Annotated in this window: 54 protein-coding genes and 1 pseudogene (1 of these 55 cut by a window edge); 33 read left to right on the forward strand and 22 right to left on the reverse strand. The window is 64.7% G+C overall.

Annotation, left to right across the window (positions count from 1 at the left end):
• Positions 1-129 precede the first annotated feature (129 nt).
• Positions 130-678, reverse strand: a complete 549-nt coding sequence (locus AC0L2J_RS04595; protein WP_007597240.1) for a sigma-70 family RNA polymerase sigma factor — start codon at positions 676-678, stop codon at positions 130-132.
• Positions 678-908, reverse strand: coding sequence for a NepR family anti-sigma factor (locus AC0L2J_RS04600; RefSeq protein ID WP_007615241.1), 231 nt, complete (start codon positions 906-908; stop codon positions 678-680). Before AC0L2J_RS04600 ends, AC0L2J_RS04595 begins: the two co-directional genes overlap by 1 nt.
• 221 nt (positions 909-1129) lie before the next feature.
• On the opposite strand from AC0L2J_RS04600, the gene AC0L2J_RS04605 reads away from it, so the two are divergent.
• Positions 1130-1936, forward strand: coding sequence for a response regulator (locus AC0L2J_RS04605; RefSeq protein ID WP_007597237.1), 807 nt, complete (start codon positions 1130-1132; stop codon positions 1934-1936).
• Positions 1937-2094: 158 nt separating this feature from the next.
• Entirely contained in the window at positions 2095-2694 is a 600-nt protein-coding gene (locus AC0L2J_RS04610; RefSeq protein ID WP_473387469.1) for a nuclear transport factor 2 family protein, read from the forward strand.
• A 272-nt stretch (positions 2695-2966) separates the two neighbouring features.
• On the opposite strand, the gene AC0L2J_RS04615 is transcribed toward AC0L2J_RS04610, so the two are convergent.
• A complete protein-coding gene (locus AC0L2J_RS04615; protein ID WP_473387471.1) occupies positions 2967-3113 on the reverse strand; it encodes a pentapeptide repeat-containing protein in 147 nt (48 codons plus the stop codon).
• A 69-nt stretch (positions 3114-3182) separates the two neighbouring features.
• Here AC0L2J_RS04615 and AC0L2J_RS04620 point away from each other — a divergent pair, with 69 nt between their 5' ends.
• The 3 genes from AC0L2J_RS04620 to AC0L2J_RS04630 all read left to right on the forward strand — a co-directional run bounded on the left by AC0L2J_RS04620 (position 3183) and on the right by AC0L2J_RS04630 (position 5910).
• Positions 3183-3386 (forward strand): hypothetical protein, encoded by a 204-nt coding sequence (locus AC0L2J_RS04620; RefSeq protein ID WP_473387473.1) that lies wholly within the window; start codon positions 3183-3185, stop codon positions 3384-3386.
• A gap of 123 nt (positions 3387-3509) precedes the next feature.
• Entirely contained in the window at positions 3510-5387 is a 1878-nt protein-coding gene (gene htpG / locus AC0L2J_RS04625) for a molecular chaperone HtpG (protein ID WP_473387474.1), read from the forward strand.
• 241 nt (positions 5388-5628) lie between these two features.
• Entirely contained in the window at positions 5629-5910 is a 282-nt protein-coding gene (locus AC0L2J_RS04630; RefSeq protein ID WP_473387476.1) for a DUF3551 domain-containing protein, read from the forward strand.
• A 68-nt stretch (positions 5911-5978) separates the two neighbouring features.
• On the opposite strand, the gene AC0L2J_RS04635 is transcribed toward AC0L2J_RS04630, so the two are convergent.
• Positions 5979-6668, reverse strand: coding sequence for a Bug family tripartite tricarboxylate transporter substrate binding protein (locus tag AC0L2J_RS04635; RefSeq protein ID WP_473387477.1), 690 nt, complete (start codon positions 6666-6668; stop codon positions 5979-5981).
• Between the two features lie 119 nt (positions 6669-6787).
• Here AC0L2J_RS04635 and AC0L2J_RS04640 point away from each other — a divergent pair, with 119 nt between their 5' ends.
• The 5 genes from AC0L2J_RS04640 to AC0L2J_RS04660 all read left to right on the forward strand — a co-directional run bounded on the left by AC0L2J_RS04640 (position 6788) and on the right by AC0L2J_RS04660 (position 11415).
• Positions 6788-8602, forward strand: a complete 1815-nt coding sequence (locus AC0L2J_RS04640; RefSeq protein ID WP_473387479.1) for a long-chain-acyl-CoA synthetase — start codon at positions 6788-6790, stop codon at positions 8600-8602.
• Positions 8603-8743: 141 nt separating this feature from the next.
• Positions 8744-8989 carry an acyl carrier protein gene (locus tag AC0L2J_RS04645; protein ID WP_007597226.1) on the forward strand — a complete coding sequence of 82 codons (246 nt, stop codon included), beginning with the start codon at positions 8744-8746 and terminating at the stop codon, positions 8987-8989.
• A complete protein-coding gene (locus AC0L2J_RS04650; protein WP_063994062.1) occupies positions 8976-10358 on the forward strand; it encodes a class I adenylate-forming enzyme family protein in 1383 nt (460 codons plus the stop codon). The genes AC0L2J_RS04645 and AC0L2J_RS04650 overlap by 14 nt, the downstream gene beginning before the upstream one ends.
• Entirely contained in the window at positions 10351-11073 is a 723-nt protein-coding gene (locus tag AC0L2J_RS04655; protein WP_007615213.1) for an SDR family NAD(P)-dependent oxidoreductase, read from the forward strand. Before AC0L2J_RS04650 ends, AC0L2J_RS04655 begins: the two co-directional genes overlap by 8 nt.
• Positions 11074-11199: 126 nt before the next feature.
• Positions 11200-11415 (forward strand): hypothetical protein, encoded by a 216-nt coding sequence (locus tag AC0L2J_RS04660; protein WP_007615211.1) that lies wholly within the window; start codon positions 11200-11202, stop codon positions 11413-11415.
• Positions 11416-11419: 4 nt separating this feature from the next.
• Here the strand turns inward: AC0L2J_RS04660 and AC0L2J_RS04665 are convergent, their stop codons facing one another.
• Complete coding sequence (locus AC0L2J_RS04665; protein WP_473387481.1) at positions 11420-11797, reverse strand: ribbon-helix-helix domain-containing protein; 378 nt, start codon at positions 11795-11797, stop codon at positions 11420-11422.
• A gap of 221 nt (positions 11798-12018) precedes the next feature.
• On the opposite strand from AC0L2J_RS04665, the gene AC0L2J_RS04670 reads away from it, so the two are divergent.
• Positions 12019-13158 carry a DUF3095 domain-containing protein gene (locus AC0L2J_RS04670; RefSeq protein ID WP_473387483.1) on the forward strand — a complete coding sequence of 380 codons (1140 nt, stop codon included), beginning with the start codon at positions 12019-12021 and terminating at the stop codon, positions 13156-13158.
• 4 nt (positions 13159-13162) lie between these two features.
• Here AC0L2J_RS04670 and AC0L2J_RS04675 read toward each other — a convergent pair whose 3' ends face one another.
• From AC0L2J_RS04675 to AC0L2J_RS04685, 3 genes are all read right to left on the reverse strand, one after another.
• Positions 13163-13597, reverse strand: a complete 435-nt coding sequence (locus AC0L2J_RS04675; protein WP_088931444.1) for a DUF2147 domain-containing protein — start codon at positions 13595-13597, stop codon at positions 13163-13165.
• A gap of 107 nt (positions 13598-13704) precedes the next feature.
• A complete protein-coding gene (locus tag AC0L2J_RS04680; protein ID WP_473387485.1) occupies positions 13705-15090 on the reverse strand; it encodes an MATE family efflux transporter in 1386 nt (461 codons plus the stop codon).
• Between the two features lie 82 nt (positions 15091-15172).
• Entirely contained in the window at positions 15173-15700 is a 528-nt protein-coding gene (locus tag AC0L2J_RS04685) for a GNAT family N-acetyltransferase (RefSeq protein ID WP_007615202.1), read from the reverse strand.
• A 238-nt stretch (positions 15701-15938) separates the two neighbouring features.
• On the opposite strand from AC0L2J_RS04685, the gene AC0L2J_RS04690 reads away from it, so the two are divergent.
• The 11 genes from AC0L2J_RS04690 to AC0L2J_RS04740 all read left to right on the forward strand — a co-directional run bounded on the left by AC0L2J_RS04690 (position 15939) and on the right by AC0L2J_RS04740 (position 23935).
• A complete protein-coding gene (locus AC0L2J_RS04690) occupies positions 15939-16535 on the forward strand; it encodes a superoxide dismutase (RefSeq protein WP_007615200.1) in 597 nt (198 codons plus the stop codon).
• Between the two features lie 184 nt (positions 16536-16719).
• Entirely contained in the window at positions 16720-17331 is a 612-nt protein-coding gene (locus tag AC0L2J_RS04695) for a permease (RefSeq protein ID WP_473387486.1), read from the forward strand.
• Entirely contained in the window at positions 17328-17828 is a 501-nt protein-coding gene (locus tag AC0L2J_RS04700) for a hypothetical protein (RefSeq protein ID WP_007615196.1), read from the forward strand. The genes AC0L2J_RS04695 and AC0L2J_RS04700 overlap by 4 nt, the downstream gene beginning before the upstream one ends.
• Positions 17829-17871: 43 nt before the next feature.
• A complete protein-coding gene (locus tag AC0L2J_RS04705) occupies positions 17872-18120 on the forward strand; it encodes a hypothetical protein (protein ID WP_007615194.1) in 249 nt (82 codons plus the stop codon).
• 2 nt (positions 18121-18122) lie between these two features.
• Positions 18123-18878, forward strand: a complete 756-nt coding sequence (locus tag AC0L2J_RS04710; protein ID WP_473387488.1) for a metal ABC transporter ATP-binding protein — start codon at positions 18123-18125, stop codon at positions 18876-18878.
• A gap of 6 nt (positions 18879-18884) precedes the next feature.
• On the forward strand, positions 18885-19754 hold the full coding sequence (locus tag AC0L2J_RS04715) for a metal ABC transporter permease (RefSeq protein WP_007615191.1): 870 nt from the start codon (positions 18885-18887) through the stop codon (positions 19752-19754).
• Positions 19755-19759: 5 nt separating this feature from the next.
• Positions 19760-20623: a metal ABC transporter solute-binding protein, Zn/Mn family gene (locus AC0L2J_RS04720; protein WP_473247306.1), complete on the forward strand. Its 864-nt coding sequence runs from the start codon at positions 19760-19762 to the stop codon at positions 20621-20623.
• A 59-nt stretch (positions 20624-20682) separates the two neighbouring features.
• Positions 20683-21732 (forward strand): CobW family GTP-binding protein, encoded by a 1050-nt coding sequence (locus AC0L2J_RS04725; protein ID WP_473387490.1) that lies wholly within the window; start codon positions 20683-20685, stop codon positions 21730-21732.
• Complete coding sequence (locus AC0L2J_RS04730; protein ID WP_473387559.1) at positions 21732-22751, forward strand: WD40 repeat domain-containing protein; 1020 nt, start codon at positions 21732-21734, stop codon at positions 22749-22751. The genes AC0L2J_RS04725 and AC0L2J_RS04730 overlap by 1 nt, the downstream gene beginning before the upstream one ends.
• A gap of 30 nt (positions 22752-22781) precedes the next feature.
• Positions 22782-23498: an MgtC/SapB family protein gene (locus tag AC0L2J_RS04735; RefSeq protein WP_007615187.1), complete on the forward strand. Its 717-nt coding sequence runs from the start codon at positions 22782-22784 to the stop codon at positions 23496-23498.
• Between the two features lie 101 nt (positions 23499-23599).
• Positions 23600-23935 (forward strand): hypothetical protein, encoded by a 336-nt coding sequence (locus tag AC0L2J_RS04740; protein WP_473387561.1) that lies wholly within the window; start codon positions 23600-23602, stop codon positions 23933-23935.
• A gap of 112 nt (positions 23936-24047) precedes the next feature.
• On the opposite strand, the gene AC0L2J_RS04745 is transcribed toward AC0L2J_RS04740, so the two are convergent.
• The 5 genes from AC0L2J_RS04745 to AC0L2J_RS04765 form a co-directional block, all read right to left on the reverse strand.
• The gene (locus tag AC0L2J_RS04745; RefSeq protein WP_007615186.1) at positions 24048-25490 is read right to left on the reverse strand and encodes a homospermidine synthase; all 1443 of its coding nucleotides are present in this window, start codon (positions 25488-25490) and stop codon (positions 24048-24050) included.
• A 44-nt stretch (positions 25491-25534) separates the two neighbouring features.
• Complete coding sequence (locus AC0L2J_RS04750) at positions 25535-25924, reverse strand: RidA family protein (RefSeq protein ID WP_473387491.1); 390 nt, start codon at positions 25922-25924, stop codon at positions 25535-25537.
• Between the two features lie 134 nt (positions 25925-26058).
• Positions 26059-26646 (reverse strand): GNAT family N-acetyltransferase, encoded by a 588-nt coding sequence (locus AC0L2J_RS04755; protein WP_007615175.1) that lies wholly within the window; start codon positions 26644-26646, stop codon positions 26059-26061.
• Between the two features lie 130 nt (positions 26647-26776).
• Positions 26777-27919, reverse strand: coding sequence for a type III PLP-dependent enzyme (locus tag AC0L2J_RS04760; RefSeq protein WP_007615165.1), 1143 nt, complete (start codon positions 27917-27919; stop codon positions 26777-26779).
• Positions 27920-28585: 666 nt separating this feature from the next.
• Positions 28586-28840, reverse strand: a complete 255-nt coding sequence (locus AC0L2J_RS04765) for a hypothetical protein (protein ID WP_473247304.1) — start codon at positions 28838-28840, stop codon at positions 28586-28588.
• Positions 28841-28975: 135 nt separating this feature from the next.
• On the opposite strand from AC0L2J_RS04765, the gene AC0L2J_RS04770 reads away from it, so the two are divergent.
• The 3 genes from AC0L2J_RS04770 to AC0L2J_RS04780 are packed head-to-tail and all read left to right on the forward strand — an operon-like array spanning position 28976 to position 32780.
• Complete coding sequence (locus AC0L2J_RS04770) at positions 28976-31057, forward strand: M3 family metallopeptidase (RefSeq protein ID WP_473387493.1); 2082 nt, start codon at positions 28976-28978, stop codon at positions 31055-31057.
• Entirely contained in the window at positions 31057-31695 is a 639-nt protein-coding gene (locus AC0L2J_RS04775) for a DUF1007 family protein (RefSeq protein WP_473387494.1), read from the forward strand. The genes AC0L2J_RS04770 and AC0L2J_RS04775 overlap by 1 nt, the downstream gene beginning before the upstream one ends.
• Positions 31692-32780, forward strand: a complete 1089-nt coding sequence (locus AC0L2J_RS04780) for a nickel/cobalt transporter (protein ID WP_473387496.1) — start codon at positions 31692-31694, stop codon at positions 32778-32780. The genes AC0L2J_RS04775 and AC0L2J_RS04780 overlap by 4 nt, the downstream gene beginning before the upstream one ends.
• A 105-nt stretch (positions 32781-32885) precedes the next feature.
• Here the strand turns inward: AC0L2J_RS04780 and AC0L2J_RS04785 are convergent, their stop codons facing one another.
• On the reverse strand, positions 32886-33284 hold the full coding sequence (locus AC0L2J_RS04785) for an MAPEG family protein (protein WP_007615161.1): 399 nt from the start codon (positions 33282-33284) through the stop codon (positions 32886-32888).
• A gap of 80 nt (positions 33285-33364) precedes the next feature.
• Here AC0L2J_RS04785 and hemH point away from each other — a divergent pair, with 80 nt between their 5' ends.
• The 4 genes from hemH (at position 33365) to AC0L2J_RS04805 (ending at position 37195) form a co-directional block, all read left to right on the forward strand.
• Positions 33365-34402 carry a ferrochelatase gene (gene hemH, locus AC0L2J_RS04790; protein WP_035974481.1) on the forward strand — a complete coding sequence of 346 codons (1038 nt, stop codon included), beginning with the start codon at positions 33365-33367 and terminating at the stop codon, positions 34400-34402.
• A gap of 25 nt (positions 34403-34427) precedes the next feature.
• Complete coding sequence (locus AC0L2J_RS04795) at positions 34428-35402, forward strand: ABC transporter substrate-binding protein (RefSeq protein WP_473387498.1); 975 nt, start codon at positions 34428-34430, stop codon at positions 35400-35402.
• 274 nt (positions 35403-35676) lie between these two features.
• The gene (locus AC0L2J_RS04800; RefSeq protein WP_007615156.1) at positions 35677-36678 is read left to right on the forward strand and encodes an SPFH domain-containing protein; all 1002 of its coding nucleotides are present in this window, start codon (positions 35677-35679) and stop codon (positions 36676-36678) included.
• Between the two features lie 70 nt (positions 36679-36748).
• On the forward strand, positions 36749-37195 hold the full coding sequence (locus AC0L2J_RS04805; protein WP_473387500.1) for an NfeD family protein: 447 nt from the start codon (positions 36749-36751) through the stop codon (positions 37193-37195).
• 166 nt (positions 37196-37361) lie between these two features.
• On the opposite strand, the gene AC0L2J_RS04810 is transcribed toward AC0L2J_RS04805, so the two are convergent.
• On the reverse strand, positions 37362-37628 hold the full coding sequence (locus AC0L2J_RS04810) for a winged helix-turn-helix transcriptional regulator (RefSeq protein WP_473387501.1): 267 nt from the start codon (positions 37626-37628) through the stop codon (positions 37362-37364).
• 135 nt (positions 37629-37763) lie between these two features.
• Between AC0L2J_RS04810 and AC0L2J_RS04815 the strand changes: the two genes are divergently transcribed.
• Complete coding sequence (locus AC0L2J_RS04815; protein WP_473387502.1) at positions 37764-38318, forward strand: carboxymuconolactone decarboxylase family protein; 555 nt, start codon at positions 37764-37766, stop codon at positions 38316-38318.
• A gap of 109 nt (positions 38319-38427) precedes the next feature.
• On the opposite strand, the gene AC0L2J_RS04820 is transcribed toward AC0L2J_RS04815, so the two are convergent.
• Positions 38428-39435 (reverse strand): KpsF/GutQ family sugar-phosphate isomerase, encoded by a 1008-nt coding sequence (locus AC0L2J_RS04820; protein ID WP_473387504.1) that lies wholly within the window; start codon positions 39433-39435, stop codon positions 38428-38430.
• A 191-nt stretch (positions 39436-39626) separates the two neighbouring features.
• On the opposite strand from AC0L2J_RS04820, the gene AC0L2J_RS04825 reads away from it, so the two are divergent.
• Positions 39627-41393 (forward strand): outer membrane beta-barrel protein, encoded by a 1767-nt coding sequence (locus tag AC0L2J_RS04825; protein ID WP_473387506.1) that lies wholly within the window; start codon positions 39627-39629, stop codon positions 41391-41393.
• Between the two features lie 218 nt (positions 41394-41611).
• On the opposite strand, the gene AC0L2J_RS04830 is transcribed toward AC0L2J_RS04825, so the two are convergent.
• Together AC0L2J_RS04830 and gltB are read right to left on the reverse strand one after the other, a co-directional pair.
• Positions 41612-43063 (reverse strand): glutamate synthase subunit beta, encoded by a 1452-nt coding sequence (locus AC0L2J_RS04830; RefSeq protein ID WP_473387508.1) that lies wholly within the window; start codon positions 43061-43063, stop codon positions 41612-41614.
• A 143-nt stretch (positions 43064-43206) separates the two neighbouring features.
• Positions 43207-47940, reverse strand: a complete 4734-nt coding sequence (gene gltB, locus AC0L2J_RS04835) for a glutamate synthase large subunit (protein WP_473247293.1) — start codon at positions 47938-47940, stop codon at positions 43207-43209.
• A gap of 492 nt (positions 47941-48432) precedes the next feature.
• On the opposite strand from gltB, the gene AC0L2J_RS04840 reads away from it, so the two are divergent.
• Entirely contained in the window at positions 48433-49179 is a 747-nt protein-coding gene (locus AC0L2J_RS04840; protein ID WP_473387510.1) for a hypothetical protein, read from the forward strand.
• A gap of 222 nt (positions 49180-49401) precedes the next feature.
• On the opposite strand, the pseudogene AC0L2J_RS04845 reads toward AC0L2J_RS04840, so the two are convergent.
• Together AC0L2J_RS04845 and AC0L2J_RS04850 are read right to left on the reverse strand one after the other, a co-directional pair.
• A pseudogene (locus AC0L2J_RS04845) lies at positions 49402-49920 on the reverse strand (alpha/beta hydrolase); the annotation flags it as partial.
• A gap of 61 nt (positions 49921-49981) precedes the next feature.
• Entirely contained in the window at positions 49982-50443 is a 462-nt protein-coding gene (locus tag AC0L2J_RS04850) for an Hsp20 family protein (protein WP_063996705.1), read from the reverse strand.
• 221 nt (positions 50444-50664) lie between these two features.
• Here AC0L2J_RS04850 and AC0L2J_RS04855 point away from each other — a divergent pair, with 221 nt between their 5' ends.
• The gene (locus AC0L2J_RS04855; RefSeq protein WP_007615136.1) at positions 50665-51612 is read left to right on the forward strand and encodes an alpha/beta fold hydrolase; all 948 of its coding nucleotides are present in this window, start codon (positions 50665-50667) and stop codon (positions 51610-51612) included.
• Between the two features lie 191 nt (positions 51613-51803).
• Here AC0L2J_RS04855 and AC0L2J_RS04860 read toward each other — a convergent pair whose 3' ends face one another.
• Both AC0L2J_RS04860 and AC0L2J_RS04865 read right to left on the reverse strand, forming a co-directional pair.
• On the reverse strand, positions 51804-54569 hold the full coding sequence (locus AC0L2J_RS04860; RefSeq protein ID WP_473387512.1) for a di-heme-cytochrome C peroxidase: 2766 nt from the start codon (positions 54567-54569) through the stop codon (positions 51804-51806).
• 175 nt (positions 54570-54744) lie between these two features.
• Positions 54745-55633: the end of an adenylate/guanylate cyclase domain-containing protein gene (locus AC0L2J_RS04865; RefSeq protein ID WP_063994035.1), read on the reverse strand. 908 nt of this gene lie beyond the right edge of the window; the window shows 889 of its 1797 coding nt (coding positions 909-1797); its start codon lies off the right edge, out of view — the gene reads right to left on this strand; its stop codon occupies positions 54745-54747.

A 55633-nucleotide genomic window follows, 5' to 3' on the forward strand; every position in this document is an offset into this window, starting at 1 on the left:
GGGCCCCTCTAAACCTCCCCCCCCCCGCCCCCCCCCAACCCTGTGCCGCCCTTTTTTCGCACCGCGGGCCCACCCGGCCCGCGCACGGGCCCGCCTTCATCACGGTCTCAATCCGATTGACGCCGGCCGTCAGCCGCCGCTGCCGCCGATCACGGCGCGAATGGTCTCGTCGGGCCCGAAATCCTCCGCGCCGTCGACATAGAGCAGCGCCGCGAGCTTGGAGCGCGCGCGGTTGACGCGGCTCTTGATCGTGCCGACTGCGCAGCCGCAGATCGAAGCCGCATCCTCATAGGAGAAGCCGGAGGCGCCGACGAGGATCAGCGCTTCACGCTGGTCCTGCGGAAGCTTGTCGAGCGCCGTGCGGAATTCCTCGAACTCGAGATGGGCGTTCTGCGAGGGCTGCGTCTTCAGCGTCTTGGCATAGTTGCCTTCGGCATCCTCGACTTCCCGCCGCCGCTTGCGATAATCGGAGCGGAACAGGTTGCGCAGGATCGTGAACAGCCATGCAGGCAGATTGGAGCCGGGCTGGAACGAGTCGATGTTGGCGAGCGCGCGCAACAGCGTCTCCTGGACCAAATCGTCGGCGCGATCGGCATTGCCGCTGAGCGAGATGGCGAACGCGCGCAGACTGGGCACGGCCGCCAGGATGTCGTTACGCAGGGAGTCCGTGAGAGGCATTAATCCCTCCCATTGTTGTCGTTAGAGCCGCCACCATTTTCCACTTGGGGTACCGCTCCCGGCGCATCAAGTTTCTTGATCAGTTCCGCGAACCGGTCCGGAACCCCCTGCCGCACCACGTCGTCGTACATGGCGCGCAGCTGGTGCCCGATCCGGGACTGGATCTCCGGAGTGAGCCCTCCCTTGCCGGGGGTCGTGCTTTTGCTGGCTTGAGACTTGAGATCTTTCATGACCTGTTCCACGTTTCCCCGAGTTAAGTAACTGTAAAATCGAGAAGTTCTCTCAACCGGGAGCCGTTCCCTGGATAGGCTCAATGCGAGCTGCGAGAAAAAGTTCCGCCCCGATGCGGAACTTTTCTCAGGCTGAGGCGTAATCAGCCCAGCAGGGGAACCCGGGCCCCCCGCCTAACGCCTGCACGTCAAGGTCGGCCCGAAAATGATATGGAGTGGGGATGTCCCGTTCACAGCTTGTTGCTGAACACTTGCCGTTATTGCGCCGGTACGCACGCGCCCTGACGGGCAGCCAGTCCTCCGGTGACGCCTATGTCGCAGCCATGTTGGAAGCCATGCTGGGAGATCCGTCGGTGCTCGACGAGAGCCACGGGCCGCGCGCCGGCCTGTTCCGGCTGTTCACCCAGATCTGGAATTCCGTTTCCGTCAACGACGATTCGGAGGTGACGAACCTGCCGATGCCGCCGGAGCGACGGCTGTCCAACATCACGCCGTTGCCGCGGCAAGCCTTCCTGCTGCTCTCGCTCGAGGGCTTTTCGGAGGAAGAGGTCGGCTACATTCTCGGCACCGACGTCGGCGAGACGCGCCGGCTTGCAGATGCCGCAGGGCGCGAGATGGCCGCCGAGATCGCCACCGACGTGCTGATCATCGAGGATGAGACCTTCATCGCCATGGATCTCGAGAGCTTGGTGAAGAACCTCGGCCACAATGTCGTCGGTGTCGCCCGCACCCACGCCGATGCGGTCGCCTTGGCCAAGAACAAGCGACCCGGCCTGATCCTCGCCGACATCCAGCTCGCCGACGGTTCGTCGGGCCTCGACGCCGTCAACGAGCTGCTCCGCACCTTCGAGGTGCCGGTGGTGTTCATCACCGCGTACCCGGAACGCTTCCTTACCGGCGAACGACCGGAGCCCGCCTTCCTGATCTCGAAACCGTTCCAGCCGGCGATGGTGTCGGCGGTGGCGAGCCAGGCGCTGTTCTTCCAGCGCAACTCCCGCAACCGCGCCCCGAAAGTACCGGCGGCGTAAGGAAGCGCCTGCGCCCGGCATTTGACGAAATCCGATCCGGCGTACCGCAAGGTGCGCCGGATTTTCGTTAATCCGGTTGCCACGCTTGACGGCCATCGAATTCGCCGCTCATACCTCGTGCGGCGGCCGTTGCGGCCGCAGCGCCAGGAGACGCGTTCATGGACCAGCAACTCCTCGACCGCCTCGCCATCCGCGACCTCGTCGAGAACTGGGCGGTGTGGCGCGATGCCGGCGACTGGCAGCGCTTTGCCACCGTCTGGCACGAAGAGGGCTGGATGTCCGCCACCTGGTTTCAGGGACCGGCGCGGGATTTCATGCGGGTCAGCCAGGAGGGGTTCGCCAAGGGCGTGCGTATCCTGCATTTCCTCGGCGGCTGCAGCATCGACCTCGAGGGGGCGCGCGCCATCGCCCAGACCAAGATGACCATCTCGCAGCGCGCGCCGGTGCACGACGTGCCCTGCGACGTCGTCTGCACCGGGCGCTTCTACGATTTCCTGGAGAAGCGGCAGGGAAAATGGGGCATCGTCCGCCGCCAGCCGATCTACGAGAAGGATCGGATCGACCCGGTCGACCCCGCCGCGACACTTCAGCTCGACCAGAAAGCCCTCGCCGCGCTGCCCGAAGGCTACCGCCACCTCGCCTACATGCAGGAGCTGATCGGCTACAAGGTCAAGCGCGACATGCCCGGCCTCACCGGGCCCGAGGTCGAAAAGCTCTATGGGGAGGGGCGGGAGTGGCTGGCGGGGAAAGCGAACTGAACTCCAGACAAAAGTAAGGCGCGACTGGCATCACCACAGTCGCGCCCTACGTCGCCGGCTTATGGGGCAGGGGGGAATAGCCGGCTGTTGAGACGACTCCCGTCCGCGAAAGTCGTTCCAGGCGGCTGCGAAATTTTTCGTGGGGCCATCCTTTTTCGCACACGGTTAAGTGATCTTAGCGACTGAGAACTCTGGGTCCTCTGCTCGCGTTGTTCCCGCGATCGCCATGGGGCGAGGGACCGACAGCCATGTCACAGTTTCAAAAGGTATTTTTAGGCGCCGTCGCGATCGCCGCGACGCTTGGCGCCGTCCAGGTCGGCGCCGTCCAGGTCGGCGCCGTCCAGGTCGGCGCCGTGCAGCTGGCCTCCGGCCATGATCTGGCCGACCGCTGGCAGGCGGTCGCGGACAAGCCGGGCCATAACGTCAATCGCTCCAGCAAAACCGACCGGCTGGCCGACATCAAGCAGGCTGAGGTTCCGACCCGTACCGTGTCGATGCGGCTGAACGATCTGGCCGACACGTCGGTGCTGCTGCGGGTCCCCGCGGTGATTGAGACCGGTAACGCCAAGCCGCCGGTGCTGCTCCCGGACCGGAAGCAGAGCCGCAAAAAGCCGACGATCGCCTGCGAGCCGATGGTCAGCTCCCTGACCGAGGTCGCAAAACTGCTCCAGCCCGGCCGCTGCGTGACCTGATCGGCATTTGCCACGGACAAACTCGCCCTCCGCCGGGAGGGCGATTGCTTGCGTCCACTTGATCCCCTGCCTCCTCGCGTTATATCCCGGGTTTCTTCCCCTTTCGATTGACCGGGTAAACGCATGACGACGTCAGACACGGCTGTGCATACGCAGCCCTTCCAGGCCGAGGTTTCCGAGCTTCTGCACCTGATGGTGCACTCCGTCTATTCCGAGACCGATATCTTCCTGCGCGAGCTCGTCTCCAACGCATCGGACGCCTGCGACAAGCTGCGCTATGAGGCCATCGCTACTCCCGCGCTGCTGGGCGACGGCGACGCGCTCAAGATCCGGATCATTCCGAACAAGACGGCCGGAACGCTTGCGATCTCCGACAATGGCATCGGCATGGAGCGGCAGGAGCTGATCGACCACCTCGGCACCATCGCTCGCTCCGGCACCAAGGCCTTCGTGTCGAAGCTCAAGGAAGCCAAGGATGGTCTCGGCCTGATCGGCCAATTCGGCGTCGGCTTCTATTCCGCCTTCATGGTCGCCGACAAGATCGTCGTGGTCAGCCGCCGCGCCGGCGAGAGCGACGTCTGGACCTGGACGTCCTCGGGTGGCTCGGGCTTCGAGATCGCGCGTGCCAGCGAGGAGGATGCGGGCCGCGTGCAGCGCGGCACCGAAATCGTCCTGCACCTCAAGGACGATGCGAAGAAATATCTCGAAGCTTACGAGATCGAGCGCATCGTCGGCGCTTATTCCGACAACATCCTCTTCCCCATCGAGCTCGTGCCGGAAGAGGGTGAACCGCGTCAGATCAATTCTGCGAGCGCGCTGTGGCAGCGCTCGAAATCCGAGCTCACGCCGGAAGACTACAAGAAGGCCTATCACCAGATCGCCTCCGCCTTCGACGATCCCGCGATGACGCTGCATTACCGCGCGGAGGGGCGTTACTCCTACGCCGTGCTGCTGTTCGCGCCCTCGACCAAGCCGTTCGACCTGTTCGAGCCGAACCGCAAGGGGCGCGTCAAGCTCTACGTCCGCCGCGTGTTCATCACCGACGATGCCGATCTGCTGCCGGGCTACCTCCGCTTCATCCGCGGCGTCGTCGACAGCGAGGATCTCCCGCTCAACATCTCCCGCGAGATGCTTCAGAACAATCCGCAGCTCGCGCAGATCCGCAAGGCCGTGGCGACCCGCGTGCTGTCCGAGCTCGAAAGCCTTGCGGAGAAGGATCCGGAGAACTTCGCGAAGATCTGGGAGGCCTTCGGCGCGGTGCTGAAGGAAGGCATCTACGAGGATTTCGAGCGCCGCGAAAAGCTGCTCGCGCTGTCGCGTTTCACCACGACCTCGGGCGAGAAGCGCTCGCTCAAGGACGTTATCGCCGATTTCAAGCCGAACCAGACCGAGATCTATTATCTCGTCGGCGACAGCATCGACCGGCTGAAGTCGAACCCCCGACTCGAGGCGGCGACTGCGCGCGGCATCGAAGTTCTGCTGCTGTCCGATCCCGTCGACGCCTTCTGGACCTCGATGCCCTCGGAGTTCGACGGCAAGCCGCTGAAGTCGCTGAGCCAGGGCGATCTCAATCTCGACCTGATCCCGCGCGTCGACGAGACCGACGAGGCGAAAGAGGACGAGCCGGCCGCCGACGAGGCCGCCACCATCGCGGTGATCAAGGCCGCGCTCGGCGAGCGCGTCAGCGACGTCAAGGCCTCGACGCGTCTTACCAGCTCCGCGTCCTGCCTCGTCGCCGACAGCCAGGGCCCGAGCCGCGAGCTCGAGCGCATCCTGTCTCAGCAGAACCGTGGCATGCGCACCAAGCCGATCCTAGAGATCAACCTGCGCCATGCGCTGGTGACGGCGATCACGAAGGCTCAGGCCGGCTCCAAGACCGTTGACGATCTCAGCCTGCTCCTGCTCGAACAGGCGCAGATCCTGGACGGCGAGCTGCCGGAAGACCCCGCCGCTTTTGCTGCGCGGCTGAACCGGCTGGTGTTGGATGGGCTCGGCGGATAGCAGCCCGTAAACGGCGAATCATCTCACATTGCGCTCCTTCCCCTTTGCGGGGGAGGAGGTTGTCAGAAACGAAATCTGTCGCGATGCTCGCGAACAGCGCCGAGCGGTTATGTGCGTCACGCGAGCCGCACCTCAACTTGCCGTCATCTGTCCTTAGGAACAGTCGCGTGCGCCGAGATGTTGTGTCATATCAAGCCGTCGGCATCGACTTCGCCGCAGTTACCGATTCGAGGATTTCTCCATGCGCCTGCCGTTCCTGACCCTCACTGCGATCTTCACGCTGCTGGGCGCAGCGGATGCCGGCGCGCAGCGGTACGATCCGGCCTATCCCGTATGCATGCACCGCTACACCGGCGGCGGTTTGGGGGGTGGGGGCGGTGACTACTTTGACTGCACCTTCACTTCGTTGCCGCAATGTCGTGCCACGGCATCGGGGCTTGCCGCGACCTGCGACCTCAATCCCTATTACGCCTTCAACGAACCGGTGCCGCCCCGCCGGCGTCACAAGAAGGTGCAACAGTAGCGGTAGGCGACTGCCGGTGCGGTTCTCATGGCCGAGCCTTGGCCCACCTTGCGGGCAGATGCCGCGCGCTATTCCTTCTTGATCCCAGACAGCTCTACCACTTTCCGCCAGCGCTCGGTTTCTGCGGTCAGCATGCCGCCGAAGGCGTTGGCGTTGCCGTGCAATGGGATCGCGCCGAGCCCGGCGATGCGGGACTTGATCTCCGCATCGGACAGCGCGGCGGCGATTTCGCGATTGAGCAGGTCGACGATCTCGCGCGACGTGTCGTGCGGAGCGCTGACACCGTAGAACGAACTCGTCTCGTAGCCGGTGAGCGTGTCCGCGATCGATGGCACGTCCGGCAGAATCTCCGAGCGCTCGCGCGTGGTGACGCCGAGCGCGCGCAGCTTGCCGGCGCGCACGAGCTCGAAGGATGAAGTGACGTTGTCGAACATGCCCTGGATCTGGCCGCTCATCACGTCGGTCAATCCGGGAGCCGAGCCGCGATAGGGCACGTGGGTGAACTGCACGCCGGAGAGATGCAGCGAGGTGCCGATGCCGGAAGAGGCGATCGACATCTTGCCGGGATTGGCCTCGGCGTAGGCGATGAAGTCGGCGACGTTGGTCACCGGCAGGTCGTTGTTGACGACCAGCACCAGCGGAATTCGCGCGAGGCCGGCGACCGGCGCGATGCCCTTGGCGAAATCATACGGCAGCGCCGGGTCGAACGAGGCGTTGATGGCGTTCGCGGTCGAGGTCACCGCGCACGCCGATCCCACCGGTTTGGTAAGGGATGACTAGAGTTAATCACCCACTAACCCGGTTTACCTTGTCTCTTAACTCCTGGGCAGGGCGTGCGAGTTAAGCTGCCGGGAACCAGCAGACACGTTCCGAAAGAATGAACGGCATGACAACCGGCGTCATCGAGCAACCGAAAGCTGCGCGTGCACCTTCGGCTTCGAAAATCTGGCTGAAGGCGATCGAGCTCACCGCACGGATCGAGACGTTGCCGGGCCGGCTGTTCGCCGACGTCGTCGATGATTGGGCGCAGCGCCAGCCCGATCGCATTGCGCTGGCCACCGATGACGCGAGCCTCGACTATGAGGGGCTCTCGAAACGCATCAATCGTTACGCGCGGTGGGCGCGCTCGGCCGGTGTGGCCAAGGGCGACACTGTCGCGCTGATCATGCCGAACGGCATCGACTATGTCGCAGCCTGGCTCGGCATCAGCCGGGTCGGCGGCGTGGTCGCGCTGATCAACACCAAGCTCGTCGGCCAGTCGCTCGCGCATTGCATCGGAGTAGCAAAGCCCGCTCACATCATTGTCGCGCACGAGCTCAAGGATGCGCTGGATGGCGCGTCGCCGCACCTGAAAACGGAAGCAAAGGTCTGGACCCATGCCGATGCCCGCAGCGAACGCGCGATCGATGTCGCGCTCGCCGCCCTCTGTGACGGGCCGCTTTCGCCGGACGAGCGTGGCGACGTCACCATCGACGACAGGGCCCTGCTGATCTACACGTCCGGGACGACCGGCCTTCCGAAGGCCGCCAGCATCAGCCACCGCCGCATCCTCAATTGGGGCTTTTGGTTCGCCGGCCTCACCAGCGCGACGCCGCAGGATCGGCTCTACGATTGCTTGCCGCTGTTCCACTCGGTCGGCGGCATCGTCGCACCATGCAGCATGCTCGCTGCCGGCGGCTCGGTGGTGATCGCGGAAAAATTCTCAGCCTCGAATTTCTGGCCCGACATCGTGCGCCACGACTGCACGTTGTTTCAGTATATCGGCGAGCTCTGCCGCTACCTGCTCAAGGCGCCGCCCTCGGAATACGAGAACCGGCATCGCCTGCGAATCGTCTGCGGCAACGGCCTTCGCGGTGACATCTGGGACGATTTTCAGGGGCGTTTCGCCATTCCGCGCATCCTCGAATTCTACGCGGCGACGGAAGGCAATTTCTCGCTGTTCAACGTCGAGGGCCAGCCCGGCGCGATCGGCCGCATTCCGCCGCTGCTCGCGCATCGTTTCCCTGCCGGTCTCGTCAAGCTCGACCCCGATAACGGCGCGCCGCTGCGCAATGCAGGGGGATTTTGTATCGCCTGCGCGCGTGGCGAGGCCGGCGAAGCCATAGGCCGCATCGGCACGGCGGATGAGGGCGGCGGTCGCTTCGAGGGCTACACCGAGGCGAGCGAGACCGAGAAGAAGATCCTGCGCGATGTCTTTGCCAAGGGCGATTCCTGGTTTCGCACCGGCGATCTGATGCGGCTCGACGAGAAGGGCTTCTTCCACTTCGTCGACCGCATCGGCGACACCTTTCGCTGGAAGGGCGAGAACGTCGCGACCTCGGAGGTCAACGACGCCGTGCGCGATTTCACCGGCGTGATCGATGCCACCACCTACGGCGTCAGCATCCCCGGCACCGATGGGCGCGCCGGCATGAGCGCGATCGTGGTGAACGAGGGCTTTGCCGTCGAGGCGCTGCCCGCCCATTTCGCACAGCGCCTGCCGGCCTATGCTCACCCCGTCTTCATACGCATCTCGCGCGAGCTCGATGCGACCGAGACCTTCAAGCAGAAAAAGGGCGGGCTCGCGCGCGAGGGATTTGATCCGGGCGCGGTCTCCGATCCGCTGTTCATGCTGGACCCGAACACCGGCGCCTATGTCGCGCTGGACGCGGAGACGTATGCGCAAATCAACGAGGGTACGATCAGGCTCTAGCCGCGCGAAAATTCGCCAGATAGGTCCAATTTTATCCGAATTGTCCAAGAAGCCATTTACTTCTGTCGGGTAAACGGGTGGCCAAGGGAGGCGGTCATCAAGAACCGCCGCAACACGAACGACAACAGAAGCGAGCCAGCCATGTCGGTACGGTCTAAGGTCATTGAAGCGATCCAGCAGATCGCCAAGGAGCAGCACGTCGCGCTTCCCGCGCTCTCGGACGATCTGTCCCTGCACGAGACGGGCTTCGACTCGCTCGCCTTCGCCATCCTGGTGGCGCGCCTCGAGGACGAGACCGGCGTCGACCCCTTCACCATCTCCGAGGACGCAGCGTTCCCCGCCACCGTGGGCGATTTCGTGCGGGCCTACGAAAATGTCCCCGCGTGAGATCTTTGCGCTTCGCGACCATCTCGGCGCGGAGCTGACGGGCCGCGCTCTGTCGGATGCGCACCATGTCGTGTCGCTGACCGATATCCTGTCGCAGACGGTCCTGGGTGGCCGCCTGGGCGAGCTGTCCGGGCGCGCGGTGCTGCTGAAAGTGTCCGACCAGCTCCGATCGGGCCTTGCCATGATCGAGCTCGACGGTGTTGCCCGCCGCATGCTGCTGTGTCCGCCCGATCTCAACCCCGCGCATCTCGACACGCTGATGGCGGATGCCGAGGTCGATGCCGTCATCACCGACGAGCCCGATTGCTGGGCAGAGACTGGCGTGCCGCTGGTCGTCACCGCACAACTGCCGCTTCAGGCCACCGCACCGGCCAGGACCGAACGCGCCACGGAATGGCTGATGCTGACTTCGGGCACGTCGGGCGTGCCGAAAATCGTCGGCCATACACTGGAAGCACTCACCGGCGCCATCGTCGCCGAAGGCCCGGCGCGCGGACCCGCGCCGGTATGGGCGACGTTCTACGACATCCGCCGCTATGGCGGCCTGCAGATATTCCTCCGCGCCGTCCTCTCCGGCGGTTCGATGGTGCTATCCGATCCGCATGAGGCGCTCGGCGATCACGTTACGCGGCTGAACGCGCGCGGCGTCTCCCACATCTCCGGCACGCCCTCGCACTGGCGCAAGCTGTTGATGAGCGGCTCGGTCGCGCAATTCGCGCCGCGTTACGTCCGCCTCTCCGGCGAGATCGCCGACCAGGCGGTGCTGGACGGCCTGAAAGCGGCGTTCCCGAATTCCTCCGTTGGTCATGCCTATGCATCGACCGAGGCCGGCGTCGGCTTTGCCGTCAATGACGGGCTGGAAGGCTTTCCGGCGGACTATCTCGGCAACCGCAACGGCGTCGAAATGAAGGTCGTCGACGGCTCGCTACGTATCCGCTCGACGCGCACGGCGCACGCCTATATCGGCCGCGACGCGGCTGCGCTCACCGATGCAGACGGGTATGTCGATAGCGGCGATATCGTCGAATTGCGTGGCGACCGCTACTATTTCGTCGGCCGCCGCGGCGGCATCATCAATATCGGTGGGCTGAAGGTTCACCCCGAAGAGATCGAGGCGGTGATCAACCGTCATCCCGACGTGCGGATGTCGCGGGCGAAGTCACGCAGGAGCCCGATCACCGGCGGCATCGTCGTCGCCGACGTGATCCTCGCCGACGGCACCGATCCGGCGCGCGCGAAAGAGATCCGCGACCAGATCCTGGATCAGTGCCGCGCGCAGCTCGCGTCCCACAAAGTGCCGGCGGTGATCCGCTTCGTCGAGGCGCTCGACGTCACCCCGGCCGGCAAACTGGCGCGCACCGATGCATAATGTTCTCGTCACGGGTGGTAGCCGCGGCATCGGCCTTGCGATCGGCCAGCGGCTTGTTGATGGCGGCTACAACGTGATCGCGGCGGCGCGGCGCGAGAGCGACGAGCTCAAGGCGGCGATTGCCGGGTCGGAGGGGCGCCTGCATTTCCGCGCCTGCGACCTCGCCGTGATCGATGCGATTCCCGCTTTCGCAAAACTCGTGCGCGATGAATTCGGCCCGATCTACGGCCTCGTCAACAATGCCGGCCTCGGCACCGAAGGCCTGCTGGCGACCATGCACAATTCCGAGATCGAGGCGCTGGTTCAGCTCAACGTGCTGTCGCCGATCATTCTCACCAAATATGTGGCGCGCCAGATGATGGCCGACGGCGCCGGCCGCATCATCAACATCTCCTCGATCATTGCGACGACCGGCTATAACGGCCTCTCCGTTTACGGTGCGACCAAAGCCGCCGCTACCGGCTTCACCCGTTCGCTCGCGCGCGAGGTCGGCAAGCTCGGGATCACCGTGAACGCGATCGCGCCCGGTTTCATCGACACCGAGCTGACGCACAACCTGTCCGACGACAGCCGCAAGCGCATCGCTGGCCGCAGCGCGCTGCGCCGCCTGCCGGAGACCGACGACGTCGCGCGGATGGTGGAATATTTGCTGGGAGAGGGCGGCCGCAATGTGACGGGTACCGTGTTTACGGTCGACGCGGGCAACACGGCGTAACCGGAACTCCGTCGCCACAATTGCATTGATCCGGCGCAATGACATCATCCGGATTTGGTCGTAAGATGCCGCGCAATCGGTTGGGTTTACGTCAATCGATCTGCCCTAATCGATAGGGAGCAGTCCATGACCGCTTCGAGCCTGGACAAGGCGTCGGCAAAGCCATCTTGCGCACAGCAAAGCGACGTTCACTGCCAGCCCGTTCACTGCGAGCCGATGTCTCACCAAAATTCCGGTGACCACGGTCACGAAATGTATCCGCAGAAATTCGTGCGTCTGGTCGGTTGCCACGACGTACCCTCATCCGCGCTGCGCAAGCGTCAGGACGAGAAGCTGCACTAGACATTCAGGTCTGGTGCTTCGGCAGGTCAATCCGTTCGTGTGAGAACTCCGGCGGGCCGTCGGTGAGGCGGCGGATCCGGCGCTCGCGTTCGTCTTCAGACAGGGCAGGATCGAGCAGTCCCTCGAGTTCATGCACCGCAAGCTTTTCGATCCTGGTGGCATCCGAAGCGAGCGGGTGCCCTGGCGGGAGTGCCGGGGGCGCGACCTTCAGGCCCAGCTCGACCAGCTGACGGATGGCATCCGAGCGCGACAGGTGATGGGTTTCGGCCCAACTATCGACGGCGGCGGTCAGGCTTTCCGGCATCTTCACCGCGCTGATCGGATCACGCCCAGTGCGCCGGCTTACCGGAGCGATGGGGTCCTTCCTGTCGGAGTCGGACACGTCGATCTTCCCTCGCTACCATGTCAGATCATCGAGACTAGACGCCATTTGCGCGCAGCTGTTTGATGCCGATCAATGACCTTCTGTGGGATTGCAGCGCGCCTTCATCTTGTTGTCCCGGTCCATTTCGGCCAATGGTTGCAAGGGCGCGGGGCGAACCCGAACCGATTCTTCTACGTATGTCTCTTTGGACGTGCGTCCCAACCATCCGGCATCATCCGATGACATCAGCGTTCTATAGCGGCATTCCGGTCTTTCGCGGCTTCACCAGCCTGATGGACCCCGCTTTGTATTCGCCGCTGCCCGACGACTGGAGCGTCGGCGTTGCCGACATCGTGGATTCGACCAAGGCTATCGCGGCGCAGCGCTACAAGGCTGTGAACATGGCCGGTGCCGCCGTGATCGCGGCCGTGACCAACGCATTGGAGGGACGCGAATTTCCCTTTGTGTTCGGCGGCGACGGCGCGAGTTTTGCGGTCGCGCCCAATGATCTCGAACTGGCCCGCGAGGCTTTGGCTGCGACCGCGACCTGGGTCCGGGAAGATCTCGACTTGCGGATGCGCGTCGCGCTGGTGCCGGTGAGCGCCATTCGCGCGCAGGGCTTCGACGTGCGCGTCGCGCGCTTCGGTCCGTCGGCCAATTTGTCCTACGCGATGTTTTCGGGCGGCGGGCTCGCCTGGGCGGACGCTGCGATGAAGCGCGGCGAGTTTGCGATACCCGAAGCGCCCGCGGGCACGCAGCCCGATCTCTCCGGCCTGTCCTGCCGCTTCGAGGTGATTCCGGCGGCGCGTGGCCTGATCCTGTCCGTGCTGGTGATGCCGGCCCAGGGCGCCGATCCCTCGGTATTCCGCAACGTGATCGAGGACATCATCCATCTCGTCGAGCGCAGTCCGGATGCCGGTCGGCCCGTGCCGCCACAAGGGCCGCCGCTGACATGGCCGCCACAGGGGCTGGAATATGAGGCGCGCACCAAGCGCGGAGGTCCGTTGCTCGCACGCCGCACCAGCGTGCTGGCCTACACGCTTTTCGTCTATCTGATCATGCGCTTCGATCTCAAGGTCGGCGGCTTCGTGCCGAAGCTCTATACACGGCAGGTCGTGGAGAACTCCGATTTCCGAAAATATGACGACGGCCTGCGCATGATCCTCGACTGTACGCCCGAGCTCGAACGCGCCCTCAGCGATCGCCTCGCGACTGCCGCGCGCGACGGCATCGTACGTTACGGCCTCTATCAGCAGGACGCTGCGATGATGACCTGCTTCACTCCGTCGGCGCTCCGCAGCGACCACGTCCATTTCATCGACGGGGCGCGGGGCGGCTACGCCTCGGCGGCGACGGCGCTGAAGGCGATGACGGCGTGAAGCGCTAGCGCCCCGCCCGCGTCCAGGTCTCGCCGCCGCAGAGCGCGCCGACGCAGCCTTCGACCCGCAGCGAATCCGCTGATGTCACCGTAACGCTGCTCGCATAGGTGCTGCCGTCGTCGGCATTGTAGATCTGGCCCGACCATTTGTTCGGCCCTGAAGGCTGCATGCCGCTGAACAATGGCAAGCCGATCATCGGGCGCCTGGCGAGGGCGGGATTGGGATTCTTGCTGTCGGAGGCGGGCTGGCCGGTCGCGGTGTCGTGGGGTTCACGCAGCCAGACGACATTGCCGCAGATGCCGCTGCCGCATTTGCTGATCTTGACGCGGGCATCGCCGGCCTGGGTCAGCCAGGTCCCGTCGGCGCTCTGCGCATGGGCGGCAGTCGCGCCGAGGAGCGCAGCCAGAAGGACAATGAGAGCAGCGAATCTGGAAGTCATGGAGAGAGCCCCGAAGTGGAGCGCCTCCATAGCAGCCTAGCAGGACAGTGCAACGCTGGATGGAATCACATTCCTGCGTTTATTTGCCTGCGTGCAATGACCTGCGCTCATTTGCCCCAGCGCACCAAGGCGACCGAACCTGCGGTCGACAGCCCGAACACCATCATGGCGCCGCCGACCAGGGCGAACAGGGTCCAGGCTGGAGCCTGCGCCATCATGAGGGTGCCGCCGCCGATCGCGACGATCAGAAGCCGCGCGGTGGAGGCGAGCACGGGACCGCCGACCCGCGCCGCGCCCTGCGAGGAGAAATACAGCGATACGCCCATGCCGAAGAACACGAAGGTCGGGCCTGCCCAGTGGAAATAGCTGTGCGCGGCGGCGGCGACGCCGGGATCCCTGGTGAAGAGCGAAACCCACAGTGACGGATCGAGCGCGATGACGAGGCCGATCAGGCCGACCGTGATTCCCGAGGCCGCGGCCGCGGTCCAGGCCACGCGCCGCGCGCGCTTCACCTGGCCGGCGCCCATCGCCATGCCGACCATCGGCACCGATGCGATGCCGAAGGCGAAGGTGATCGGGATCAGCAAGAATTCCAGTCGCGAGCCGATGCCATAACCTGCCAGCATCTCGGTGCCGAAGGTCGCCAGGATCTTGGTGAAGATCAAAATGGTGAGCACGGTCTGGAGCGGCGACAGGCAGGCGACCGCGCCGACCTTGAGGATGTCGAAGAACAGCGCGCGATCGAAATGGAAGGCGCGGAAGTCCAGCGGCAGCCGGCTGCGGCCGGACCAGAGATACCAGAGGAAAAAGATCGCAGCGCAGGTGAACGCGATCAACTGACCGGCGGCGACACCGGGCATGCCGAATTGCGGCACGCCGAACAGGCCAAGCCCCAGCGTGCCGCCGAGCGCGATCTGGAGCACGCTCGTCCCGATCAGCGCCATCGAGGGCAGACGCATGTCGCCGGTGCCGCGGATCACCGAGGCCAGCGTGTTGACGAGCCAGATCGCGACCGCGCCGGAGAACAGCATTTGCGAATAGCCGCTGGCTTCCTCGAGTACACGCTCGCGCCCGCCCAGCAGCATGAAGAACGAGCGGCCGAAGACGAGCATGGTCACCGTGAAGAAAAGCCCGCCGCAGAGGCCGATGATGGCGGCGTGCAGCGCCAGCGTCCCCGCACGGGTCCGATCGCCTGCGCCGAGCGCGCGGCTGATCGCAGACGAGACGCCGCCGCCCATCGCGCCCGCGCTCATCATCTGCGTCAGCATGGCGAACGGAAACACCAGCGCGATCGCTGCGAGCGGGATGGTGCCGAGCCGGCCGATATAGGAGGTCTCGGCAATCGCGACCAGCGTGCTGCCGACCATCGCGATCATGTTGGGGATCGCAAGCCGCAGCAGTGTCGGCAGGATCGGTGCCGTCAGCAAGCTGGCGATGGGGGAGGCGACCGGGGCAGGCGGCGGCACGGCGTCCAGGGAGGCGTCGATCGTCATGTGTCACCGCGCGGAATATTGGATGATGATCGACATATTACAGGGCGTGCGGCGCCGGCGCCAGCCTCGCTTCACGCAGGGCTCACCAAGGCAGGCCGCAGAGGTCGATAGTGCCCAGCGTCGGCGCGCTGACGATGTTGCAGACATAGGGCGCCATGTGGGTGAAGCGGATCCGCCCCTCCGGCTGCTCGCAATAGACCTCGCCCTTGAAGGGGAGCCAGCTGCGGGCCTCGTAGAACGCGACATTGTGCGGCTCACAGAACAGCAGTGCGAAGCGGACCGCCTCGTTGGCGCGCATGGTATGCACCGCGGCGTCGATCGCCATGGTCGCATAGCCGCGGCCGCGCCGGTCCTCCCGCGTGCAGACGCCGCCGATGCCGCCGATGTGAACCTTCTGCCCGTTCCAGGTGACGGTACGGAAATAGATGCCGACATGGCAGACGAGACCATCCTCGGGCGTCTCGATCAGCACGCGCAGGTCGGCATTGGCCCATTTGACGTGAGCCCAAGGCTGCTTCGCGACGATATCAGGTCCGAAGACCGCCTGATGCAGCGGCTGCGCCATTCGCCAAGAGGCGTCGCCGTTCAAAATGTCGATCTCGATGCTCATCGCTCTCTCTTTCGCATCTCCGCGCCGCCGGTGCGTTTCGTTCTGCCATAAGCATCTCAAAGGCAATGATATTTTACGGCCCGCTTGAAACGCCCGACATCCTTGCGGCGATTTTATGCAATCCGGCCAAGCCGCCGTACCATGCCTTTTGGAAAATTCGCGGTATTTAACGGCCACGGAACCTTCTATAAGGGGTGACCGTTAAGTCTCGTTCCCCCATCAGTCGCGGACAACACCCATGACCTTTACGCTGCCCCCACTCCCCTACGCCTATGACGCCCTCGGGCAATTCATGTCGAAGGAAACGCTCGAATTCCACCACGACAAGCATCATCAGGCCTATGTCACCAACGGCAACAACGCGCTCAAGGGCACCGAATGGGAAGGCAAGTCCCTTGAGGAGATCGTCAAGGGCTCGTTCGGCAAGAACCCCGCGGTGTTCAACAATGCCGGCCAGCACTACAACCACATCCATTTCTGGAGCTGGATGAAGCCCAATGGCGGCGGCACCAAGCTGCCGGGCAAGATCGAGAAGAAGATCAACGAGGACCTCGGCGGGTTCGAGAAGTTCAAGACGGACTTCCAGGCGGCCGGCGTCGGCCAGTTCGGCTCCGGTTGGTGCTGGCTCCAGGTCAAGAACGGCAAGCTCGAGATTGCCAAGACCCCGAACGGCGAGAATCCGCTGGTGCACGGCGCCACCCCGATCCTCGGCTGCGACGTCTGGGAGCACTCCTACTACATCGACTATCGCAACCGCCGTCCCGACTATCTGAAGGCGTTTGTCGAGAACCTCGTGAACTGGGAATACGTCGAGTCCCTGTTCGACAAGGCCTGAGTTAAGCCTCATCGGAATAGCGAAAGGCGGTCGCTCGTGCGGCCGCCTTTTTGCTGTGCGGAATTCGCACTTCGCCCGCATGGCCCTGCGCGACGTGCGCATCGCTCCCGTCATCGTACTGTTTGCATCGCATCTGCGGCGCCCTTAATCAGGACGGGCATCACCCTCGAGCCGAACGCGCCCGTTGTCAGAACCCTCCCCGAAAGACCCGGCGCCCGCCGAGGACGCGGACTCCGAGCCGCGGCCGGGTCGCGTGCGCAAGCCGATCGGCTGGTCGACCATCATCATCGCGGCGCTGGTGGCGGTGAGCGCGGGTCTGGTCTGGCGGCGTGACGGCACCGACGGTGTTCTCGACATCCTGACCCACGATCTCTCGCTGTTCAGCGGCATCCTGCCGCGCGTGCTGGCCGGCTGCCTGCTCGGTGCGTTCATCTCCGAGATCCTGCCGCACGAGAAAGTCTCGCGCGCGCTCGGGCCGAAATCGGGCCTGAAAGGCCTTCTGATCGGCACCGCCTTCGGCGCGATCCTGCCCGGCGGTCCCTTCACCGCCTATCCCGTGGCGAGTGCGCTGCTCGCGGTCGGCGCCGATTTCGGTGCCACCATCGCCATGGTCGTGAGCTGGACCCTGATCGGCTATGGCCGGGCAGTGGCCTGGGAAATCCCGATCATGGGGACCGACTTCACGTTGTGGCGCATTGTCATCTCGCTGCCGTTGCCGGTGCTCGCAGGCGCGCTCGGCCGCTTCGTCTATGTCCGGCTTTATCCGAAGCCGGCCATCAAGGACGACGAGAATTGAGCGCCGCGCTTCTGATCGACATCCTGTTGTGGGGCTCTGTGTTCGGCGTCGGCCTGATCGCCTTTCGCCGCGGCCCACCGGTGTTCAAGGCCTCGCTGCGCGAAGGCTCGATGGACTTCATCAACATCGTGCCGCGGATCGCGCTGGGGGTGATCGGCTCCGGCTACATCGCCGCCATCATCCCGCAGGAGGTGATCAGCGGCTGGCTCGGCCCGGACAGCGGCTGGCTCGGGGTCGCGACGGCCGTGATCGCCGGGGCCGCGACGCCCGGCGGCCCGGTGATCGGCTTCTCCATCGGTACGGTGGCGCTGAAATCAGGCGGTGGGGTGCCGCAGGTGGTTGCCTATGTCGTCGCCTGGGCGCTGTTTGCCTTCCAACGGGTAATTTTGTGGGAAATTCCGTTCATGCCGGCCCGTTTCGTCTGGTTCCGCTGCGCAGTCTCGGTGCCGTTCCCGTTCGTCGCCGCCGCCATCGCCATGGTGATCGGCAAGCCCTGAGCCCGGCGTGGACAGGGGTAACGTTATAATATAACGTTCCGACATGGTTCCCGCCGCGTCCCCAGCCCATCATCACGACCATCATGGCCATTCCAATGACCACGGGCATTCGCATGGACACGATCACACCCACGCGCATAACACCCACGCCCATGTCCACGATGCGGCCTCTCCGCATCCGGCTCAGGCGGCGCATTGGTCGATCCTGCGCATGACGATGGCCGCCCGCCTCGCGGCCGCGCTCGCGGTCTGCGCCGTGCTCTGGGGCGTGGTCTTCCTGGCGATGAGGTGACCATGGTGGCGCTGCATTTCCACAACGTTACGCTCGGCTATGACCGCCATCCGGCCGTGCACCACCTCAACGGGGAGGTCGCGCCGGGCGCGCTGCTGGCCGTGATCGGCCCGAACGGCGCCGGCAAGTCGACGCTGCTGCGGGGCATCGTCGGCATCCTCAAGCCGCTCGACGGCAGCATCCATATCGGCGGGCTCGACAGCCGCGATATCGCCTATCTGCCGCAGAGTGCGGAGATCGACCGCAGCTTCCCTATCTCGGTGCTGGACTTCGTTGCCACCGGGCTGTGGCGTGGGACCGGCCTGTTCGGCGGCATCGGCAAGGCGGCGCGCGAAAAGATCCTCCGCGCGATCGCTTCCGTTGGGCTCAACGGTTTCGAAAACCGCCCGATCGGCACACTCTCGGGCGGCCAGATGCAGCGCGTGCTGTTCGCGCGCGTGCTGCTCCAGGACGCCCGGCTGATCGTACTCGACGAGCCCTTCAACGCCATCGACAGCAAGACCACGGCCGATCTGCTGGCGCTGGTGAAGCACTGGCATGGCGAGGGCCGCACCGTGCTCGCCGCACTGCACGACATGGAGATGGTGCGCACCCATTTCAGCGAGACGCTGGTGCTGGCGCGCGGGCCCGTGGCGTGGGGGCCGACGGCGGAAGTGCTGACGCCGGAAAATCTGATGGTCGCAATGAGGATGTGCGAAGCCTTCGACGACAGCGCCGCCGCCTGCTCGGCCGATGATGCCCGCTCACGTGCGGCTTGATATCCGATGCTCTATGACGCGCTGATCGGCCCGTTCACCGAATTCGAGTTCATGCGACGTGCGCTCGCGGCCGTCATCGCGCTGTCGCTCGCGGGGGCGCCGATCGGCGTGTTCCTGATGTTGCGGCGGATGAGCCTGGTCGGCGACGCCATGGCGCATGCAATCCTCCCCGGCGCCGCTGTCGGTTTCCTGCTCTCGGGTCTCAATCTGTTCGCGATGACGGCCGGTGGCCTGATCGCAGGTTTTACCGTCGCGATCCTCGCAGGTCTCGTCGCGCGCTCGACCGGGCTGAAGGAGGATGCCTCGCTGGCGACCTTCTATCTGGCCTCGCTGGCGCTGGGCGTGACTATCGTCTCGATCAAGGGCACCAACATCGACCTGCTGCACGTGCTGTTCGGCAATATTCTCGCGATGGACGACCAGACGCTGCTGGTCGTCGCCTTCAACGCCACGGTGACGTTGCTGGTGCTCGCCGTGATCTACCGGCCGCTGGTGATCGAGAGCGTCGATCCCTTGTTCTTGCGCACCGTGAGTCGGGCTGGCGGGCCTGCGCATCTGGCTTTCCTCGCGCTGGTCGTGATCAACCTCGTCAACGGCTTTCAGGCGCTCGGCACGCTGCTCGCGGTCGGTCTGATGATCCTCCCGGCCGGCATCGCGCGGTTCTGGTCGCGCGATCTCACCGTCATGATCTGCATCGCGGTCGTCGCTGCCGCCGTCTCCGGCTATGCAGGTCTCGTGCTGTCGTTCCAGACCCGTGTGCCGTCGGGCCCTGCGATCATTCTGGTGGCGAGCGCGCTCTACACCGTCTCCGTCCTGTTCGGTCGGGTCGGCGGTGTCGTCAGGCAACTATTTCCCGGCCGGCATCTGGAAGCGTGACAGCGATGCGGCGCATCCTACTTTGTGTGCTTTTGCTGATTGCCTCGCCGCTGCATGGCGCAGAGCAGCTCAAGGTCGTCGCGAGCTTCTCGATTCTCGCCGATTTCGTCCGCAATGTCGGCGGCGACCGGATCAATCTGACGACGCTGGTCGGGGCCGACAGCGACGTCCACGTCTACACGCCCGCGCCAAGCGATGCGAAGCGGATCGCGGACGCAAGGCTGGTCGTCGTCAACGGACTTGGTCTCGAGGGTTGGCTGCCGCGCCTCGTGCAGTCCTCGGGCAGCAAGGCGCAGGTGATCACCGCGAGCGCCGGCATCGCGCCGCTCAAGCTCGGCTCTGCCGCAGACCCGCATGGCTGGCAGTCCGTCCCCAACGCGAAGGTCTACGTCACCGACATCGCCAATGCGCTAGCTGCGGCCGACCCTGATGATGCGGAGTTCTTCCGCGCCAAGGCCAAGGCCTATCTGGAAAGGCTCGAAACGCTCGACCGCGAGGTCCGCGAGGCCGTGGCCAAGATCCCGCAAGAGCGGCGCAAGGTGATCTCGACCCATGACGCCTTCGGTTATTTTGCCGCCGAATACGGCGTCCAGTTCATCGCGCCCTTGGGCGTCTCCACGGAAACCGAGCCCAGCGCGCGGGACATCGCCACCATCATCGGCCAGATCAAGGCTCAAAAAATACCAGCCGTGTTCCTGGAAAATATCAGCGACGACCGGCTGATCCGGCGGATCGCGGCGGAGACCGGCTCAAAAGTCGGCGGGACCCTGATTTCGGACGGTTTGACCGGCGAAAAGGGGCCTGCACCCACTTACATTGATATGGTCAGGCACAATATAAAGGCCCTGACCAGCGCGCTTGACCACTAGGGCAGGGGCCACCCCGCCCCGCCTCGCGTCGCGCGAAAAGCCCGAAGTCCGGAGTTGTTATGTCTGAAGCGACCGCCCCAAAAATTCCCGTGACCGTCCTGACCGGCTATCTCGGTGCCGGCAAGACCACGCTGCTGAACCGCATCCTGTCGGAAAACCATGGCAAGAAGTACGCCGTCATCGTCAATGAATTCGGCGAGATCGGCATCGACAACGACCTCATCATCGGCGCCGATGAGGAAGTGTTCGAGATGAACAACGGCTGCATCTGCTGCACCGTGCGCGGCGATCTCGTGCGCATCATGGAAGGCCTGATGAAGCGCAAGGGCAAGTTCGACGCCATCATCGTCGAGACCACCGGCCTTGCCGATCCGGCACCGGTGGCGCAGACCTTCTTCGTCGACGAGGACGTGCAGAAGAACGCGCGGCTCGACGCGGTCGTGACGGTTGCGGACGCCAAATGGCTGTCCGACCGTCTCAAGGACGCGCCCGAGGCCAAGAACCAGATCGCCTTTGCCGACGTCATCGTGCTGAACAAGACCGATCTCGTCACCAAGGGTGAGCTGGCCGAGGTCGAGGCCCGCATCCGCGCCATCAACCCCTATGCGAAGCTGCACCGCACCGAGCGCTGCTCGGTGGCTTTGGCCGACGTGCTCGACCGCGGCGCCTTCGACCTCGACCGCATCCTCGACATCGAGCCGGACTTCCTGAATGCCGAGGATCATGACCATGATCATCATCACCACGGCCACGACAATCATCACGATCACGATCACGATCACGGCCACGGCCTGAAGCACTATCACGACGAGGACATGCAATCGCTGTCGCTCAAGACCGACAAGCCGCTCGATCCGAACGTGTTCATGCCATGGCTCCAGAATCTGGTGCAGGTGGAGGGCGGCAAGATCCTGCGCTCCAAGGGCATCCTCGCCTTCCACGACGACGACGACCGCTACGTCTTCCAGGGCGTCCACATGATGCTTGAGGGCAACCACCAGCGGAAGTGGAAGGACGGCGAGCCGCGCGAGAGCCGTCTCGTCTTCATCGGCCGCGAATTGCCGCAAGACCTCATTCGCCAGGGTTTTGAGAGCTGCATCGTCTCGTGATGAAAGAGTTTACGCCACCCGCCGATTCCGCCTCGATCGTCTCCGTCACCGAGCGCGTCAAGCCGCTCGCGCTCGGGATGGTCGTGACCTCCGTGCATTTCCTTGGCAACCGCGCCGCCTTCGTCGGCGGCGAGGAGAATGTCGCGTTCGTGGATGGCCAGGGCGAGATCAGCAAGGTCGCCGTGCACAGCGGCGGCATTCTCTCGGCCGCCTCCGATGGCAAGCGCCTCGTGATGGGCGGCGACGATGGAAAAGTCGTGTCGCTCGACACCAAGGGCGAAGTGACGCTGCTTGCGACTGACCCGAAGCGGCGTTGGATCGATGCAGTGGCGCTGCATCCGGATGGTGCCTACGCCTGGTCGGCCGGCAAGACCGCCTTCTTCAAGAGCGGCAAGAGCGAGGAGAAGTCGCTCGAGGTGCCCTCGACCGTGGGCGGCCTCGCGTTTGCGCCGAAGGGCCAGCGTCTCGCGATTGCCCATTACAACGGCGCGACGCTGTGGTTTCCCAACATGGCGGGATCGGCCGAATTCCTGCCCTGGGCCGGCTCGCATCTCGGCGTCACTTTCAGCCCGGATAACAAATTCCTGGTCACCACGATGCACGAATCGGCTCTGCACGGCTGGCGGCTTGCCGACAACAGGCACATGCGCATGACCGGCTATCCTGGCCGCGTCCGCTCGATGTCATGGAGCGCGGGCGGCAAGGCGCTGGCGACCTCGGGCGCCGACACCGTCATCCTGTGGCCTTTCGCAAGCAAGGACGGCCCGATGGGCAAGGAGCCCGCGATGCTCGCGCCGCTGCAGGCGCGCGTGTCGGTCGTCGCCTGCCATCCAAGGAACGACATCTTCGCGGCCGGCTACAGCGACGGCACCGTGCTGATGGTGCGGTTGGAGGACGGTGCCGAGATCCTGGTCCGCCGCAATGGCACCCCGCCGGTGGCCGCGCTCGCCTGGAACGCCAAGGGGACTCTGCTGGCGTTCGCCGACGAAAATGGCGACGGCGGTCTGCTGGAGCTTTAAGCTGTCATCGTTCTGACCGTAGATGGAGCCATGCGGTTTCTGACGACCTTCCAGATCGCTGACTTTGCGGACACGCTGGTCAGCCTGTTCACGGCCTTCGTGCTGGGCACACTGATCGGCGCCGAGCGGCAGTATCGCCAGCGCACCGCGGGCCTGCGTACCAATGTGCTGGTCGCGGTCGGCGCCGCCGCCTTCGTCGATCTCGCCATGCACCTGACCGGCGCTGACGGCGCGGTGCGGGTGATCTCCTACGTCGTCTCGGGCATCGGCTTCCTCGGCGCCGGCGTCATCATGAAGCAGGGCATGGACGTGCGCGGGCTCAATACCGCGGCGACGCTTTGGGCTTCGGCTGCGGTCGGCTCCTGCGCCGGCGCCGACATGGTCGCGCAGGCCGCGGCGTTGACGGTGTTCGTGATTGCCGGGAACACCATGCTGCGGCCGCTGGTCAACGCCATCAACCGCATCCCACTGAACGAGAAGACCTCCGAGGCGACCTATTACTTCAAGCTCGCGGTCGCACCGGACGCTTTGCCCGACATGCGTGACCGGCTGGTCGAGAAGCTTGAGGGCGCAAAATATCTGGTGGCCGATATCGACATGGTCGAAACCGGGGACGATCTGATCGAGATCGTGGCAAAGCTGGTCGCGACCGCCGTCGATCCGAACGAACTGAATGCGGTGGCGACCGATCTCCAGCACCTCCCCGGCGTCCGCCACGCCACCTGGGAAGTCAGCACCACGGATTGAGCGCGGCGATGGGGCGCGCAGGCGTCGGGTTCCGGCGGCCATTGGCAGGGAACCGCAGACCGGCGATTTCGTTGATCCCGAGGACAAAAGCGGTGATCGACATGCCCGGCCAATATGACAAGCGCAGACTGAAGCTCGACCTGATGGTCGCCTGCTCGCTGTTCGCAGCCGGCGTTGTGGTGTCAGGCATGTCGCTGGCGCAAATCCGCGCCGAGACCCGGATGCAGACCGCCCAGGCGACGCCCCCCCTTCAAGGCACGCCGTCTTCCGATCAGAACAAGCCCGCCGAGGCCAAGCCCGGCGGCGACCGGCCGACCACGCCCGCCCCAGAGCCCGCGCGGCCCGACCCGCAGACGCAAGGCGCTGCCGGCGCGGCGAAACCAGCATTGCCGCCGGCGCCGGCCGAGAAGATCGCGCCGCCGATCGAGAGGAAGTAGCTCCCCGCCAGTTGTGGCGTCAGGGCCGGGCTTGTCCCGGCCATCCGCGTTCTTGGCTTCGCGAGAAAAAAGTGCGTGGATGCCCGGGACAAGCCCGGGCATGACCGCACAATCACCGCACCAGAACGTTCCGGAACTGCCAGGGATCGCTCGTGTCGATATCTTCCGGGAACAGTCCCGGACGATCCGTCAGCGGCGTCCAGTCGGTGTAGAAACCCTTCACCGGGCCGAGATACGGCAGCTGAATTTCCAGCAGACGATCGAAATCCATCTCGTCGGCTTCGACGATGCCTTCGTTCGGGTTTTCCAGTGCCCACACCATGCCGCCGAGCACGGCGGAGGTCACCTGTAGGCCGGTGGCGTTCTGGTAGGGCGCGAGTTTGCGGGTCTCTTCGATCGAGAGCTGCGAGCCGTACCAGTAGGCATTGTTGTCATGGCCGAACAGCAGCACGCCGAGCTCGTCGATGCCGTCGACGATTTCGTTCTCGTCGAGGATGTGGTGCTTTTCCTGCATCTTCGCGGCGCGGCCGAACATTTCGTGCAGCGACAGCACGGCATCGTCAGCCGGATGATAGGCGTAGTGGCAGGTCGGCCGATAGACCGCCGTGCCCGATGCATCGCGCACGGTGAAATAGTCGGCGATCGAGATCGACTCGTTGTGGGTGACGAGGAAGCCATACTGCGCGCCGCGGGTCGGGCACCAGGTGCGCACGCGTGTGTTGGCGCCGGGCTGCATCAGATAGATGGCAGCGCCACAGCCGGCTTCGTGAGTCCGCGCATTTTCGGGCATCCATTTTTCATGAGTGCCCCAGCCGAGTTCTGATGGCTGCACGCCTTCCGACAGGAAACCTTCCACCGACCAGGTGTTGACGAAGACATCCGGCTCTTTCGGCTTCTTGGAGCGCTGGGTGTCGCGTTCAGCGATGTGGATGCCCTTGATGCCGGCTTGTCGCATCAAGTCCGCCCATTCGGCTTTGGTTTTCGGCTTGGGGGCATTGAGCTTCAGATCGGCGGCGACATTGAGCAGCGCCTGCTTGACGAAAAAGGAGACCATGCCGGGATTGGCGCCACAACAGGAGACGGCCGTGGTCGAGCCGGCGGGGCGCGCCTTCTTGGCGGCCAGTGTCGCTTCGCGAAGGGCGTAGTTGGAGCGCGCCTCCGGGCCCTTCGACGAATCGAAATAGAAGCCGAGCCAGGGCTCGTTAACGGTGTCGATATAGAGAGCGCCGAGCTCGTTGCAGAGCTCCATGATGTCGGTTGAGCCGGTGTCGACCGAGAGGTTGACGCAAAAGCCCTGGCCGCCGCCTTCGGTGAGAAGCGGGGTCAGCAACTCCCGATAATTGTCCTTGGTCACACCCTTCTGGATGAAGCGCACATTGTGCTTCTCGCAATGCGCCTTGCGGCCTTCGTCCTTGGGATCGATCACGGTGACGCGCGACTTGTCGTAATCGAGATGCCGCTCGATCAGCGGCAGCGTGCCCTTGCCGATGGAGCCGAAGCCGACCATGACGATGGGACCGGTGATCTTCGCGTAGATCTGCGAGGCGGGGCTCATGGGATGGTTTCTCCGGAACGTGCTGGCGAACAAAGGATGGGGGATCAAGCGTTACGGCGCTTGGCGGTGACTTCGATCTCGACCTTCATCTCGGGCTTGGCGAGGCCGCTGACGACCAGCAAGGTCGCGGCCGGCCTGATGTCACCGAGAACCTCGCCGCAGACAGCGAAATGGGCATCGATATAGCTGGCGTCGGTGACGTAATAGGTCGCACGGACGATATCGGCCATCTCGAATCCGCCCTCCTGCAGGGCGGCTTCGATGGTCTTGAAGCAGTTGCGTGACTGGCTCGTGACATCGGCCGGCATCGTCATCGTTGTGTAGTCATAGCCCGTGGTTCCCGCGACGAAGGCGAACTCGCCGTCGATCACGGCGCGGCTGTAGCCGACGGTCTTCTCAAGCGGAGAGCCGGTGGAGATCAGGCGACGGGACATGGTCGTGGGCCTCGACTGAAGGGGGCGTTTGGCGGGTTAAAGGGCGTTTCTCAGCCCCGCGCAACCCTAAAGCAAAGGGCACGCGCGAGCATCTCCGCTCGGCGCGGCTTTGGTATCGCGATCATGGCAATCCCTTACGCCGCGCGCGCCTCGAGGCCGCGAACTACCCTCCGTTTGGGCAGGGTCGCGCCAGTCGGGACGATCATCCCCGCGGCGCCATCCAGCGCACCGGCCTGGAATTCGATCGCCAGCAGGCGGTCGCGCTCGAACGGGCCGGGCAGCGACAGCTCGCCGGTCCTCTCATGCGAGAATCCGAAGCGGGCGTAGTAAGGGGCGTCGCCGAGCAGGATCACGGCGGCATGTCCGCGCGCCCGGGCGGCAGCCAGCGCTTGTTGCATCAGCGCGGCGCCGATCCCGAGCTCGCGGCAGGCAGGGTCCACCGCCAGCGGTCCGAGGACCAGAGCGGGCCTGCCTCCGGCGCTGACGTGCCACAGCCGCACGGTTCCCACGAGTTTCCCCTCGCGCATCGCGGCCAGCGCAAGGCCGGCAGCGGGTGCGCGTCCGTCACGCAGGCGCTGGCAGGTGCGGCCATGGCGGTTCTCGCCAAAGGACGCATCGAGCAGCACTTCACGCATCGCAACGTCGGCAGCACGCTCGCTGCGGATCGCGAACGGAGCGGCTTTCGAGGTGGGGTCAACCTGTGTCTTCCGAAGAGCAGTCATGGCGCGTCAGTCCCCGCTTGAAACCGACGTGCGCAAAGCACGCCGGTCCAAGGCGTCGTCAGATCGAAATGTCAGGGAGGGAGCCGGCAAGCCGGCTCCCGGGTTCGTCAGGCCTCAGACGAGAGGCGGATCAGATGTGGTAGGTCTTCAGCGGCGGGATGCCGTTGAACGCCACCGCCGAGTAGGTTGACGTATAGGCCCCGGTGCCTTCGATCAGCAGCTTGTCGCCGATCTCGAGCGTCACCGGAAGCGGATACGGGTTCTTCTCGTACAGCACGTCGGCGCTGTCGCAGGTCGGGCCAGCGAGCACGCACGGCGTCATGTCCGCGCCGTCATGCGGGGTGCGGATGGCGTAACGGATCGACTCGTCCATGGTCTCGGCGAGACCGCCGAACTTGCCGATGTCCAGATAGACCCAGCGCACCTCGTCCTCGTCGCTCTTCTTCGAGATGAGCACGACTTCGGATTCGATGATGCCGGCGTTGCCGACCATGCCGCGGCCCGGCTCGATGATGGTCTCCGGAATCTGGTTGCCGAAGTGCTTGCGCAGCGCGCGGAAGATCGAGCGCCCGTAGGTCACCACCGGCGGCACGTCCTTCAGGTACTTGGTCGGGAAACCGCCGCCCATGTTGACCATGGTCAGGTTGATGCCGCGCTCGGCGCAGTCGCGGAACACCTGCGAGGCCATCGCCAGCGCACGGTCCCACGCCTTCACCTTGCGCTGCTGCGAGCCGACATGGAAGGAGATGCCGCACGGCTCCAGGCCCAGACGCTTGGCAACGTCGAGCACGTCGACGGCCATCTCCGGGTCGCAGCCGAACTTGCGCGACAGCGGCCATTCGGCGCCGGCGCAGTCATAGAGGATGCGGCAGAACACCTTTGCGCCGGGCGCGGCACGGGCGACCTTCTCGACTTCGGCGGTGCAATCGACCGCGAACAGCCGAATGCCGAGCGCGAAGGCGCGCGCGATGTCGCGCTCCTTCTTAATCGTGTTGCCGAAGGAGATGCGGTCGGGCGTCGCACCGGCGGCCAACGCCATCTCGATCTCGGCGACCGTCGCGGTGTCGAAGCAGGAGCCCATGGAGGCGAGCAAAGCCAGCACTTCCGGCGCCGGGTTCGCCTTGACGGCATAGAACACGCGGCTGTCGGGCAGCGCCTTGGCAAAGGTCTGGTAATTGTCGCGCACGACTTCGAGGTCGACGACGAGGCACGGTTCGGTGTCGAGGCCCTCGCTGCGGCGGTTGCGCAGGAATTCCTGGATACGGTCGGTCATAGCACTCTCCCAAACGGCCCAGCGACGGGGATCCGTTCAAAAAATGACGTCGGATAAGAGCGCTCCGGCCAGATCGCGCGATGGAGGCGCGACGAGCCAAAGACTCACATCAGACTGTGCTGCCGTGGATTGGTTGGGAATGTTCCCGCCCGCACACCTGGCAATGAAGGACAAGCCTTTTCAGTAGCCCGCGCCGGCGTTGGACTGCCGGTAGAGACCAAAAAAGCCCGATCCGTCGTTGCTTTAAGTCGCGTCCCCCGTTGAGAGCGGGGTGCGCCGGTTCGCCTCCGGCTGCCAGTCACGGTTGCAAAGAGCAAAGTCACCTTCGACAAGGCATCTCTTTGAGAGAGATGCTGGACGCTCCGGGTTTGCTTTCGTCTTCCGGCTATGAGCCTTCCGACTTCCACACTTCCGAAGAGCCCCTCGGCTTCTTCACCCCTTGGCGGCTGTCCGGCCTCTTGTCCGGATACCTACCGACTGACACACGACCACAGGCACGTGCGAAATTGGGCAATCCGCACATAAGTGTTTTGACTCTGGTTCGCAAGAGATTTTTTAGGCTGCGAGCAGAATTGCCTAACATCTGCTTGCGAAGTGTTGCGCGAGCGCCGCGGAAGATGAACGCGCGTTAAGTTTCTGCGCGCGTGTCTCGGGCGCGAGGAAGTGTCAGCCGCGCTTCGTGAACGGCTCGACGCGCTGAGCGGCGCGGATGAAGGCAGTCATCACGAGCACGCCGAGCGCAAACAGCGTGGCCTGAAGGATGTGCGTGCCCTGCTCGCCGAGCCCGAACAGGATCGCGAGCGCCCAGCCGCCGGCAAACGCCGCGCCGAACACCTCGGCGCCGATCAGGATGGCGGCGCTGATGACGGTGATGACGCTCGGCCAGACGATCCGACGGGAAGACGAGGAGGTCGCGTTCATGAGCTCAGGGGTCCTAGGCTTGAAGGGCCGCAATCTCCCCGAAAAGGCAGCCGGGAGCAAGGGCAAATGGCCCAAAAAAGCCCCATCGCGTGCTATAGCTGGCCGCAACAATCGAGCCACAAATCGGGACTTGTAATGTCAGAACCCCGCCAAACTACGGACACCGAGACCAACCCGCTGCTGAAGGCCTGGGTGACGCCGTTTGCGACCCCGCCCTTCGACGAGATCAAGCCGGAGCACTTCATGCCGGCCTTCGAGCAGGCCTTCGCCGACCACTCCGCCGAGATCGCAGCGATCACCAACGACCCGACCGCGGCCGACTTCGCCAACACCATCACGGCGCTGGAGCGCTCGGGCAAGCTGCTCAGCAAGGTCGCGTCGGTCTTCTACGACCTCGTCTCGGCGCATTCCAACCCGGCCATTCTGGAGATCGACAAGGAGGTTTCCTTGCGGATGGCGCGGCACTGGAATCCGATCATGATGAACGCCGTGCTGTTTGGCCGCATCGCCCAGCTGCACGAGAACCGCGCCAATCTCGGTCTGACACCGGAACAGCTCCGCTTGCTCGAGCGCACCTACACCCGCTTCCACCGCTCCGGTGCCGGCCTCTCCGAAGAGGCCAAGACGCGGATGGCGGAGATCAACGAGAGATTAGCCCAGCTCGGCACCAGCTTCAGTCATCATCTGCTCGGCGACGAGCAGGAATGGTTCATGGAGCTCGGCGAAGCCGACCGCCAGGGCCTGCCGGAGAGTTTTGTCGCCAGCGCCAAGGCTGCGGCAGAAGAACGCGGCATGGCTGGCAAGGCCATCGTCACCCTGTCGCGCTCCTCGGTCGAACAATTCCTGAAGAGCTCGTCCCGGCGTGACCTGCGCGAGAAGGTCTACAAGGCCTTCACCGCGCGGGGCGACAACGGTAATGCCAACGACAACAACGCGACCATCGTCGAGGTCCTGAAGCTGCGCGAGGAAAGCGCCAATCTCCTGGGCTACCCGACCTTCGCGGCCTACCGGCTCGAGGATTCCATGGCCAAGACGCCGGAAGCGGTGCGCGGCCTTCTGGAGCGGGTCTGGAAGCCGGCGCGGGCGCGGGCGCTCGCCGACCGCGACGACATGCAGGCGCTGATCACGGAGGAGGGCGGCAATTTCAAGCTCGCTCCCTGGGACTGGCGCTTCTACGCCGAAAAGCTGCGCCTTCAGCGCGCCAATTTCGACGACGCCGCGATCAAGCCCTATCTCGCGCTTGATCACATGATCGCGGCCGCCTTCGACTGCGCCACGCGCCTGTTCGGCGTCACCTTCGAGGAGCGCAAGGATGTGCCGGTCTGGCATTCGGACGTCCGGGTCTGGGAGATGAAGGGGCGGGACGGCAAGCACAAGGCGCTGTTCTATGGCGACTACTTCGCCCGGCCGTCGAAGCGCTCCGGCGCCTGGATGACCTCGCTGCGCGACCAGCAGAAGCTCGACGGCGAGGTCGCGCCGCTGATCCTCAACATCTGCAACTTCTCCAAGGGCGCGGATGGGGAACCCTCGTTGCTGTCGCCCGACGACGCCCGCACCCTGTTCCACGAGTTCGGCCACGGCCTGCACGGGATGCTCTCAAACGTGACCTATCCGTCGTTGTCGGGCACCTCCGTGTTCACCGACTTCGTCGAATTGCCTTCGCAGCTCTATGAGCACTGGCAGGAGCGGCCCGAGGTGCTGCAGCAGTTCGCCCGCCATTACCAGACGAGCGAGCCGCTGCCGGACGATCTGCTGCAACGGTTCCTGGCCGCGCGAAAATTCAACCAGGGTTTTGCCACGGTCGAGTTCGTCTCTTCGGCGCTGATCGATCTCGAATTCCACACCCAACCGGCTTCCGCCGCGCAGGATGTCCGCGCCTTCGAGAGACGCGAGCTGGAAAAGATCGGCATGCCCGAGGAGATCTCGCTGCGTCACCGTCCGACGCAATTCGGTCACATCTTCACCGGCGATCATTATGCGGCCGGCTATTACAGCTACATGTGGTCGGAGGTGATGGACGCCGACGCCTTCGGTGCATTTGAGGAAGCCGGCGACATCTTCGATCCCGCCGTCGCAAAGCGCCTGCACGACGACATCTACTCGAGCGGCGGATCGGTCGATCCGGAAGCCGCCTATGAGGCCTTCCGCGGCCGGCCGCCGGAGCCGGACGCGCTCTTGCGCCGTCGCGGCCTGCTCGACGCCCCGAAGGCTGCCTGATGGGCATGCGGGCCCTGCTGGGGCTGCTGCTCGCCGTCGCCCTGTCGCTCGCGGCAGACGCGGCGCGGGCGCATCCGCATGTCTGGATCACCGCGACCAGCGAGCTGCTCTACGCCCCCGACGGCACCATCACCGGCGTGCGCCACGCCTGGACTTTCGACGACATGTTCTCGGCCTATGCAGTGCAGGGGCTCGAGAGCAAGACCAAAGGCGCCTATACCCGCGAGGAGCTGGGGCCGCTGGCGCAGACCAATGTCGAGTCGCTGAAGGAATACGCCTACTTCACCTTCGCGCGAGCCGACGGCAAGAAGGAGCGATTCCAGGAGCCGGTCGACTACTTCCTCGACTACAAGGATACCGTGCTGACCCTGCACTTCACGCTGCCGCTGAAGAACCCGGTCAAGCCCAGGCAATTGGTGCTCGAAGTGTTCGACCGCTCCTTCTTCATCGACTTCCAGATGGCCAAAAACAATCCGGTCAAGCTGGTTGGCGCGCCCGCCGGCTGCCAGATGAAGCTGGAGCGCCCGAGCGACGGCACCGCGAGTGCCCAGAAGCTCAACGAGCAGACTTTTATGAACGGCGAGAATTCTAATTTCGGCATGATGTTCGCCAACAAGATCACGGTGGATTGCCCTTGAAGCCGCAACTCACGCCTCTCGGGCGCGGGCTCGCCGTCTGCGCCGGCGTTCTTCTCGTCGTGGCCATGGCCGACGCGGCGCTCCACGATCTCCTCGCGCAAAATCCGTTCGGCGCGCCGCGTTCGCCACAAGCCGCTCAGCCTGAGGCCAGTGGCCTCATCGGCTGGCTCTTGGCAAAACAGTCGGAATTCTATCGCCAGATGTCGGCGACGATCCGCGCCGCCAAGTCCGACGGCTCGGCGGTGTGGACGCTGCTCTTCATCTCGTTCGCCTATGGCATCTTCCACGCGGCCGGCCCCGGTCACGGCAAGGCGGTGATCGCCTCCTATCTCGTCGCCAATCGCGAGACCGCGCGGCGCGGCATCGTGCTGTCGTTTGCCTCCGCGCTGATGCAGTCGCTGGTGGCGATCCTGATCGTCGGTATCTCGGCCTGGGTGCTGAATGCGACCGCCAAGACCATGTGCAAGGCGGAAGGCGCGATCGAGATCGCAAGCTACGCGCTCATCGCGCTGTTCGGCCTGCGCCTGGTCTGGCTCAAGGGCGGCACCTTCATCCGTGCGCTGCAGGCGGTTCAGCCGGTGCCGGCGATCGCGGGCGTGCCGCATGACCACGGTCATCAGCATCACCATGAGGCGCATGATCATCATGGTCACGATCATGCCCATCATCACCACGAACATGACCACGTCCATGACGAGCATTGCGGCCATTCCCACGGCCCCACGCCGAGCGAGCTCGCCGGCCCCGGTGGCTGGGGACGCGGCTTTGCCGCGATCCTGACCGTAGGCATTCGCCCCTGCTCGGGCGCGATCCTGGTGCTGGTGTTCGCGCTGGCCCAAGGCCTGTTCTGGGCCGGCATCGCCTCGACCTTGCTGATGGGGCTCGGCACCGCGATCACGGTCGCAGCCATTGCCGTGGTCGCCGTCTCCGCCAAGGACATCGCCGCCCGCCTGAGCGCCGGACGCAACGGCGGCAGCGCACTTTTCATGCGCGGCATCGAATTCGCCGCCGCCGGCCTCGTGCTGCTGTTCGGTGCAGGCCTGTTGTTGGGTTACATCGCGGCCGAACGGACGACGTGTTTTTGAGCGGCAGGTGTTGTAGCCCGGATGGAGCGAAGCGCAATCCGGGACAGTGCCGCCGTGGAGGAACCCCGGATTACGCTTCGCTCCATCCGGGCTACGATCTCAAGCTCACACCGGCAAGAACTGCTTCAACGCCGGCATGAAGAAGATCCCGAGATTGATCGCAAAGCCGATGCTCCAGAGGATGGAGCGCAGCGTCGGGCGGTTGCCGAGATAGGTCAGCACATAGGCGATCCGCACGATCAGGAACAGCGCCGCGAGCTCGTCGATCAGGCGCTGCGGCGACTCCCTGTATTCGGCCAGCAGCACCGCGAAGGCGAAGAACGGAAAGGTCTCGATGCCGTTCTGGTGCGCGCCGAGCGCGCGCTGCGCGATGGCGTCCTCGAAGAAGGCTGGATCGCGCGGCCGCGAATTGTCGAAGCCACGAAATCTGATCCATTTGATCGAGACGATCGTTAAGAGATAGAGCAACAGCGCCCCGAAAACGCACCATTCCGCCAGCGTCATGGTTCTCTCCCCTGCGCACCGACCCTAGCGAAACCGGCCCAATCTTGACAAGTTCGGAACAACGCGCGACGCAACGGATCATGATGACAATCGCCCCCAGCCAGACCGCGATGCCGGCGACGCAGCCCGCCCCCTCGGGGGTCGGCGTACTCCTGGTCAATCTCGGCACGCCCGATACCGCCGACGCGCGCGGCGTGCGGGTCTATCTGAAGGAGTTCCTCTCGGACGCTCGCGTCATCGAGGATCAGGGCTTGATCTGGAAGGTGGTGCTGAATGGCATCATCCTGCGCACCCGCCCCCGCGCCAAGGCGCGCGACTATCTCAAGATCTGGAACACCGAGAAGAACGAGTCGCCGCTCAAGACCATCACGCGCTCGCAGAGCGACAAGCTCGGAGCCATGCTGTCGGACCGCGACCAGATCATGGTAGAGTGGGCGATGCGCTACGGTAATCCTTCGATCAAGTCGGGCATCGATGCACTGATTGCGAAGGGCTGCGATCGCATCCTAGCTGTGCCTCTCTATCCGCAATATTCCGCTGCGACATCGGCCACCGTCTGCGACGAGGTGTTTCGCGTGCTTGCCCAGCTGCGCGCGCAGCCGACGCTGCGGGTGACGCCGCCTTATTACGAGGACGAAGCCTATATCGAGGCGCTCGCCACCTCGATCGAGACGCATCTGGCGAGCCTGCCGTTCAAGCCGGAGCTGATCGTCGCCTCCTTCCACGGCATGCCGAAGGCCTATGTCGACAAGGGCGATCCCTATCAGGGCCAATGCGTCGCGACCACCGAGGCGCTGCGCCGCCGGCTCGGGATGGACGCGACAAAGCTGCTGCTGACCTTTCAGTCGCGCTTCGGATTCGACGAGTGGCTGCAGCCCTACACCGACAAGACCATGGAACGTCTGGCGAAAGAGGGCGTGCGCCGCATCGCGGTGATCACGCCGGGTTTTTCCGCCGACTGCCTCGAGACGCTGGAGGAGATCGCGCAGGAGAATGCCGAGATCTTCGAGCACAATGGCGGCGAGCAGTTTTCCGCGATCCCCTGCCTCAACGACAGCGACCCAGGCATGAACGTGATCCGAACGCTGGTGCTACGCGAGCTCCAGGGCTGGATCTAGTGAGCCTGGATCCGAGGAGCGCCCCATGAACCGTCGCGAGGTTCTGGCGCTTCTTGGGGTGACCGCTGCGCTGCCGGCCTCGGTGCTGGCGCAAACGAATGCGACGCGCCGGCTCGGCGTGCTCTCGGTCACTGCGGCCGACGATGTGATCGGGCAGACGCGTAGCGCGGTCCTGGTCCAGGCGCTTGCCGGCCATGGCTGGAAGGAGCACGACAACCTCAAGATTGATTGGCGCAACGGCGGCGGCGACCGCGCACGGATCGCGCAATTCGCCGACGAACTCGTGGCGCTCAAGCCCGACATCCTGCTTGCGGTCGGCACGCCCTCGGTCGAGGAGCTGCGCCGGCGCACGGCGACGATCCCGATCGTTTTCGCCGTCGTCACCGATCCCGTCAGCCAGGGCTTTGTCCAGAATCTCGCCCATCCCGGCGGCAATGTTACCGGCTTCACCGATTACGACGGCCCGCTGGCTGGCAAATGGCTGGAGATGCTGACGCAGGTCACGCCAAGACCGTCCCGTGTGTTCGTGGTCTACAATCCCGCCACCGCGCCGTTCGCGCCCCTGATGCTGGGTACGATCGAGGACGCTGGGCGCGCGCTCGATGTGACGGTGGAGTCCACGCCGGTCCATGACACGGCCTCGATCGTCGCCCTGGCTTCGCGGAAGGATGGCGGCCTGCTGGTGCTGCCGGACTTCTTCACCATGTCCAACCGTGCGCTTCTGCTGGCGGCCATCAATGAAGCGCGTGTGCCGGCGGTGTTCTGGAGCCGCACCTTCGTCGACGAGGGTGGCTTGATGTCCTACAGCACCGACAGCGCCGAGCAGCTCCGCCGCGCCGCCTCCTATATCGATCGCATCCTGAAGGGGGCGCGGGCGGCCGACCTGCCGGTCCAAAATCCAACCACGTTCGAGCTGGCGATCAACTTGAAGACGGCCAGGGCGCTCGGCGTCACGCTTTCGCCAAGCCTGCTCGCAACCGCGAACGAAGTCATCGAGTAGGATTTGGCTGCGACCGCCGGCATGGCCGGATTCGTTAATTTCGTCGCTAGGTCTGCGCCAGCACGCTTTCAAGAGCGCCTCGCAAATACATAATCGCGACCATTCCCTCTCCCGGCGTCTTGTGTAGAATCCTGCCGATGACGAAATCATCCACGACCGCTGAACACTGAATCCTTTACTGAACGCTTTACTGAACCCCTGGGGTCGTGATCCCGACCAATGACAGCGCGGAAAAGGGCCTTTTCCCGACAATCTTTCCCGCCTTGGAGGAAATATGAGCGGTTTCGACATTTTCGCGATCGTCCTGGTCTTGCTCGTCATCGTCACGCTGGTGGCCGGCGTGAAGACGGTGCCGCAGGGCTATGATTGGACCATCGAGCGATTCGGCAAATACACCCAAACGCTGAGCCCCGGGCTCAATCTGATCGTGCCCTATTTCGATCGCGTCGGACGCAAGATCAACATGATGGAGCAGGTGATCGACATTCCCGAGCAGGAGGTGATCACCAAGGACAACGCCACCGTGACGGTCGACGGCGTCGCCTTCTTTCAGGTGTTCGATGCCGCCAAGGCGAGCTACGAGGTCTCCAACCTGACCCAGGCCGTCACCGTGCTGACCATGACCAACATCCGTTCGGTGATGGGTTCGATGGATCTCGACCAGGTGTTGTCGCACCGCGACGAAATCAACGAGCGCCTGTTGCGTGTGGTCGATGCCGCCGTCTCGCCCTGGGGTCTCAAGGTCAATCGTATCGAGATCAAGGACATCGTGCCGCCGGCAGACCTCGTCGAAGCCATGGGCCGACAGATGAAGGCCGAGCGCGTCAAACGCGCCGACATCCTTCAGGCCGAAGGTGCACGCCAGTCCGAGATCCTGCGCGCCGAAGGTGCCAAGCAGGGCCAGATCCTCCAGGCGGAAGGTCGCCGCGAGGCCGCCTTCCGCGACGCCGAAGCACGCGAGCGGTCGGCGGAAGCTGAGGCCAAGGCGACGCAGATGGTCAGTGAAGCCATTGCCAAGGGCGACGTCGCGGCGCTGAACTATTTCATCGCCGACAAATATATCAAGGCGTTCGGGCAGTTCGCGGACTCGCCGAACCAGAAGATCATCATGCTGCCGATCGAGGCCACCAGCATGCTCGGCTCGCTTGCCGGCATCGGCGAGATCGCGAAAGCCACGTTCGGCGAGAGTGCTGCATCCGCCGCTGCCGCCGCTCGTCGCGGTTCGGTGCCGACGACTGGGAGCACGCCGCCGGCGGTGCCGCCGCGGCAGGGGTAAAGCGCATGCCCCGGAAAAGTGGACACCGGTTTTCCGACAAGGGCATGCGTCATTTCAAAGAGGTCGTGTCATGACCGACATGTTCGTATCGCTCGGCACCTGGAACTGGCTGATCTTCGGCTTCATCCTGATGGCGCTGGAGGTGCTGGCGCCGGGCGTGTTCCTGTTCTGGCTCGGACTGGCCGCGCTGCTGGTCGGGCTGATCTCGTTCGGAGTAGCGATATCCTGGCAGATCCAGCTCGTGATGTTTGCGATCTTCGCCGCCGCCGCCGTGCCGGTATGGCGCCGCCTCGCCCGGCCGAAGCCGGATGCAATTGCCGCCAGCCCCTTCCTCAACAAGCGTGCGGATGCGCTGCTCGGCCGCGAGTTCACGCTGGAGAAGCCGATCGTCGACGGCAACGGCACCATGCGCATCGGCGACACCGTCTGGCGCGTCGCAGGTCCCGATACGCCGGCGGGCACGCGTGTGAAGGTGGTGCAAGTGGACGGTGCGAATCTGACGGTGGCGGCGACGTAGTCTTATCTTATCTCGCCCCGCTTGCGGGGAGAGGTCGGATTGCATCGAAGATGCAATCCGGGTGAGGGGGAGTCTCGGCGAAGGCAGCTGTCACTGAATTTGCGGAGGCAGCCCCTCACCCCAACCCTCTCCCCGTAAGAACGGGGAGAGGGAGATGACCGGCGTCTCAGCTCTTCTTCCACCTCTCCGCAAACCGGTGCAGTGGCATGAACGTCTCGCACAATTCCCGCCCGAGCGCCGTCAGCCCGTAACCGCCGGCTTCGCCGAGCTCCACGAACCCGGCCTCGCGCAAATCGTCCAGCCGCGCCTGCAGCACCGTGGGCGAGGCCTCGTCGCAGGCCGTTCGCAATGTGCGCGAGGTGAGGGGGGCATCGCGCAGCTCCCACAGGATCCGCAGGCTCCAGCGGCGCCCCAGGATGTCGAGCAGCGCCATGATCGGTCGCCCGGTGCGCGAGCCTCGGACGCCGCGCGATCTCGAACTGGTCGGTTTCGCCATCGTCCCCCTCTTGCGCGCCGCTACACATAGTGTAGCGTTATGCTACAAGAAATGTAGCAAGAGAGGCGGCCAATGTCCCAAGCCACATCGCGCATTGCCCCGCTCACCCCGCCTTATCCCCCGGAAATCCAGGCGCAGTTCGACCGCATCATGCGCGGTGCGCCGCCGCTGCTGCTGTTCCGGGTGATGGCGGGCCATACCCGCGCCTGGGACAAGTTTCGCGCCGGCGGCCTGCTCGATCCCGGACCGCTGTCGCTGCGCCAGCGCGAGATCGTCATCGACCGCACCTGCGCGCTGAACCAATGTGAATATGAATGGGGTGTGCACGTCGCGGTCTTCGCCGCGCCGGCGAAATTCACCGAGGAGGAGGTGCGCGCGACCGTGCTGGGCGATGCGGCGTCGTCGTGCTGGTCCCCGGCCGAGCAGGCGCTGATCGCCGCCGTCGAGGCGCTGCATCACCGCGCGACGCTTGACGACGCCGAGTTCGCCGCGCTGTCGGCGCATTATGACGAGGCGCAGATCCTGGAGATCATGCTGCTGTGCGGCTTCTACCGCACGGTGTCGTATCTGGCGAACGGGCTGCGGCTGCCGCTGGAGGAGACGGGGGCAAGGTTTCCGCAGCTCTAGCCGCTCGTCATTGCGAGGAGCTCTTGCGACGAAGCAATCCAGGCTGTCTCCGCGGTGACAGTCTGGATTGCTTCGCTGCGCTCGCAATGACGAGCGGAGTGAGCGTGCCTTAAGCCACGCCAGCCCGCAGCAGATCGTGCAGGTGCACGATGCCCACCACCTTGTCCGCTTCGGTCACGACCAGCGTTGTGATCTTGCGGGTGTTGAGCACCTCGATCATCTCGGTGGCCAGCATCGAGGGCGGTACGGTTTTCGGCTGCCTGGTCATGATGTCGTCGACCGACGCCGTCAGCAGGTCCGGCCGCATGTGGCGGCGCAAATCGCCGTCGGTGATGATGCCGACAGCCTCGTTCGCATCGTTGACGATGCAGACGCACCCTAAACCCTTGGCCGACATCTCCATCACCGCGTCCGACATCTTGGTGCCGAGCGGCTTGAGGGGGATCTCCGCGCCGGTGCGCATGTAGTCGCGGACGAATTTCAGCATCGCGCCGAGCTTGCCGCCGGGGTGGAAATGCGCGAACTCCAGCGCGGTGAAACCGCGGCCCTCGAGCAGCGCGATCGCGAGCGCATCGCCGATCGCGGCCTGCATCAGGGTCGAGGTGGTCGGCGCCAGATTGTGCGGGCAGGCCTCGCGCGCCTTCGGCAGCTCGAGGACGATGTCGGCCGCTTGTCCCAGCGAGGACGTCGCGTTCGACGTCACCGCGATCATCGGGATCGCGAACCGCGCGGAATAGTTCACCAGGGTCTTCATCTCCGGCTGCTCGCCGGACCAGGACAGCGCCATGATGACGTCGTCGGTGGTGATCATGCCGAGATCGCCATGGGCGGCTTCGGCGGTGTGGACGAAGAAGGCGGGCGTGCCGGTGGAGGCCAGCGTTGCCGCGATCTTGCGGCCCATGTGGCCCGACTTGCCGAGCCCGGTGACGATGACGCGACCCTTCGCGTTGCGGATCAGATCGACCGCCTGGGCGAAGCTGGCGCCAAGCGGGCCACGCAGGGCGGCGGCGAGCGCGTTGATACCGCCACTCTCCGTTTCCAGCGTGCGGAGTGCGGATTCGACGCTGTCGGGAATGGGGCCGGATGATTGGGTCATCAGCGGTTTCGAACTCGGCATGTTCTGGTCCAGGGAGGAGGGGCGTTCGCCCGTTGGCGCCTGCTTAGCACGCCACGGCCTTGCATGCGACGAGGGCGCCCCGACCCTCAACCGGTCGTTAACCATAATTGTTTTAACTCCATTAACGATGGTTCCCGCCGATCGGTGGGGACGATCGCGAAAGTATTTGATTTCGTTGGAGTTTTTCCATCGTGGGGTCGTCTCCAGGCACGAGCCGGAGCAAACGCGCGCATTTCCTGCGCGCGGCTTTGCCGTGCCTTGCGCTGACGGTCCTCGGAAGCGCCCCCGTGGCCGCCCAGAGCCTCACCCCCGACCTGTTCAGTCCCAACCGCGGTGGCTTCGCCTCGCCCGACACGCTGCCGACGCGCCGTACCGCGGGCGTGCCGCAGGCACCGTCGGATGCGCTGCCGACACTGCCCGATCCCAACACCGATTTGCGCAAACGCCAGCAGACGCCGGCGCGCGCGGGCCAAAACCCGACCAACCAGAACCCGACCGGCCAGGTCCCGACCTATGGCCTGCCTGCCGCCAACGGCGCGAGCAGCTCCGGCTACGATTCGCTCAACCGCAAGCGGCAGCAGCCGAAGCTCTATCCGGGTCAGCCGAAGCCGAAGCGCCCTGCCGGTCCCGGCTCGCCGGTACCGCCTGCGACGCCTGAGCGAACGCTCGGCCCGCCGCGCATCGCGCCGCCGCCGTCCGAGACTGCGCACAAGACACCGGTGCCGCCGGCGATGGCCGGCAACGTGCCCGGCCAGCCGCTGCGCCGCCGCCTCAAGCTCGACGACGATGCGTTCGGCGCGGTCGGCGATTATGCTGGCAGCTTCCTGATCAAGGGCGGGCTCGAGCTCTCCACCGGCTACGACACCAACCCGGCGCGCCTAAACAAGCCGGTCGGCTCGCCGGTTTATGTGGTCGCGCCCGATCTCCTCGTGGCGTCCGATTGGGAGCGCCACGCGCTGGTCGCGGATCTGCGCGGCTCGTTCTCGGGCTACACCAACAACATGCCCGCGACGATCGACGGCTTTGCCTCGCCCTCGCCGGTCGAGGTCGACCGCCCCGACTTCAACGGCCACATCGACGGCCGCATCGACGTCAATCGCGATCTCAAGCTGACCACGCAGCTGCGCCTGCGGCTCGCCACCGACAATCCCGGCAGCCCGAACGTGCAGGCCGGCCTGCAAAAATATCCTGTTTACGCCGCCTATGGCACGACAGTCGGCTTCGACCAGACCTTCAACCGCTTCCAGGTCGCGGCCGGCGCCACCGTGGATCGCACCGCCTACACCAACTCGAAACTCACCGACGGATCGACATTCAGCAACGACGACCGCGACTTCAACCAGTATGGCGGCGTGGGGCGCTTCTCCTACGAGTTGAAGCCGGGCCTGAAGCCGTTCGTCGAGATCCAGGGCGACACCCGCGTCCACGACCAGGCCGCCGACCGCAACGGCTTCTTCCGCGATTCGAACGGCGGCTATGCCAAGGTCGGCACGTCCTTCGAGTTCTCGCGCATTCTCATCGGCGAGGTCTCGGTCGGCTATTCCGCGCGCAACTATGTCGACCCGCGCCTGAGCCAGCTCGCGGGCTTCCTCACCTCGGGCTCGCTGATCTGGAGTGCGAGCGGCCTCACCACTGTGAAATTCGCCACCGACACGCAGATCGCCGAGACCACCGTCCCCGGCTCCTCCGGCGTGCTGGTGCACACCTACGGGATCGAAGTCGATCACGACTTCCGCCGCTGGCTCACGGCCGTCGGCAAATTCACCTACGGCACCTACGACTATCAGGGCCAGAACCGCAACGACAAGACCTACTCGCTTGAAGGCAATCTGATCTACAAGCTCAACCGCAACATCTGGATCAAGGGCACGCTCCGCCACGACATCCTGGATTCGAACCAGCCGGGCTCAAGCTCGCAGGGGACGGTGGTGATGGTCGGTGTGAGGCTGCAGAATTAGGGAGGTCTGACCTTAGGCTCCTAGCTAATGTAGCCAAACCTCAGGTGTCGTCCTGACGAAAGCCAGGACCCATTACCCCAGGGAGTAGTTTGGCGAAGACTCGTCGTTTGGTATTGCGACCGGTCAACGATCGAGGGATCACGCGGTATGGGTCCTGGCTTTCGCCAGGACGACAGCGGATTGTTTGTCTGCCTTAAGCCGCGGCGGCTCGCGCCAATTCAGCGCGGCAGATCCGTCTTCCCCATCAGGAACGTATCGATCGACCGGGCGCACAGCCGGCCCTCGCGGATCGCCCACACCACCAACGATTGCCCACGGCGCATGTCGCCGGCGGTGAACACGTTCGAACGCGAGGTCTGGTAGTCGAGCGTGTTGGCCTTGACGTTGCCGCGGGGGTCGAGCTCGACCGAGAGCATCTTGAGCAGGCCCTCGTGCACGGGATGGACGAAGCCCATCGCGAGCAGGACGAGGTCGGCGTCGAGCTCGAACTCGGTGCCGGCGATCGGCTTGAACTTGTCGTCGACGCGCACGCAATGCAGCTTCTTGACCTTGCCGTTCTCGCCCGAAAACTTCTGCGTCAGCACGGCGAATTCGCGGATCGCGCCTTCGGCCTGGCTCGAGGACGTTCGCATCTTCAGCGGCCAGTTCGGCCAGGTCAGGCCCTTGTTCTCGTGCTCCGGCGGTGCGGGCATGATCTCGAGCTGGGTCACGGAGAGCGCGCCCTGGCGCAGCGAGGTGCCGATGCAGTCGGATCCGGTGTCGCCGCCGCCGATGACGACGACATGCTTGCCGGCGGCCAGAATCTCCTGGACGCCGTTCAACGGTTCATTGGACACGCGCCGGTTCTGCTGCGGCAGGAAGTCCATGGCGTAGTGGATGCCGGTGAGCTCGCGGCCGGGGATCGGCAGGTCGCGTGGGGCTTCGGCACCGCCGGTCAGCGCCACGGCGTCGTACTCGTTGAGCATCTCGCGCGGGTCGATATTGCCGTCGACGCCGACATGGCTGTTGTAGTGGAAGGTGACGCCTTCGCCTTCCATCTGCTTGACGCGGCGGTCGATGACGTTCTTTTCCATCTTGAAGTCGGGGATGCCGTAGCGCAGCAGGCCACCGGCCTTGGCGAACTTCTCGAACAGATGCACGTCGTGGCCGGCGCGTGCGAGCTGCTGCGCGCAGGCCATGCCGGCCGGACCCGAGCCGATCACCGCGACCTTCTTGCCGGTCTTGTGGGCGGCGATTTCGGGCTTCAGCCAGCCATTGTCCCAGGCGCGGTCGACGATCGCGCATTCGATGGTCTTGATGGTGACAGGATTGTCGTCGATGTTGAGCGTGCAGGAGGCTTCACACGGCGCCGGGCAGATGCGTCCCGTGAACTCCGGGAAATTGTTGGTCGAGTGCAGATTGCGCGAGGCTTCTTCCCAGTTGCCCTGATAGACGAGGTCGTTCCAGTCCGGGATCTGGTTGTTGACCGGGCAGCCCGGCGTGCCGGGCGAGACCGAGCCGGTGCCGTGGCAATAGGGAATGCCGCAGTTCATGCAGCGCGCCGCCTGGTCGCGCGTTTCCTTCTCGGAGAGGGGGACGACGAACTCGTGGAAATGCTTCACGCGCTCGGCGACCGGGGTGTACTTGCGGTCATGCCGTTCGATTTCGAGAAAACCCGTGATCTTGCCCATTAAACCCGAAGTCCCTGCCGTCTAATCGTTTGTTGTTTCCTCACCGTCATTGCGAGGAGCTCTTGCGACGAAACAATCCAGTCTGCTTCCGAGTAGAAAGTCTGGATTGCTTCGCTGCGCTCGCAATGACGGGCGCTGATGTCCTAAGCCCCGATCGCAATTTTCGGCTCGGCGTCCGCGTTGGCGGCCATCTCGCGCAGCGCGCGCCGGTATTCGACCGGCATCACCTTGCGGAATTTGGGCAGCCAGTCCTTCCAGTTGGCCAGGATGTCGGCGGCGCGCCTGGAGCCGGTCGCTTTCGCATGGCGCGTGATCAGGACGTGGAGCCGCTCGACGTCGGAGGCGAGCAGGTCCTTGAACACGTCGACCCGGCCGTGCGCTTCGAGGTCACCGGAGTGGTGATAGGTGCCGGCGTTGATCAGCTCTTCCGACAGCACCGGCTCGAGCTCGACCATCGCCATGTTGCACAGCCTGTCGAAGTCGCCGGTCTCGTCCAGCACATAAGCGATGCCGCCGGACATGCCGGCCGCGAAGTTGCGTCCGGTCTTGCCGAGCACGACCACGATGCCGCCGGTCATGTATTCGCAGCAATGGTCGCCGGCGCCCTCGACCACCGCCACGGCGCCGGAATTGCGCACGGCAAAGCGCTCGCCGGCGATGCCGCGGAAGTAGCACTCGCCTTGAATGGCGCCGTACATCACGGTGTTGCCGACGATGATGCTCTCTTCCGGCACGATGCCGCTGTTGGCCGGCGGCTTGACGATGATCTTGCCGCCCGAGAGGCCCTTGCCGACATAGTCGTTGGCTTCGCCTTCGAGCTCGAACGTGACGCCTTGCGCCAGCCAGGCGCCGAAGGCCTGGCCAGCGGTGCCCTTCAGGCTGACATGGATGGTCTCATGCGGCAGGCCGGCATGGCCGTAGATCTTGGCGACCGCACCCGACAGCATCGCGCCCGCGGAGCGGTTGGTGCTGTTGATCTTGGCCTCGATCTTCACCGGCGCACCGCGGTCGAGCGCAGGCGTCGCCTGCTCGATCAGCGTGCGGTCGAGCACCGCTTCCAGATGATGGTTCTGGCGCTCGGAGTGATAGATCTTCTGGCCCTTCTCTTCCTTCTGCTTGACGAACAGCTTGGAGAAGTCGAGGCCCTTGGCCTTCCAGTGCGCGACCAGCTTGGTCTGGTCGAGCAGCTGCACCTGGCCGATCATCTCGTTGAAGCTGCGGAAGCCAAGCGAGGCCATGATCTCGCGGACCTCCTCGGCGACGAAGAAGAAATAGTTGATCACATGCTCGGGCTGGCCGGTGAAGCGCTTGCGCAGGACGGGGTCCTGGGTCGCGACGCCGACCGGGCAGGTGTTGAGATGGCATTTGCGCATCATGATGCAGCCGGCCGCGATCAGCGGCGCGGTGGCGAAGCCGAACTCGTCGGCGCCGAGCAGCGCGCCGATCACGACGTCACGGCCGGTGCGGAAGCCGCCGTCGACCTGGACCACGATGCGGCTGCGCAGCCGCTCGCGCACCAGCGTCTGGTGGGTTTCGGCGAGGCCGATCTCCCACGGCGAGCCGGCGTGCTTGATCGAGGTCAGCGGCGAAGCGCCGGTGCCGCCCTCGAAGCCCGCGATGGTGACATGGTCGGCGCGCGCCTTGGCGACGCCCGCGGCCACCGTGCCGACGCCGATCTCCGAGACGAGCTTGACCGAGACCGCGCCATCCGGGTTGACGTTCTTGAGGTCGTAGATCAGCTGCGCCAGATCCTCGATCGAGTAGATATCGTGATGCGGTGGCGGCGAGATCAGGCCGACACCCGGCGTCGAATGCCGGACCTTCGCGATGGTGGCGTCGACCTTGTGGCCGGGTAGCTGGCCGCCTTCGCCGGGCTTGGCACCCTGCGCCATCTTGATCTGCATCATGTCGGAGTTGACGAGATACTCCGTGGTGACGCCGAAGCGGCCGGAGGCGACCTGCTTGATAGCCGAGCGCATGCTGTCGCCGTTCGGCATCGGCTTGAAGCGATCGGCTTCCTCGCCGCCTTCGCCGGTGTTCGACTTGCCGCCGATCCGGTTCATGGCGATCGCGAGCGTGGTGTGCGCCTCGCGCGAGATCGAGCCGAAGCTCATTGCGCCGGTGGCGAAACGCTTGACGATGTCCTTGGCCGGCTCGACCTGGTCGAGCGGCACCGGCTTGCGCTTCTCTTCGTCCGCATTCTTGATCCGGAACAGGCCGCGCAGCGTCAGGAGACGCTCCGACTGCTCGTTGAGGATCTTCGCGAAGGCGCGGTAGCGTTCCAGCGAATTACCGCGGGCGGCGTGCTGGAGCAGCCCCACCGACTCGGCGGTCCATGCATGGTCCTCGCCGCGGCTGCGATAGGCATATTCGCCGCCGACATCGAGCGAGGTCTTGTAGACGAGCGCATCGCCGAACGCGTCGGCATGGCGGCGCACCGCCTCTTCGGCGATCTCGCCAAGACCGACGCCCTCGACGCGGGTGTGCGTGCCGGCGAAGAACTTTCCGACGAATTCCGCCTTCAGGCCGATGGCGTCAAAGATCTGCGCGCCGCAATAGGACTGGTAGGTCGAGATGCCCATCTTGGACATCACCTTGAGCAGGCCCTTGCCGATCGACTTGATGTAGCGCTTGACGATCTCGTAGTCGTCGAGCGAGCCGGGCAGGCGGTCCTTCATCGCGATGATGGTTTCGAACGCCAGATAAGGATTGATCGCTTCCGCGCCGTAGCCGGCCAGGCAGGCGAAGTGATGCACTTCGCGCGGCTCGCCGGATTCGACGACGAGGCCGACCGAGGTGCGCAATCCGGTGCGGATTAGATGATGATGCACGGCGGCGCAGGCCAGCAGCGACGGGATCGGAACCCGGTCGGTGCCGACCATGCGGTCGGACAGGATGATGATGTTGACGCCCTCGCGCACCGCGCTCTCGGCGCGCGCGCAGAGCTCGTCCAGCACCTGGTCCATGCCGGCCGCGCCGAGGCCGGCGTGGAAGGTGGTGTCCAGCGTGCGCGACTTGAAGTGCGACTCGGCGACCTCGGAGATCGAGCGGATCTTTTCGAGGTCCGCGTCGGTCAGGATCGGCTGGCGCGCTTCGAGCCGCTTGGTGGTGGCAAGGCCTTGCAGGTCGAACAGGTTCGGCCGCGGTCCGATGATGGAGACGAGGCTCATCACCAGCTCCTCGCGGATCGGGTCGATCGGCGGGTTGGTGACCTGCGCAAAGTTCTGCTTGAAGTAGGTAAACAGCGGCTTGGCCTTGGCCGACAGCGCCGAGATCGGCGTGTCGTTGCCCATCGAGCCAGCGGCTTCCTCGCCGGTGGAGGCCATCGGCGTCATCAGGATGGTGATGTCTTCCTGGCTGTAGCCGAACGCCTGCTGGCGATCGAGCAGCGATAGGTTGGAGCGCACGCCGGTGGTCGGCACCTTCGGCAGATCTTCCAGCACGATCTGGGTCCGCTCCAGCCACTCGGTGTAGGGATGGCTCCTGGCGAGCTCGGCCTTGATCTCGTCGTCGGGGATGAGGCGGCCCTGCTCGAGGTCGACCAGCAGCATCTTGCCGGGCTGCAAGCGCCACTTGGTGATGATCTGGTCCTCGGGAATCGTCAGCACGCCCATCTCGGACGCCATCACGATGCGGTCGTCCTTGGTGACGAGATAGCGCGCGGGACGAAGGCCGTTGCGGTCGAGCGTGGCACCGATCCGGCGGCCGTCGGTGAAGGCGATCGCGGCGGGGCCGTCCCACGGCTCCATCAGGGCGGCATGATATTCGTAGAAGGCGCGGCGCTTCTCATCCATCAAGGGATTGCCGGCCCACGCCTCCGGAATCATCATCATGACGGCGTGCGGCAGCGAGTAGCCGCCCTGCACCAGGAATTCGAGCGCGTTGTCGAAGCAGGCGGTGTCCGACTGGCCTTCGTAGGAGATCGGCCAGAGCCGGTTGATGTCCTTGCCGTACAGCTCGGAGCTCACCGAGGCTTGGCGCGCCGCCATCCAGTTGACGTTGCCGCGCAGCGTGTTGATCTCGCCGTTATGCGCGATCATCCGGTAGGGATGCGCCAGCGACCATGCCGGGAAGGTGTTGGTCGAGAAACGCTGGTGGACGAGCGCCAGCGCGCTCTCGAAATCCTTCTCGTGCAAATCGGGATAGTACTTGCCGAGCTGGTCGGCGAGGAACATGCCCTTGTAGATCACGGTGCGGCAGGACATCGAGCACGGATAATAGCCGGCAAGGCCGCGGTCGCGGCGCTGATAGATCGCCTGCGAGATCGACTTGCGCAGGATGTAGAGCCGGCGCTCGAAATCGTCCTCGGTCTTGGCGGTGCCGTTGCGGCCGATGAACACCTGCATGCAGGCGGGCTCGGTCGGCTTCACGGTGACGCCGAGCGAGGAATTGTCGGTCGGCACGTCGCGCCAGCCGAGCAGCGTCAGGCCCTCTTCCTTGATCTGGTCGGCGATGATGCTCTTGATGACGTTGCGCCAGGCGGTGTCGCGCGGCATGAACAGCGCGCCGATGGCGTATTCGCCCGGATTGGGCAGCGCGAAGCCGAGCTCCTTCGCCTTGCGGCTGAAGAAAGCATGTGGGATCTGCACCAGAATGCCGGCGCCGTCACCGGCGCGCGGGTCGGCGCCGACGGCGCCGCGGTGCTCGAGATTGCAGAGGATGCTGAGCGCGTCCGCGACGATCTCGTGCGACTTCTGGCCCTTGATGTTGGCGATGAAGCCGACGCCGCAGGAATCCTTTTCCAGGCTCGGATCGTAGAGGCCTACGGCCGGCGGGCGTGAATTGTGTTCCTGAATCGGATCGGTCGTTTTCGAGGCGACCGTCGCCGACAGTTGCTCTGCCACGATGTTTCCGCGCTCGACTTGCGACCCGTTCATGTCCTCGTCCTCTCCATGCGGCAAGCTGCCTCACCGCCATCTTCGGCGCACCTTGGGCGTCCCGCGGCACCCGCTTCTGGGTCACCGCTCGTCCGCTCGCGAGCCGCATTTTCTTAAATTCAGGCCAAGGCGTTCTTCGTCCCCGAGAACGGCTTTGCCTGTTGCCTTCTTGGCGCTCGAAAGCACCGACTTTCGTTGCAATCCCTATGCCGGAACCGCAAGCAAAATTGAGACAGTCTTCCTGTCCTAACCATCACCTTGCCAAATTTTTGTCTATCACACAAGCGCGCGCAAGTCCCGATTCCCCATGGATCAATCAATCGCTTTCCAAAAGTTGCGCAGCCCCGGTTTTGAAGCAAACGCGCCCTGATCCGGCCCCGCCGACGCCGGAATCCCCAATGAAGCTTCGGATCAACCCTTCGGAAGCCGTGCCTCGCCGCAAGAAGCAAAAGAGCGCGATCCATCCGGGGGCCTGACAGGAGCGTCTCGACCATGAAGTTTTTCACAGGATGTGTGGCCGCCGCCACGCTGGCGCTGGCCGCGACCGCGGCTCAAGCGCAGGTTCCAGCGCGAGGGGCGATGATCGCGGTCTCGGATTTCGACGGCCCCTATGCGCCGCCGGAGGCTGCGCCGCCGCCGCCGCGCTACGGCTATGGCTATGGCTACGAGGAACGCGGGCCGGCCCCGGTGCTGCTGCCATCGACCGAGGTCTACGCGGTGCTGCGCGAAAACGGCTTTTCTCCACTGGGCATCCCGCGCCTGCGCGGCGGCGTCTACACCATCGCGGTGATCGACCGCCGCGGCGAGGACGGCCGGATGGTGATCGATGCCCGCGACGGAAGGATCTTGCGCTTCCTGCCGGCTGCCGACGCCTACGGCATGGCGCCGGGCTACGAGCAGCCAGCGGTTGCGCCTTACCGCTCGCAGAGCGCGCTGCCGCCGCCGACGATGGTCCGCAGTGGTCCGCCGCGCCCACCGGCACCGATCCCGCATGTCGCCAGCCGCTCCGTGCCGCTGCCGAAGGCCGCTCCGGCGCGCGGCGAGGCGCCAGTCGCCGCCGCCAAGCCAGCCGAACCTGCGAGGCCGCAGGCTCAACCTGCAACGCAGACCGTGGCGGCGGTGCCGGCAAAGCCCGCCGAGGCCGCGCCGCAAGTCATTGCTCCAACCGTCAGTCTGGCCAAACCTGCTCCAACGATCCTGCCGACACAGGACATGCCGGCAGCGCAGGGGCTGGATTAGGACGCTGCGTGTCACACCAACGGTGTCGTCCTGGCGAAGGCCAGGACCATACCGCGAGGTCTGTCGAGCGATTGAGGTGCGAGTACCGGACGACGAGTCTTCGCCAAACTCCTCCCTGGGGTAATAGGTCCTGGCCTTCGCCAGGACGACGTTGAGGAAAGAGTTAGCGCAAATAGAAGGCGCCTGAGCATTCAGGCGCCTTTGCATCATGACAAGCGCCGCTCAGCTCCGTCCATACCCCGCCGCTTCCAGGATCAAATTCGCCACCTCTTTCGGGTGTGACACCAGCGAGAGGTGTCCGGCGTCGATCTCGATCGTGGTTGCGTTCATGCGCTTGGCGAGGAAGCGTTCGAGATCGGGATTGATGGTGTAGTCGTTCTTCGACACAGCGTACCAGCTCGGCTTGGAATGCCATGCCGCCTCGGTGGTGCGACCGGCGAAGATCGAGGCGGCAGTCGGCCATTGCACGGCGTAGAGCTCCTTGGCCCGCTCCGGCTTCACGCCATTGGCAAAATACTTCAGGAAGGCGTCTTCCGAGAGTTTTGTGTAACCGTCGCGCTCGACGACGCCGGCGCGTGCCGGGAATTGCTTCGACAGCGCGACAAAATCCTCGTTGGCATCGGGCGCACGTGCGGCGACATAGACAAGGCCGCTGACCTTCGGGTCGGTGCCGACCTGGCTGATCACGGTGCCGCCCCAGGAGTGCGCGACCAGCACGGTCGGACCATCCTGTTCGGCCAGCAACAAAAAAACGCCCCGGGGCACCGGGGCGTTTTCGCAACCTTGAAGTGACGTCCGTGATTTACGCGGCTACCGAGTTCTCGATCACCTGTGCGCCTTGCGCACCGGCGTTGATCGCGATCTGGCGGGGCTTCTTCGCTTCGGGAATCTCACGGACGAGGTCAACGTGAAGCAGCCCGTTCTCGAGCGAGGCGTTCTTCACTTGCACGAAGTCGGCAAGCTGGAAGGCGCGCTCGAAGGCACGCGCGGCGATGCCGCGGTACAGCACTTCGGCCTTCGAGTTCTCGTTGGCGACTTTCTCGCCCTTGATCGTCAGCGTGTTTTCCTTCGCGACGATGGAGAGCTCATCCTTGGCGAAGCCCGAGACCGCAACGGTGATGCGGTAGTCGTTCTCGCCAGTGCGCTCGATATTGTAGGGGGGATAACCGGGGCTGCCGTCCGAACCGGCCTGGTCGAGCAGGTTGAAGAGGCGGTCGAAGCCGACGGTGGAACGGTAGAAGGGAGTCAGGTCGTAGGTACGCATGGTCAAGTCCTCCATTGAGCGACTGTTTGAGTAACCCGCCCGCCAATCGGGCCGGGCTTTCGTCTGTGTGCAGCCTGATGTTCCGGTTCCGAAACACTGGTAGCGGCCTGCACCAAGGTGATATGGGTTGAGGAGAACGGCGTTCAAGAGGGCGGATACTCAGCCTTTTCGGCGCTCCCGCCCCCTGATTTGCAGCACTTCGTGCCCAAGCCCTCCCCATCATGACGCTGGTCTCGATACCATCCAATCCCGTTCCCGAAGACGTCGTCAGCGGTACCATCAAGACCCCTGATGGCGTCGAGCTGCGCTTTGCGCGCTGGGCGCCGCCGGCGAACCGCAAGGGCACCGTCTGCGTCTTCACCGGACGCAGCGAGCAGATCGAGAAATATTTCGAGACCGTGCGCGACCTGCGCGACCGCGGCTTCGCGGTGGCGATGATCGACTGGCGCGGGCAGGGCCATTCCTCGCGCCGCCTGCGCGATCCGCGCAAGGGCTATGTCCGCGACTTCGCCGATTTCGAGATCGACGTCGAGACCTTCGTGCAGCAGGTGGTGCTGCCGGATTGCCCGCCACCCTTCTTTGCGCTCGCCCACTCCATGGGCGGCACGGTGATGCTGCGGGTGGCGCATGCGGGCAAGCGCTGGTTCGACCGCATGGTGCTGTCTGCGCCGATGATCGACCTGCCCGGCCGCGCCACCTCGTTTCCGGCGCGGGCTCTGCTGAAGACGATGCGCGTGTTGGGGATGGGCGGCCGCTATGTCCCCGGCGGCAGCGACCAGATCACCGGGCTCAATCCCTTCATTAACAATCCGCTGACCAGCGATCCCGTGCGCTATGCGCGCAATGCTGCGATCCTGGAGGAGGATCCGACCCTCGGGCTCGCGTCACCAACGATCGCCTGGGCCGATACCGCCTTCCGCGCGATGCACACATTCAGGGGCAAAAACTACCCGTCCGAGATCCGTCAGCCGATCCTGATGCTGGCGGCCTCCAGCGACACCGTGGTCTCGATCGCGGCGATCGAGGAGTTCGCCTATCATTTGCGCGCCGGCTCCCATCTCGTGATCGCCGGCGCCAAGCACGAGATTCTCCAGGAGCAGGACCGCTACCGCTCCCAATTCTGGGCAGCCTTCGACGCCTTCGTGCCGGGCACGCCGCTGTTCAAGTGAGGGTTTGAAGTGAATGGCCGCCGCGCGCGAGGTGCTCTCCCTCGCCCCGTCGCAAGACCCTCATGGTGAGGAGCGCGGAACGCGCGTCTCGAACCATGAAGGCCTCCGCCCTCGCCCGCGGCCATCCTTCGAGACGCCCGCTTTGTGCGGGCTCCTCGGGATGAGGGCGGCGTGCTTGGGACAGAGCTCGGCTACAGCGTCTTCAGATACTCGATCAGATCGTAGCGCTCGTTGTCGTCCTTGAACACGCGGCCGATCACGCCCGGACGTTTTTCCTCGCCCGGCTTGCGCTCGAAGGAATGGCCGAGCACGCTGTTGCCCTGGATCGGATCCTTCTCCGACCCCGCCGAGAACTCGGTTTCACCCGTCTTGCACTTCTCGTCGGCGGTGACCGCAAAGCCGACGGTCACAGGATCATAGTCACGGCGGCCCATGCAGAATTTTTGCGGGCGCTCGCTTGCAGGCCTCAGCAACCAGTAGAGAGAGGGCACCGAACCGTTGTGCAGATAGGGCGCCGTGGCCCAGATGCCGTTGAGCGGCCGTGCCCGATAGCGTGCTCCCCCCACTGGATTGAGGCAGTTCTTGCGCGCGAGATTCCACAGTTTCGCCCGCTCGGCGTCCGGAGTCTTCTCGTCGTCCATCCATTTGCGGGCGACGAGGTCCACCACCGTCATGAGCCCGAGCGCATACACCATCTCGGTCGGCGAGCTTGCGGTCGAGACGTCGCATTGCCACCATTTCTGGAGGTCGGCCGTATTCACCTTCAGGAAGCCGGGCACATCGACGATCCTGTTGCTGAGCACGAGCGACTGTTCGGGATCCGTCTTGATCTCGTCGAGGGGGATCGTCACCGCGTTCAGCACCTTGCTGTCGCCGCTCGGCTCCCAATGTCTCGACGACCAGAAAGCCGGGGTGTCGATCGCCGGCAGATGGCAGCCTGAACACATTTCGGCGTAGATCTTGCGGCCATTGTCGACCTTCTTCTGATCGAGCCTCCAATCGTCGCCGAGGATCTGCGAGGGCCATCTCGGCGCCAGCAGGCCGCCGAACTTCGGACCGGTGGAGGGATCCGCCGTCTTGAACGGATCGGGCCCCCTCAGCATGTCCTCGATCCAGCCGAGGGTGTTGATATGGACCGAGGAGCGCCACAGCCTGTCCTCAGGGTAGGCATCGGACAGATTGAGCAGCGCCGTCACGCCGAGGGCTTCGCCGGCGTTGCGGATCAGCGGCTGCTCGATCGAGGCGTCGTACTGGGCGAACTTGAACCAGGGCACGGTCCAGATCGGGGGATAGCTGACCGGGGCGTCCTGGGCGTGCAGGTTCTTCTCGAAACCCTTAAGCCCGCTCAGCGCGAGATCCTGCGAAAACACCTGATTCCCGATGCGGTTGAGAGCGTCGAGGCGACCGAACCCTTCCTCGGTGTCACTCTGCTGCCGGCCGTTCCAGGTCTTCTTGCCTTCTATCGTCTTTTGCTGGGTTTGCGCCCAGTCGATCAGGAAGTTGCCGATCGCGCTGAGCTTCTGCTTGAGCGCGGCGCGGTCAGCCCTGCTGGCATCGGGGCCGAGCACGCGATCAGCGAAGCGCTGGAAGCGGAACGGCACGTAAAGCGTGTAGGCGATCGACAGGCCGGTGGAGAGCTCGAGCTTCTTCAGATCGGTCATGGCCGGACCGCCGTCGAAACGCACGTCCACGCCCTGGTAGTGGATCTGGCCGGTATGGCAGGCCGCGCAGGTCAGCCCGATCTTGTCCTCTTCGCGACGGCCCGTCGCGGGATCGACGACACCGGTCATCCGTGCGAAGCCGACCGGCAGGCCGTCGACGTTCTCCGCCGGCGTCCACCTGGTCGACCAGTCCGGCACCTGCGTCGTCTCGTAGACATTGGCGTAGCCGAAGCGGCGCAGTGACGTCGCGTCGGTCTGGATCGACTGCGGGCTCGGGATGAATCCGAAGCGCTCGAGATAGGCGCTGTCTGTCATCATGCCCGGCCGCGAGAACAGATGCAGGCGCGGCTGCTCCAGCGCCATGAACCATTCATAAGGCACCGGGAAGGTCGCGGTGCCCTGGCTGGCATGGTGAAACCAGTGCCTGTCCTTCAGCGACCAGTTCTGTTCGAGCCAAAAGGCCGCCTTCGTCTCGGGGACCGTGGGCAACGACGGCGGCAGGAGATTCACGAGAATTCCCTTTTGCGGCAGCATGGCACGCACCTGGTCGGGGAATTCAGCGACCGCAACGAGCAAGGCAAGACCGAGGGCGACGGGCACGGCCGCAACCTTGAGGGCGCCCCGCACCACGCGCTGGCAGGTCGACAGCACCGGCTGCGATACGAGCCGCTGGTTGATGCGAGCAGGGAATTGCCGCTCGTTGAACAGAGTGCGCACGTCGGCCACGCTGAGATAGCGGTTCTCACCCGCGCCCTTGCCCACGATCTTCAGGAGGATCGGCCATTCGAACTTCATCAGCAGGGGGTAGTACCAGCGCGCGGCGCTGCCGGCGCGCTTGAGGTTGTCGCGCATGAAGACGCCGATTTCCGAGGCGTTGAGACCCGGCTCGGAGCCGCCGCCGTTCGGATCCTGGTAGTTCCGGCCGAAGCTCGCAAACCGCGCAAGCTCGTCCTCATCGACCGTGCCGTCGACGCCGAGGACGCGCGAGCCGGCACCGCGCTTGTCGAGAGGGCCGCCACGCAAGGCGTCGAGCTGCGCGCCCGAAAATATGCTCTTCAGGACGTGACCGAGACCGTTGGCGATGAGCGCGACGCCGCGGACCTGGATGCGGGCCGAGACCTTCTTCAGCCCGGTCTCGCCGCTCGCATTCGCGATCGTTTGCGACAGCGTTCCGAGCGGGACGGTTCCGCCGTCAACAAATCCCTCGCCGACGAGGCCGCGCAGGAATGGACAGGGATTGTTCGGCGAGACCTGGATCGAGGGGTCGAAGGGGGGCTTCGGAGCGGAGTCATGCATGGCCCAAAATCCTGAAAACGGCGAATCGTGAAATACAGACGCGCCGATAGAGCGCGGAAAGTCCTGACAAACCGACAACACGTTATACTACTTCAGCGTGTAGCGGAGTGTGGCTGAATTCACCGTCGTGTCAATAAAGGCGGAGGGGACATTGCCGCGTGGCCGCGGCTGGCCCTCAGGATTCGGCGACGCGTTTGACGTCGCTCGAGACCAAGGTCAGTTTGCCGAGCGGCACGCCCGCATTCAAGAGTCCGGCGCGGTAATGGGCGAGGTCCTCGGGCCGCTTCCAGTGGAAATTGCGCAAATGGCGGTCGACATTGAGAGTCGGGTAGTTAGCCATGAGCACGCGGGTCGCCTCGACCGCCTCGTCGCCCCGTCCCAATTGCGCCAGCGCCGCGGCACGGATCGCCAGCGCCTGCAAATGGTTCGGGTTGATGTAGAGCTGTTCTCGAGCCCATGACAGGGTCGCGTCATATTGGCCCAGCAGATAATGGCTGAAGGCGTTCAGTGCGGCCCATTGGTAGCGCGGATCGCTGTTGTCGCGCTGTGCGGCCATCGAGAACAGCTCGATTGCCTCGCGGTGCTCGCCGATGGCGAAATGGCAGATGCCGAGCACGCCGCGCGCGCCGTTGTCGTAGGGGTTGAGCGCGACGGCGCGTTTGGCGGCGTCCATCGCGGCCTCGTAATGCCCCTCCAGCGCGTGGGTCCAGGACAGGATCGAGAACGCAAATGACGAGCGCGGGTCGAGCCGGACGCTGGTTTCGGCAAGCTTCATCGCTTCGGCCCACATCTCGCGCGTGCCCTTGACCCAGCCGAAATGGATGCTCTGGATCTGGATCGTGGCGAGATAGGCGTGCGCAATCGACAGCTTGGGCTCGAGCCTGATGGCCTCCCGGAACAGGTCGACGGCGATGGCCAGGTCTTCCTTGGTTTGTCGATAATAGTGCGACAGCCCTTTGAGGAAGCGGTCCCAGGCAGTGACGTCGGTCGAGAGCCGCGCCGGCGCCGAGGCCTCGGCCCGGACGATCTCGGTGGCGATGGCGGCGGACAGGTTGGTGGTGATC

The organism is Bradyrhizobium sp. MV1.5 (assembly GCF_055807615.1).

Excerpts from the sequence above, each read along its gene's own strand:
- AC0L2J_RS04745 (WP_007615186.1), bottom strand. The coding sequence starts at position 25,490 with ATGAGCCCCGCCTCGCAGATCTACGCGAAGATCACCGGTCCCATCGTC.
- AC0L2J_RS04685 (WP_007615202.1), bottom strand. The coding sequence starts at position 15,700 with ATGAGCATCGAGATCGACATTTTGAACGGCGACGCCTCTTGGCGAATG.
- AC0L2J_RS04650 (WP_063994062.1), top strand. The coding sequence starts at position 8,976 with ATGTCCCCGCGTGAGATCTTTGCGCTTCGCGACCATCTCGGCGCGGAG.
- AC0L2J_RS04810 (WP_473387501.1), bottom strand. The coding sequence starts at position 37,628 with ATGGCGCTGCTCGACATCCTGGGGCGCCGCTGGAGCCTGCGGATCCTG.
- AC0L2J_RS04855 (WP_007615136.1), top strand. The coding sequence starts at position 50,665 with ATGACGCTGGTCTCGATACCATCCAATCCCGTTCCCGAAGACGTCGTC.
- AC0L2J_RS04785 (WP_007615161.1), bottom strand. The coding sequence starts at position 33,284 with ATGACGCTGGCGGAATGGTGCGTTTTCGGGGCGCTGTTGCTCTATCTC.
- AC0L2J_RS04605 (WP_007597237.1), top strand. The coding sequence starts at position 1,130 with ATGTCCCGTTCACAGCTTGTTGCTGAACACTTGCCGTTATTGCGCCGG.
- AC0L2J_RS04645 (WP_007597226.1), top strand. The coding sequence starts at position 8,744 with ATGTCGGTACGGTCTAAGGTCATTGAAGCGATCCAGCAGATCGCCAAG.
- AC0L2J_RS04755 (WP_007615175.1), bottom strand. The coding sequence starts at position 26,646 with ATGACTGCTCTTCGGAAGACACAGGTTGACCCCACCTCGAAAGCCGCT.
- AC0L2J_RS04805 (WP_473387500.1), top strand. The coding sequence starts at position 36,749 with ATGACCGACATGTTCGTATCGCTCGGCACCTGGAACTGGCTGATCTTC.
- AC0L2J_RS04740 (WP_473387561.1), top strand. The coding sequence starts at position 23,600 with ATGCCCGGCCAATATGACAAGCGCAGACTGAAGCTCGACCTGATGGTC.
- AC0L2J_RS04795 (WP_473387498.1), top strand. The coding sequence starts at position 34,428 with ATGAACCGTCGCGAGGTTCTGGCGCTTCTTGGGGTGACCGCTGCGCTG.
- AC0L2J_RS04800 (WP_007615156.1), top strand. The coding sequence starts at position 35,677 with ATGAGCGGTTTCGACATTTTCGCGATCGTCCTGGTCTTGCTCGTCATC.
- AC0L2J_RS04720 (WP_473247306.1), top strand. The coding sequence starts at position 19,760 with ATGCGGCGCATCCTACTTTGTGTGCTTTTGCTGATTGCCTCGCCGCTG.
- AC0L2J_RS04750 (WP_473387491.1), bottom strand. The coding sequence starts at position 25,924 with ATGTCCCGTCGCCTGATCTCCACCGGCTCTCCGCTTGAGAAGACCGTC.
- AC0L2J_RS04680 (WP_473387485.1), bottom strand. The coding sequence starts at position 15,090 with ATGACGATCGACGCCTCCCTGGACGCCGTGCCGCCGCCTGCCCCGGTC.
- AC0L2J_RS04675 (WP_088931444.1), bottom strand. The coding sequence starts at position 13,597 with ATGACTTCCAGATTCGCTGCTCTCATTGTCCTTCTGGCTGCGCTCCTC.
- AC0L2J_RS04765 (WP_473247304.1), bottom strand. The coding sequence starts at position 28,840 with ATGAACGCGACCTCCTCGTCTTCCCGTCGGATCGTCTGGCCGAGCGTC.
- AC0L2J_RS04815 (WP_473387502.1), top strand. The coding sequence starts at position 37,764 with ATGTCCCAAGCCACATCGCGCATTGCCCCGCTCACCCCGCCTTATCCC.
- AC0L2J_RS04860 (WP_473387512.1), bottom strand. The coding sequence starts at position 54,569 with ATGCATGACTCCGCTCCGAAGCCCCCCTTCGACCCCTCGATCCAGGTC.
- AC0L2J_RS04850 (WP_063996705.1), bottom strand. The coding sequence starts at position 50,443 with ATGCGTACCTACGACCTGACTCCCTTCTACCGTTCCACCGTCGGCTTC.
- AC0L2J_RS04775 (WP_473387494.1), top strand. The coding sequence starts at position 31,057 with ATGGGCATGCGGGCCCTGCTGGGGCTGCTGCTCGCCGTCGCCCTGTCG.
- AC0L2J_RS04710 (WP_473387488.1), top strand. The coding sequence starts at position 18,123 with ATGGTGGCGCTGCATTTCCACAACGTTACGCTCGGCTATGACCGCCAT.
- hemH (WP_035974481.1), top strand. The coding sequence starts at position 33,365 with ATGATGACAATCGCCCCCAGCCAGACCGCGATGCCGGCGACGCAGCCC.
- AC0L2J_RS04830 (WP_473387508.1), bottom strand. The coding sequence starts at position 43,063 with ATGGGCAAGATCACGGGTTTTCTCGAAATCGAACGGCATGACCGCAAG.
- AC0L2J_RS04630 (WP_473387476.1), top strand. The coding sequence starts at position 5,629 with ATGCGCCTGCCGTTCCTGACCCTCACTGCGATCTTCACGCTGCTGGGC.
- AC0L2J_RS04660 (WP_007615211.1), top strand. The coding sequence starts at position 11,200 with ATGACCGCTTCGAGCCTGGACAAGGCGTCGGCAAAGCCATCTTGCGCA.
- AC0L2J_RS04615 (WP_473387471.1), bottom strand. The coding sequence starts at position 3,113 with ATGGCCCGGCTTGTCCGCGACCGCCTGCCAGCGGTCGGCCAGATCATG.
- AC0L2J_RS04730 (WP_473387559.1), top strand. The coding sequence starts at position 21,732 with ATGAAAGAGTTTACGCCACCCGCCGATTCCGCCTCGATCGTCTCCGTC.
- AC0L2J_RS04725 (WP_473387490.1), top strand. The coding sequence starts at position 20,683 with ATGTCTGAAGCGACCGCCCCAAAAATTCCCGTGACCGTCCTGACCGGC.
- AC0L2J_RS04715 (WP_007615191.1), top strand. The coding sequence starts at position 18,885 with ATGCTCTATGACGCGCTGATCGGCCCGTTCACCGAATTCGAGTTCATG.
- AC0L2J_RS04770 (WP_473387493.1), top strand. The coding sequence starts at position 28,976 with ATGTCAGAACCCCGCCAAACTACGGACACCGAGACCAACCCGCTGCTG.
- AC0L2J_RS04840 (WP_473387510.1), top strand. The coding sequence starts at position 48,433 with ATGAAGTTTTTCACAGGATGTGTGGCCGCCGCCACGCTGGCGCTGGCC.
- AC0L2J_RS04690 (WP_007615200.1), top strand. The coding sequence starts at position 15,939 with ATGACCTTTACGCTGCCCCCACTCCCCTACGCCTATGACGCCCTCGGG.
- AC0L2J_RS04760 (WP_007615165.1), bottom strand. The coding sequence starts at position 27,919 with ATGACCGACCGTATCCAGGAATTCCTGCGCAACCGCCGCAGCGAGGGC.
- AC0L2J_RS04820 (WP_473387504.1), bottom strand. The coding sequence starts at position 39,435 with ATGCCGAGTTCGAAACCGCTGATGACCCAATCATCCGGCCCCATTCCC.
- htpG (WP_473387474.1), top strand. The coding sequence starts at position 3,510 with ATGACGACGTCAGACACGGCTGTGCATACGCAGCCCTTCCAGGCCGAG.
- AC0L2J_RS04595 (WP_007597240.1), bottom strand. The coding sequence starts at position 678 with ATGCCTCTCACGGACTCCCTGCGTAACGACATCCTGGCGGCCGTGCCC.
- AC0L2J_RS04640 (WP_473387479.1), top strand. The coding sequence starts at position 6,788 with ATGAACGGCATGACAACCGGCGTCATCGAGCAACCGAAAGCTGCGCGT.
- gltB (WP_473247293.1), bottom strand. The coding sequence starts at position 47,940 with ATGAACGGGTCGCAAGTCGAGCGCGGAAACATCGTGGCAGAGCAACTG.
- AC0L2J_RS04655 (WP_007615213.1), top strand. The coding sequence starts at position 10,351 with ATGCATAATGTTCTCGTCACGGGTGGTAGCCGCGGCATCGGCCTTGCG.
- AC0L2J_RS04670 (WP_473387483.1), top strand. The coding sequence starts at position 12,019 with ATGACATCAGCGTTCTATAGCGGCATTCCGGTCTTTCGCGGCTTCACC.
- AC0L2J_RS04735 (WP_007615187.1), top strand. The coding sequence starts at position 22,782 with ATGCGGTTTCTGACGACCTTCCAGATCGCTGACTTTGCGGACACGCTG.
- AC0L2J_RS04705 (WP_007615194.1), top strand. The coding sequence starts at position 17,872 with ATGGTTCCCGCCGCGTCCCCAGCCCATCATCACGACCATCATGGCCAT.
- AC0L2J_RS04610 (WP_473387469.1), top strand. The coding sequence starts at position 2,095 with ATGGACCAGCAACTCCTCGACCGCCTCGCCATCCGCGACCTCGTCGAG.
- AC0L2J_RS04600 (WP_007615241.1), bottom strand. The coding sequence starts at position 908 with ATGAAAGATCTCAAGTCTCAAGCCAGCAAAAGCACGACCCCCGGCAAG.